Source organism: Burkholderia sp. 22313 (assembly GCF_052045245.1).
Classification (GTDB): Bacteria; Pseudomonadota; Gammaproteobacteria; order Burkholderiales; family Burkholderiaceae; genus Burkholderia.
The window spans coordinates 1-56,500 of sequence record NZ_JBQEON010000033.1 but is presented as its reverse complement, the minus strand read 5'-3'; the positions used below and the strand labels follow the sequence as shown (position 1 = coordinate 56,500).

Annotated in this window: 50 protein-coding genes and 2 pseudogenes (1 of these 52 cut by a window edge); 32 read left to right on the top strand and 20 right to left on the bottom strand. The window is 68.0% G+C overall.

What is annotated here, in order from left to right; genetic code table 11:
- On the bottom strand, window positions 1–869 hold the 5' portion of the coding sequence (locus ACTJKF_RS24455) for a glutaminase (RefSeq protein WP_440626845.1). Its footprint begins 46 nt before the window's first position; 869 of the gene's 915 nt are visible here — the first part of the coding sequence; its start codon is at window positions 867–869; its stop codon lies beyond the left edge, outside the window.
- 224 nt (window positions 870–1,093) lie between these two features.
- Between ACTJKF_RS24455 and ACTJKF_RS24450 the strand changes: the two genes are divergently transcribed.
- Entirely contained in the window at window positions 1,094–1,804 is a 711-nt protein-coding gene (locus tag ACTJKF_RS24450; protein ID WP_440626843.1) for a response regulator, read from the top strand.
- A gap of 61 nt (window positions 1,805–1,865) precedes the next feature.
- Window positions 1,866–2,996, top strand: coding sequence for an ATP-binding protein (locus tag ACTJKF_RS24445; RefSeq protein ID WP_440626842.1), 1,131 nt, complete (start codon window positions 1,866–1,868; stop codon window positions 2,994–2,996).
- Window positions 2,997–3,002: 6 nt separating this feature from the next.
- Here ACTJKF_RS24445 and ACTJKF_RS24440 read toward each other — a convergent pair whose 3' ends face one another.
- Window positions 3,003–5,387 carry a patatin-like phospholipase family protein gene (locus ACTJKF_RS24440; protein ID WP_440626840.1) on the bottom strand — a complete coding sequence of 795 codons (2,385 nt, stop codon included), beginning with the start codon at window positions 5,385–5,387 and terminating at the stop codon, window positions 3,003–3,005.
- Window positions 5,388–5,654: 267 nt separating this feature from the next.
- Between ACTJKF_RS24440 and ACTJKF_RS24435 the strand changes: the two genes are divergently transcribed.
- The 4 genes and pseudogenes from ACTJKF_RS24435 (at window position 5,655) to ACTJKF_RS24420 (ending at window position 16,017) form a co-directional block, all read left to right on the top strand.
- The gene (locus ACTJKF_RS24435) at window positions 5,655–6,689 is read left to right on the top strand and encodes a rod shape-determining protein (protein ID WP_440626839.1); all 1,035 of its coding nucleotides are present in this window, start codon (window positions 5,655–5,657) and stop codon (window positions 6,687–6,689) included.
- 951 nt (window positions 6,690–7,640) lie between these two features.
- Window positions 7,641–13,283, top strand: a complete 5,643-nt coding sequence (locus ACTJKF_RS24430; RefSeq protein ID WP_440626837.1) for an autotransporter domain-containing protein — start codon at window positions 7,641–7,643, stop codon at window positions 13,281–13,283.
- A 158-nt stretch (window positions 13,284–13,441) separates the two neighbouring features.
- Window positions 13,442–15,659, top strand: a pseudogene (locus ACTJKF_RS24425) (amylo-alpha-1,6-glucosidase).
- Window positions 15,660–15,765: 106 nt separating this feature from the next.
- Window positions 15,766–16,017: a hypothetical protein gene (locus ACTJKF_RS24420; protein ID WP_014898674.1), complete on the top strand. Its 252-nt coding sequence runs from the start codon at window positions 15,766–15,768 to the stop codon at window positions 16,015–16,017.
- Between the two features lie 506 nt (window positions 16,018–16,523).
- On the opposite strand, the gene penR is transcribed toward ACTJKF_RS24420, so the two are convergent.
- Window positions 16,524–17,414, bottom strand: coding sequence for a beta-lactamase transcriptional regulator PenR (penR, locus tag ACTJKF_RS24415; protein ID WP_440626835.1), 891 nt, complete (start codon window positions 17,412–17,414; stop codon window positions 16,524–16,526).
- A 116-nt stretch (window positions 17,415–17,530) separates the two neighbouring features.
- On the opposite strand from penR, the gene blaPEN-bcc reads away from it, so the two are divergent.
- Window positions 17,531–18,424, top strand: coding sequence for a PEN family class A beta-lactamase, Bcc-type (gene blaPEN-bcc / locus ACTJKF_RS24410; protein WP_440626833.1), 894 nt, complete (start codon window positions 17,531–17,533; stop codon window positions 18,422–18,424).
- Window positions 18,425–18,769: 345 nt separating this feature from the next.
- Here blaPEN-bcc and ACTJKF_RS24405 read toward each other — a convergent pair whose 3' ends face one another.
- From ACTJKF_RS24405 to ACTJKF_RS24385, 5 genes are all read right to left on the bottom strand, one after another.
- Entirely contained in the window at window positions 18,770–18,970 is a 201-nt protein-coding gene (locus tag ACTJKF_RS24405; protein ID WP_440626832.1) for a hypothetical protein, read from the bottom strand.
- Window positions 18,971–19,534: 564 nt separating this feature from the next.
- Window positions 19,535–19,903: an antibiotic biosynthesis monooxygenase family protein gene (locus ACTJKF_RS24400; protein WP_440626830.1), complete on the bottom strand. Its 369-nt coding sequence runs from the start codon at window positions 19,901–19,903 to the stop codon at window positions 19,535–19,537.
- A gap of 39 nt (window positions 19,904–19,942) precedes the next feature.
- Window positions 19,943–20,389 (bottom strand): MarR family winged helix-turn-helix transcriptional regulator, encoded by a 447-nt coding sequence (locus ACTJKF_RS24395; RefSeq protein ID WP_440626876.1) that lies wholly within the window; start codon window positions 20,387–20,389, stop codon window positions 19,943–19,945.
- A gap of 183 nt (window positions 20,390–20,572) precedes the next feature.
- Complete coding sequence (locus ACTJKF_RS24390; protein ID WP_440626829.1) at window positions 20,573–21,949, bottom strand: ATP-binding protein; 1,377 nt, start codon at window positions 21,947–21,949, stop codon at window positions 20,573–20,575.
- Window positions 21,946–22,608 carry a response regulator gene (locus tag ACTJKF_RS24385; RefSeq protein ID WP_440626827.1) on the bottom strand — a complete coding sequence of 221 codons (663 nt, stop codon included), beginning with the start codon at window positions 22,606–22,608 and terminating at the stop codon, window positions 21,946–21,948. Before ACTJKF_RS24385 ends, ACTJKF_RS24390 begins: the two co-directional genes overlap by 4 nt.
- Window positions 22,609–22,834: 226 nt before the next feature.
- On the opposite strand from ACTJKF_RS24385, the gene ACTJKF_RS24380 reads away from it, so the two are divergent.
- The 5 genes from ACTJKF_RS24380 to ACTJKF_RS24360 all read left to right on the top strand — a co-directional run bounded on the left by ACTJKF_RS24380 (window position 22,835) and on the right by ACTJKF_RS24360 (window position 27,060).
- Window positions 22,835–23,188, top strand: a complete 354-nt coding sequence (locus tag ACTJKF_RS24380; RefSeq protein WP_440626825.1) for a YgiW/YdeI family stress tolerance OB fold protein — start codon at window positions 22,835–22,837, stop codon at window positions 23,186–23,188.
- Window positions 23,189–23,251: 63 nt separating this feature from the next.
- Entirely contained in the window at window positions 23,252–24,112 is an 861-nt protein-coding gene (locus ACTJKF_RS24375; RefSeq protein WP_440626823.1) for a MurR/RpiR family transcriptional regulator, read from the top strand.
- 168 nt (window positions 24,113–24,280) lie between these two features.
- The gene (locus tag ACTJKF_RS24370) at window positions 24,281–25,141 is read left to right on the top strand and encodes an isocitrate lyase/PEP mutase family protein (RefSeq protein ID WP_440626821.1); all 861 of its coding nucleotides are present in this window, start codon (window positions 24,281–24,283) and stop codon (window positions 25,139–25,141) included.
- Between the two features lie 334 nt (window positions 25,142–25,475).
- The gene (locus ACTJKF_RS24365) at window positions 25,476–25,742 is read left to right on the top strand and encodes a YodC family protein (RefSeq protein ID WP_440626819.1); all 267 of its coding nucleotides are present in this window, start codon (window positions 25,476–25,478) and stop codon (window positions 25,740–25,742) included.
- A gap of 136 nt (window positions 25,743–25,878) precedes the next feature.
- The gene (locus ACTJKF_RS24360; protein ID WP_440626817.1) at window positions 25,879–27,060 is read left to right on the top strand and encodes a cytochrome P450; all 1,182 of its coding nucleotides are present in this window, start codon (window positions 25,879–25,881) and stop codon (window positions 27,058–27,060) included.
- Window positions 27,061–27,093: 33 nt separating this feature from the next.
- On the opposite strand, the gene ACTJKF_RS24355 is transcribed toward ACTJKF_RS24360, so the two are convergent.
- Entirely contained in the window at window positions 27,094–27,420 is a 327-nt protein-coding gene (locus ACTJKF_RS24355; protein ID WP_440626815.1) for a superinfection immunity protein, read from the bottom strand.
- A 90-nt stretch (window positions 27,421–27,510) separates the two neighbouring features.
- Window positions 27,511–27,930, bottom strand: a complete 420-nt coding sequence (locus tag ACTJKF_RS24350) for a rhodanese-like domain-containing protein (RefSeq protein WP_440626813.1) — start codon at window positions 27,928–27,930, stop codon at window positions 27,511–27,513.
- Between the two features lie 111 nt (window positions 27,931–28,041).
- On the opposite strand from ACTJKF_RS24350, the gene ftrA reads away from it, so the two are divergent.
- From ftrA to ACTJKF_RS24320, 6 genes and pseudogenes are all read left to right on the top strand, one after another.
- Entirely contained in the window at window positions 28,042–29,016 is a 975-nt protein-coding gene (ftrA, locus tag ACTJKF_RS24345; RefSeq protein WP_440626811.1) for a transcriptional regulator FtrA, read from the top strand.
- A 48-nt stretch (window positions 29,017–29,064) separates the two neighbouring features.
- Window positions 29,065–29,319: pseudogene (locus tag ACTJKF_RS24340) on the top strand (hypothetical protein); the annotation flags it as partial.
- A 225-nt stretch (window positions 29,320–29,544) separates the two neighbouring features.
- A complete protein-coding gene (locus ACTJKF_RS24335; protein ID WP_440626810.1) occupies window positions 29,545–30,999 on the top strand; it encodes a M20 family metallopeptidase in 1,455 nt (484 codons plus the stop codon).
- Between the two features lie 59 nt (window positions 31,000–31,058).
- Window positions 31,059–32,168 (top strand): malate/lactate/ureidoglycolate dehydrogenase, encoded by a 1,110-nt coding sequence (locus tag ACTJKF_RS24330; RefSeq protein WP_440626808.1) that lies wholly within the window; start codon window positions 31,059–31,061, stop codon window positions 32,166–32,168.
- On the top strand, window positions 32,165–32,572 hold the full coding sequence (locus ACTJKF_RS24325) for a TfoX/Sxy family protein (protein WP_440626807.1): 408 nt from the start codon (window positions 32,165–32,167) through the stop codon (window positions 32,570–32,572). Before ACTJKF_RS24330 ends, ACTJKF_RS24325 begins: the two co-directional genes overlap by 4 nt.
- Window positions 32,573–32,821: 249 nt before the next feature.
- The gene (locus ACTJKF_RS24320; protein WP_440626805.1) at window positions 32,822–33,400 is read left to right on the top strand and encodes an NnrU family protein; all 579 of its coding nucleotides are present in this window, start codon (window positions 32,822–32,824) and stop codon (window positions 33,398–33,400) included.
- A 59-nt stretch (window positions 33,401–33,459) separates the two neighbouring features.
- Here ACTJKF_RS24320 and ACTJKF_RS24315 read toward each other — a convergent pair whose 3' ends face one another.
- The 3 genes from ACTJKF_RS24315 to ACTJKF_RS24305 all read right to left on the bottom strand — a co-directional run bounded on the left by ACTJKF_RS24315 (window position 33,460) and on the right by ACTJKF_RS24305 (window position 35,218).
- Window positions 33,460–34,197 (bottom strand): sulfite exporter TauE/SafE family protein, encoded by a 738-nt coding sequence (locus ACTJKF_RS24315; RefSeq protein WP_440626803.1) that lies wholly within the window; start codon window positions 34,195–34,197, stop codon window positions 33,460–33,462.
- A gap of 218 nt (window positions 34,198–34,415) precedes the next feature.
- Window positions 34,416–34,994: a DUF488 domain-containing protein gene (locus ACTJKF_RS24310; protein ID WP_440626802.1), complete on the bottom strand. Its 579-nt coding sequence runs from the start codon at window positions 34,992–34,994 to the stop codon at window positions 34,416–34,418.
- The gene (locus tag ACTJKF_RS24305; RefSeq protein ID WP_440626800.1) at window positions 34,991–35,218 is read right to left on the bottom strand and encodes a DUF2945 domain-containing protein; all 228 of its coding nucleotides are present in this window, start codon (window positions 35,216–35,218) and stop codon (window positions 34,991–34,993) included. The genes ACTJKF_RS24310 and ACTJKF_RS24305 overlap by 4 nt, the downstream gene beginning before the upstream one ends.
- 248 nt (window positions 35,219–35,466) lie before the next feature.
- On the opposite strand from ACTJKF_RS24305, the gene ACTJKF_RS24300 reads away from it, so the two are divergent.
- From ACTJKF_RS24300 to ACTJKF_RS24290, 3 genes are all read left to right on the top strand, one after another.
- The gene (locus ACTJKF_RS24300) at window positions 35,467–36,756 is read left to right on the top strand and encodes an NAD(P)/FAD-dependent oxidoreductase (protein WP_440626798.1); all 1,290 of its coding nucleotides are present in this window, start codon (window positions 35,467–35,469) and stop codon (window positions 36,754–36,756) included.
- 16 nt (window positions 36,757–36,772) lie between these two features.
- Window positions 36,773–37,330 (top strand): helix-turn-helix domain-containing protein, encoded by a 558-nt coding sequence (locus ACTJKF_RS24295; protein WP_440626797.1) that lies wholly within the window; start codon window positions 36,773–36,775, stop codon window positions 37,328–37,330.
- Window positions 37,331–37,476: 146 nt separating this feature from the next.
- The gene (locus tag ACTJKF_RS24290) at window positions 37,477–38,823 is read left to right on the top strand and encodes a glutamine synthetase family protein (RefSeq protein WP_440626795.1); all 1,347 of its coding nucleotides are present in this window, start codon (window positions 37,477–37,479) and stop codon (window positions 38,821–38,823) included.
- 4 nt (window positions 38,824–38,827) lie between these two features.
- Here the strand turns inward: ACTJKF_RS24290 and ACTJKF_RS24285 are convergent, their stop codons facing one another.
- The 5 genes from ACTJKF_RS24285 to ACTJKF_RS24265 form a co-directional block, all read right to left on the bottom strand.
- Entirely contained in the window at window positions 38,828–39,817 is a 990-nt protein-coding gene (locus ACTJKF_RS24285) for a hypothetical protein (RefSeq protein WP_440626793.1), read from the bottom strand.
- A gap of 87 nt (window positions 39,818–39,904) precedes the next feature.
- On the bottom strand, window positions 39,905–40,294 hold the full coding sequence (locus ACTJKF_RS24280) for a lysozyme inhibitor LprI family protein (protein ID WP_440626792.1): 390 nt from the start codon (window positions 40,292–40,294) through the stop codon (window positions 39,905–39,907).
- Window positions 40,295–40,344: 50 nt separating this feature from the next.
- Window positions 40,345–41,106, bottom strand: coding sequence for an N-acetylmuramoyl-L-alanine amidase family protein (locus ACTJKF_RS24275; protein WP_440626790.1), 762 nt, complete (start codon window positions 41,104–41,106; stop codon window positions 40,345–40,347).
- A 148-nt stretch (window positions 41,107–41,254) separates the two neighbouring features.
- Window positions 41,255–42,874: an FAD-dependent oxidoreductase gene (locus ACTJKF_RS24270; protein WP_440626789.1), complete on the bottom strand. Its 1,620-nt coding sequence runs from the start codon at window positions 42,872–42,874 to the stop codon at window positions 41,255–41,257.
- Complete coding sequence (locus ACTJKF_RS24265; protein ID WP_440626787.1) at window positions 42,874–44,388, bottom strand: polyamine aminopropyltransferase; 1,515 nt, start codon at window positions 44,386–44,388, stop codon at window positions 42,874–42,876. The genes ACTJKF_RS24270 and ACTJKF_RS24265 overlap by 1 nt, the downstream gene beginning before the upstream one ends.
- A 184-nt stretch (window positions 44,389–44,572) precedes the next feature.
- On the opposite strand from ACTJKF_RS24265, the gene ACTJKF_RS24260 reads away from it, so the two are divergent.
- Genes ACTJKF_RS24260 through speD form a run of 5 tightly spaced genes read left to right on the top strand, consistent with a single transcriptional unit; the run spans window position 44,573 to window position 48,088 of the window.
- The gene (locus ACTJKF_RS24260; RefSeq protein ID WP_440626786.1) at window positions 44,573–44,959 is read left to right on the top strand and encodes a DUF350 domain-containing protein; all 387 of its coding nucleotides are present in this window, start codon (window positions 44,573–44,575) and stop codon (window positions 44,957–44,959) included.
- Window positions 44,960–44,985: 26 nt separating this feature from the next.
- Window positions 44,986–46,038, top strand: coding sequence for an SPFH domain-containing protein (locus ACTJKF_RS24255; RefSeq protein ID WP_440626784.1), 1,053 nt, complete (start codon window positions 44,986–44,988; stop codon window positions 46,036–46,038).
- A gap of 9 nt (window positions 46,039–46,047) precedes the next feature.
- Entirely contained in the window at window positions 46,048–47,568 is a 1,521-nt protein-coding gene (locus tag ACTJKF_RS24250; protein WP_440626782.1) for a DUF4178 domain-containing protein, read from the top strand.
- Window positions 47,568–47,714 carry a hypothetical protein gene (locus ACTJKF_RS24245; protein ID WP_440626780.1) on the top strand — a complete coding sequence of 49 codons (147 nt, stop codon included), beginning with the start codon at window positions 47,568–47,570 and terminating at the stop codon, window positions 47,712–47,714. The genes ACTJKF_RS24250 and ACTJKF_RS24245 overlap by 1 nt, the downstream gene beginning before the upstream one ends.
- Entirely contained in the window at window positions 47,711–48,088 is a 378-nt protein-coding gene (speD, locus tag ACTJKF_RS24240; RefSeq protein ID WP_440626778.1) for an adenosylmethionine decarboxylase, read from the top strand. Before ACTJKF_RS24245 ends, speD begins: the two co-directional genes overlap by 4 nt.
- A gap of 7 nt (window positions 48,089–48,095) precedes the next feature.
- Here speD and ACTJKF_RS24235 read toward each other — a convergent pair whose 3' ends face one another.
- The gene (locus ACTJKF_RS24235) at window positions 48,096–48,548 is read right to left on the bottom strand and encodes a type II toxin-antitoxin system RatA family toxin (protein ID WP_440626776.1); all 453 of its coding nucleotides are present in this window, start codon (window positions 48,546–48,548) and stop codon (window positions 48,096–48,098) included.
- Window positions 48,549–48,732: 184 nt separating this feature from the next.
- Here ACTJKF_RS24235 and ACTJKF_RS24230 point away from each other — a divergent pair, with 184 nt between their 5' ends.
- Together ACTJKF_RS24230 and ACTJKF_RS24225 are read left to right on the top strand one after the other, a co-directional pair.
- Window positions 48,733–49,773: a bifunctional nicotinamide-nucleotide adenylyltransferase/Nudix hydroxylase gene (locus tag ACTJKF_RS24230; RefSeq protein ID WP_440626774.1), complete on the top strand. Its 1,041-nt coding sequence runs from the start codon at window positions 48,733–48,735 to the stop codon at window positions 49,771–49,773.
- A 74-nt stretch (window positions 49,774–49,847) separates the two neighbouring features.
- Window positions 49,848–51,281: a nicotinate phosphoribosyltransferase gene (locus ACTJKF_RS24225; RefSeq protein ID WP_440626773.1), complete on the top strand. Its 1,434-nt coding sequence runs from the start codon at window positions 49,848–49,850 to the stop codon at window positions 51,279–51,281.
- 76 nt (window positions 51,282–51,357) lie between these two features.
- Here the strand turns inward: ACTJKF_RS24225 and ACTJKF_RS24220 are convergent, their stop codons facing one another.
- A complete protein-coding gene (locus tag ACTJKF_RS24220; protein WP_440626771.1) occupies window positions 51,358–52,269 on the bottom strand; it encodes a LysR family transcriptional regulator in 912 nt (303 codons plus the stop codon).
- Window positions 52,270–52,388: 119 nt separating this feature from the next.
- Here ACTJKF_RS24220 and ACTJKF_RS24215 point away from each other — a divergent pair, with 119 nt between their 5' ends.
- The 4 genes from ACTJKF_RS24215 to ACTJKF_RS24200 form a co-directional block, all read left to right on the top strand.
- Entirely contained in the window at window positions 52,389–53,663 is a 1,275-nt protein-coding gene (locus tag ACTJKF_RS24215; protein ID WP_440626769.1) for a CaiB/BaiF CoA transferase family protein, read from the top strand.
- Window positions 53,656–54,795: an acyl-CoA dehydrogenase family protein gene (locus ACTJKF_RS24210; protein WP_440626767.1), complete on the top strand. Its 1,140-nt coding sequence runs from the start codon at window positions 53,656–53,658 to the stop codon at window positions 54,793–54,795. Before ACTJKF_RS24215 ends, ACTJKF_RS24210 begins: the two co-directional genes overlap by 8 nt.
- A 31-nt stretch (window positions 54,796–54,826) precedes the next feature.
- On the top strand, window positions 54,827–55,576 hold the full coding sequence (locus tag ACTJKF_RS24205) for an electron transfer flavoprotein subunit beta/FixA family protein (protein WP_440626765.1): 750 nt from the start codon (window positions 54,827–54,829) through the stop codon (window positions 55,574–55,576).
- A 16-nt stretch (window positions 55,577–55,592) separates the two neighbouring features.
- A partial coding sequence (locus tag ACTJKF_RS24200) for an electron transfer flavoprotein subunit alpha/FixB family protein (RefSeq protein ID WP_440626763.1) occupies window positions 55,593–56,500 on the top strand: 908 nt, incomplete at its 3' end.

Sequence of the window (56,500 nt, the reverse complement as noted above, 5' to 3'; positions counted from 1 at the left end):
AACGTGCCGGCCAACGAGTTCCCGTTCGCATCGAGCCCCGGTGCCCACACGCACACGGCCATTTCGCCCGGCAAGACCGCGACGATCCCGCCGCCGACACCGCTCTTGGCCGGCAGCCCCACGCGATACACGAAGTCGCCCGCCGCGTCATAGGTCCCGCAGGTCAGCATCAGCGCCGACAACCGCTTCGCCGAGCTCGCATCGACGATCCGCTCGCCGGTAACCGGCGCGACGCCACCGTTCGCGAGAAACAGCGCGGCCTGCGCGAGCTCGACACAATTCATCTCGATCGCGCACTGCCGGCAATACGCGTCGACCACCGTGTCGGGCGGCATCTGCATGTTGCCGAAGCTCGCCATGAAATGCGCCATCGCGCGGTTGCGTTCCGCGTGCTGCAGCTCCGACTGCGCGACGCGCGAATCGTAGTCGAGATCGTTCGCGCCGATCAGCCGCCGCACGAATTCGACGAGCGCCGTCTCGGCCTTGACGAACCGGCGGCACAGCACGTCGGTGACGACCAGCGCACCGGCGTTGATGAACGGATTGCGCGGCTTGCCGCGCTCGCTTTCGAGCTGAACCAGCGAGTTGAACGCGGTGCCGGACGGCTCGCGGCCGACCCGTTCCCACAGCGCGTCGCCCAGCATCTGGAAGGCCAGCGTGCACGCGAACAGCTTCGAGATGCTCTGGATCGAGAAGCGCTCCTGCGCATCCCCGACCGTGTAAACGTTTCCGTCGAGCGTGACGACGGCCATCCCGAACTTGTCGGCGGGCACTTTCGCGAGCTCGGGGATGTAGTCGGCCACGCGCCCCTGGCCGATCCAGGGGGCAAGTTCGGTATGGATGCGTTCGAGGATCGGCTGGTAGTTCATCGCGTATGAGGCAGGGCGGGCGCGCGGCCCGGTTTTCGGGGAGCCCGTATGGAACCGTTTCGGCGCCGGTTCGTCAACCCCGGCGGCAATCGCACCCTTATTTTCGAGATCGCCAAACAGGCAGTCGGCGGGCGCAGTATCATGCGGTACGTTTCGGCCGATGGCCGGCAAGCCGGCGCAAGCCGCCGCCGCCACGGTCTCCCCGTACGATCCGACCGTTGCCCATGTCTTTTCGCATCCTGCTCGTCGAAGACGACACCCGCCTGTCCACGCTGATCGCCGGCTACCTGCGCAAGAACGACTATGAAGTCGACACTGTGCTGCATGGTGACGCCGCGGTGCCGGCGATCCTGTCCACGCGCCCGGATCTCGTCATCCTGGACGTGAACCTGCCGGGCAAGGACGGCTTCGAGATCTGCCGCGAGGCGCGCAAGCAGTACGACGGCGTGATCATCATGGTGACGGCGCGCGACGAGCCGTTCGACGAACTGCTCGGCCTCGAATTCGGCGCCGACGACTACGTGCACAAGCCGGTCGAGCCGCGCATCCTGCTCGCGCGGATCAAGGCGCAACTGCGTCGCGCCCCGGCGCGCGCGGCCGAGGGTGCCGCGCCGCAACCGGAGCGCTACACGTTCGGCCAGTTCTCGATCGATCGTACCGACCGCTCGGTCGTGCTGCCCGGCGGCGACTCGCCGGACCTCACGTCGGCGGAGTTCGACCTGCTGTGGGTGCTGGTGTGCCATGCAGGGGAGGTCGTCAGCCGCGACGACCTGATGCTGCAGCTGCGCGGCGTCGAATTCGACGGCCTCGACCGCACGATCGACGGGCGCATCTCGAAGCTGCGCCGCAAGCTGCACGACGATGCCGGCAACCCGCAGCGGATCAAGACGATCCGCAGCAAGGGTTACCAGTTCAGCAAGCATGCGTGGGAATGATGCTACGGCGCGACGCCGCCAGCCGCCGCCTCCCCGCATCGCACGATAGCCGGAAACCGCGATGATCCGACGCACCCCTTCGCACCCCGATGCAGCGCCGCTTTCGTCGCTGCGCTACGTCAAATGGCGCTGGCTGCATTTCCGCCGCGCATGGACCGATACGCGCGCCGATCGCATTCCGAGCTGGTCGCGCCTGTATGTGCGCACCTACCTGCACCTGCTCGGCCTCGTGCTGCTGACGGCGCTCGTGCCGGCGCTCGCATTGTGCGTCGTGTTGTCGCCGGAAGTCGTATGGCACGCGTTCGACGCGCTGCCGGGCGATATCTGGATCGTGCTCGCGTTCGTGTTCGCCGCGCCCGCGCTCGCCGCGTATCGGTGGATGCGGCCGGTCTGGTCGGATCTCGTGATGGTGCGCGAGCGCGCGATCGACTTCACCGGCGGGCGCTTCAACACCCGCGCGCGCGAGTCGCACAGCGTGATCATCGGCCCGCTCGCACGCACGCTGAATGCGCTCGCGATGCGCATGGAGCGGCTCATCGCCGCGCAGCGCGACCTGACGAACGGGATCTCGCACGAGCTGCGCACGCCGCTCGCGCGCGTGCGCTTCGCACTGGAGATGCTGCGCGAACCGGGCTCCGCCGACGAATACCATGGCGCGCTGGAGAGCATCGCGCAGGACGTGACCGAGCTCGAGGAACTGATCGACATGAGCCTCACGTATGCGCGCCTCGAATACAGCTCGCTGCAGTCGAACCTCGAAATGACCGCGCCCGTCGCCTGGTTCGAGCACCAGGTCAGGGACGCGCAGCTGCTGTGTCCGGAGCGCGCGATCGAATCGCGCATCGCGGTCGCGTCGGACCTGCGCGTGAAGATGGACCGGCGGCTGATGTCGTATGCGTTGCGCAACCTGCTGCGCAATGCGAGCAAATACGCGGCTTCGCGGATCGTCGTCGGGATCGCGATCGAGCACGGCAACATCGCGATCTTCGTCGAGGACGACGGCCCCGGCGTGCCGGAGAGCGAACGCGAACGGATCTTCGACGCGTTCGTGCGCCTCGACCGCCGCACCGGCGGCTACGGGCTCGGCCTCGCGATCACGCGCCAGGTGCTGCACGCGCACAACGGCCGGATCGCGGTCGTCGATCCGGTCGAACTCTGCGGCGCGCGATTCGAGATCAGCTGGCCGACCTGAGCACCGTCAATACGTGCGGCCGAGCTGCAGGTAGATGTTGCGCCGGCCGCCCGGCGCGAGCGCGACACCCATGTACACGGGGCCGAACGCGGTCGACAGGCTCGTGAAGAACGTATAGCTCTGCTTGAGCGCACCGCCGCCGACCTTCACGCCGCTCGACCACACGTTGCCGACTTCCGCGCTGGCGCCGACCGACAGCGCCTTGATCGGCGACGCGTTGAACGTCATCAGCTGGTTCATGTAGGTCACGTTCCCGTATGCGAGTTCGTTGCCGGTCAGCTGGTCGGCCGCATACGCGGCCAGGTGCTGGAACCCGCCGAGCGTGAAGTTGAACGCGTTGATCAGGTTGGTGCCGCCGATGCTCTTGCCGCCCTCGATCGTCGCGCTGACGCTGTGCCGGCCGAACTGCTGCGCGATCATCGCCTTGCCGTAGAGCTCGGTATAAGGCGTGTTGGACGTCTCGTCGAAGATACCCGCGGACTGGCTGTTGTGCGACCACAGCGAGCGTTCGACACGGAATTCGCCGAAGTAGCCCTTGCGCGGGAACATCGGATCGTCGAGCTGATCGATGACGAGCCGTGCGCGCGCGGTCAGCGCCTGTGACGAGAAGCTCGGCCAGAACAGCGTCGAGGTGCCGTCCTCGACCGGGATCGGCAGGTTGTAGTTCGGCGAGCCGTACCCGGTCGCGTAGCCGATGCCCATCCGGAAGTTGCCGAGCCGCCCGATCGGCAAACCGAAGTCGAGCCCGGCGCGCGTCGTCTGCATCAGGTACTGGTTCAGCTTTACTTCGCCGCTGTCGTCGTAAAGGTTGACGTAGCGGCGCTGATATTCCGCATACGGAGAAATGTAGAGGCCGTAGGCGGCCGGCAACGGCTGGCGCAATTCCACGCGCGCCGACTGCAGGTCGCTGCCGATCGTCGTATCCGCGCGGAACTCGAGGCCCGATTCGGTGAGCCACGGCCGCCGGTAGCCGACGTGCAGGCGGAAGCCGCCCTCGTCGGTCGAACTGCTCGACATGCCGACGCCGAACAGCAGGAAATTCGGCCCCCAGTATTTCTCGCGCGCGTTGATCTCGAGGACGTGATCGTCGCCGTGGCTCACGATCTGTTGCGTCACGCTCTCGAAATTGCCGCCGGTCGTCAGGCCGAGCAGGTCCTGGCTGACGGTCGCCGGATCGTAGGTGTCGCCCGGCTTCACGTGCAGCGCGTCGCTGACGACACGCTTCGGCACGCCGCCGTTCGTCTTGATTTCGATCCGCGTGATGCGGATCGGCAGCGGCAGCGGCTGTGCATGCGCTGACCGGTAGGCCGCGTACTGTTCCGGCGTGAGCGCGAAGTGCTTGAGCCGCGGCAGCGCCGCGGTCGCGGCGGCCGCGCCGGCGGCGATCGCCTGCTTCGCGTTCTGGAAATCGGTGAACGCGAGCGCGCCGAGGTCGGGCGTGAGCAGCACGTCCTGCGCGTCGAGTTGCTTGCGCTGCGCCGTCACGTTCTGGCGGATCAGGATGCCGACCATCTGCTGCATCACGTCGGCGGGCGACGCGAGCGCGTCGAGCGGACGCAGCGGCGAGCCGATGTCGACGGCGATCACGACCTTCGCCCCCATCTGCCGCGCGGTGTCGACGGGCAGGTTGCTGACGAGCCCGCCGTCGACGAGCGCGCGGCCGTTGATCTCGGCCGGCGCGAACAGGCCGGGCATCGCCATGCTCGCGCGGATCGCGAGCGGCAGCGAGCCGTGGTCCAGCACCACCATCTGGCCGGTCTGCAGGTCGGTCGCGACCGCGCGATACGGGATCGGCAGCTGGTCGAACGGCTGGTTGGTCGGCACGGCGGCCGTCCAGTTCGCGAGCAGCGCCTGCAGCCGGTTGCCCTGCACGAGGCCGACCGGTGCCTTCACGCCTTTCTTGCCGAAGCCCAGCGTCAGGCCGTTGATGTACGAGCGCTCGTCCTCGCGGCTGCTTTGCGGCAGGTCCTTGCGCTCGGTCACGTCGAACGCGATGTCGGCCAGGTTCACCTCCGACAGGCGCTTTTGCATCTCGTCGGCGGCCATCCCGCTCGCATACAGGCCGCCGACCACGGCGCCCATGCTGGTACCCGCGACGCAGTCGACCGGGATGCGATTCTCCTCGAGCACCTTCAGCACGCCCAGGTGCGCGTACCCGCGCGCGCCGCCGCCGGACAGCACGAGGCCGATCGACGGCCGGCCGGCCGGGCCGCCGTCGGCGACGCAGGTCGGTGCGGGCCTGGCGGCGGGGGCGGCGGCCGTCGTGGCGGTCGCGGCGGCGGTGTCGGCGGCCGGCAAGGGCTGCGCGGCGACGGTGCAGCACCAGAGCGCAACGAGCGTTGCGCCGAGCGGGCGCACCCCTGGCCAGCGGAGAGAAGCGGTCGCTGTCATGGTGGAATACCTGGCGTGATCGTGCATCGGACGCCTGCCGGGAGCAGGCAAGACCGAGAGATTACCGTGTTTTACAAGCGCAACGCGAGAGGCCGGCGCGTAGCCGCATGTCTGCGAAAATGCGTTTCGGCAATTTCGTCGCGAAAAAATCATCGGAATTGCCTAAAGTATCGGAACGATTTGCCGCTAAGCCCGTGATGGGGCGCCACAGGTGCGCCACGGGATGCGGCCTGGCCGTTTCGGCCCGTTTGTTCAATAAGGCTTGATATGTCGACACCGCTGTTCGGAAAGTTGTTTGCGCAACCCGTTGCGATCGACCCTGGAACGGCGAGTACGCAGATTTATACGCACGAGCGCGGTGTGGTGCTGAACGAGCCGTCGGTTGTCTGCTTTCGCAAGGCGGGTGCGTCCGACGCGCGGCCGACGCTCGAAGCGGTCGGCGAGCGCGCGAAGGCGCTGCTCGGCCGCGAACCGGGGCATCTCGAGGCCGTGCGGCCCATGCGGCACGGCGTGATCGCCGATGCGCACGCGGCCGAGCAGATGATCCGCAGCTTCATCGACATGTCGCGCACGCGTTCGCGCTTCAGCCGCCGCGTCGAGGTCACGCTGTGCGTGCCGTCGGATGCGACGGCGGTCGAGCGCCGCGCGATCCGCGAAGCCGCGTTCGCGGCCGGTGTATCGGACGTCGAACTGATCGAGGAAGCGCTGGCCGCCGGGCTCGGCGCGGGCCTGCCGGTGACCGAGCCGGTCGGCTCGATGGTCGTCGACATCGGCGGCGGGACGACCGAGGTCGCGGTGATCGCGCTCGGCGGCATCGTCTACCGCGAGGCGATCCGCGTCGGCGGCAACCAGTTCGACGCGGCGATCGTCAATCACGTGCGCAACCTGTACGGCGTGCTGCTCGGCGAACAGACGGCCGAGCGCGTGAAGAAGACGATCGGCTCGGCCAGCAGCGCCGTGCCGCGCATGTCGACGCGCGCGATCGGGCGCAGCGTCGAGGACGGCCTGCCGCGCTCGATCGAGCTGTCGAACCATGATGTGGCGGACGCGCTGGCCGCGCCGCTCAAGCAGGTGATCGGCGCGGTGAAGTCGGTGCTGGAAAACGCGCCGGCCGAACTCGTGACCGACATCGCGCATCGCGGCGTGGTGCTGACGGGCGGCGGCGCGCTGCTCGCGGATCTCGAACGCCTGCTGCGCGACGAAACCGGACTGATCGCGCGCATTGCCGACGAGCCGGCCACCTGCGCGGTGCGCGGCGCCGGCGAGGCGATGGGACGGCTCGCGATGTGCCCGGTGGATTGACGCCGGCCGGGCCGGCTCGTCGATCCGGTCTGGAGGTCTTTCGAACCCCGAACCACCGCAGCACGTGCGCGCATGCCGGCGCATCGGCCGTCGCGCGCGTCGATCGTCAGCCAATATGCCCCCCTCGCGTGGGCACACCTCGCGCTCGAGCGGTCGGCTCGCACCCGAACATCTGCGCCGCCGTCCGTACCGCCTCCAGTGGCGCGCTCTCCATTCGAGCGGGCGGACAATGCCCGCATACGCGATTCATGCGCGGCGTATGCGGCATCGATCCCGACGCGCGGCCCGGTCATTCCCGCCAACGCCTTATCTGATCAGCCGGTTTTCTTGACCGGGCGTGCCGCTCGGGATCGATCTGCTTTGCGGCTTGCATTTCCGAATTGGGGCGTCACGTGCGCCGGATTTTGAAAGTGATTTGTGGGATGTTAAAAGATCACCGTCATCAATTCGGCAAATGAAATGGTTTCGGCCATTTTTTCCGACGGTGCCAGTCGGCATTAATATTTCGCCGTGAAAATCAGATCCTGGATTTGATATGAAGTATCGGTACTTATACGGATCCCGCGGCGTCATGTGGTGCCCCGCGGCTTCGAAATGACGGGGAAATCATTTGCCTTGCCGTTCCACGCCTGCATGCGAGTAAAAAATACGTGCCCAAATTGACCTGAATCAGATAATCAAACATCGACTGGAAAACCATGTTTTTTTGATGTAGCCTTGTCTGACAAAAAGCAGGACGGTAATCAAATCAACCAGAAAGTCGCTGCATAAAAAAGAGGGGGCACGGTCATGTCATCCGGTTAGTTTTGCATTCGCAAACGAGAATCGATTAACCCGCAGTTCATCCACGAATAAACCGACGTCGTTCCGCGACTGCCGGCGGGTACGCTTGCGTCCCGGATATTCGGCCGCCGGTCCGATTCAGCGGTCATGCCGATTGAGAGGGGAAGCATGAATATCACGCATTCGAAGAAGAGCGGAGAACCGTTTCCGAAATTCCTTTTGCCGACGGGCGTTTTCCTGGCCTTGTCCGGCGCGGGCATCGTTCCCGCCTATGCGACCTGTACCACGGCAGGCACCACGGTCACCTGCTCAGGCGTCGCGAATCCGCTGGCGCCGAGCTATTCGAACAGCGCCAACAACATCAACGCGACCGTCAACCCCGGCGCGAGCGTCGGCGTGCTGCTCGGCGTGGGCGGCACCGCGATGTCGCTGACCGGCAACAACACCACGTTGACCAACAACGGTACGATCGATCCGTCCGCGCTCGGCTCGGGCCTCGGCGTGCTGTCGAGCGGCGCGGTGATCGGCAACGCGGCGGCGAGCACCACGACCGTGACCAACAACGGCACGATGATGGGCTCGACCGGTGTCGCGATCAGCGGCGTGACGGGCATGGCGCTGTCGGTGCAGAACGGCACGGGCGGCACGTCGACGATCAGCAACACCGGCACGATCGGCTCGACCCCCCTGGTCGGCGCGACGCTGGTCGGCGCGGATGCGCCCGTGGTCGCCGCGTACGGCGGCGGCGCGGTCAACATGACGAACAGCGGGACGATCACCGGCCGCGTGTCGCTCGGGTCGAACGGCACGCCCGGGCAAGGCAACACCTTTACCAACTCGGGCACGATCAACGGCAGCGTGTCGATGGGCGCGAACAGCACCAACACGTTCAACGCCGTGACGGGCTCGTCGGTCAACACGGCCGGCGGCACGGGCGGCGCGTTCAACATCACGGTCGGTCCGGTCACGCTCGGCGTCGCGGCGACCGGCACCGTCGACGGCGGTGCCGGCGGCAACAACACGCTGGTGCTGCAACAAGGCACGTCGGCAAACGGCACCATCGCGGTCAACAACTACATCAACTTCAATCACCTCGACGTCACGAGCGGCAACTGGACGATCAACGGCGCATCGTCCGCGCAGGACGCGACGCTGGCGGGCGGCGTGGCGATCATCGGCGACAACGCGTCGCTTGGCACGGGCACGATCACGGCCACCGGCGGCGCGCTGCAGGCAGGCGCCGCCGGGCTCAACGTCAGCAACAACGTGGATCTGGGCGCGGGCGGGCTGACGGTGCAGGGCGCGACCGGGCTCACGGTGTCGGGCACGGTGACGGGCGGCGGCGCGCTGACGAAGAACGACGGCGGCACGCTGACGCTGACGGGCGCGAACACCTACACGGGCGGCACGAACCTGAATGCCGGCGGCCTCGTGGTCGGCAACAACGGAGCGCTCGGTGCCGGTGCGCTGAACGTCAATGCGTCGGCGACCCTCGATACGAGCACGAGCGTGACGCTCGGCAATGCGGTCAATCTCGCCACGGGCGCGGCACTGACGCTCGGTGGCAGCAATAACCTTGCGCTGGGCGGCACGATCAGCGGCAGCGGCGGACTGGTGAAAAACGGTGCGGCGACGACGACGCTGACCGGGGCGAACACGTACACCGGCGACACGACGATCAACAGCGGCACGCTGGCGCTCGGTGCGGGCGGCAGCCTCTCGGCCACGGGCACGGTCAACCTCGCCGGCGCGGGCGCGACGTTCGACCTGAGCGGCGCATCGGGCGCGCAGACGATCGGTTCGCTCGCCGGCGCGGCCGGCACGAATGTAAACCTCGGCGGCAATTCGCTGACCCTCGACGGCACCGGCAATACGACCTACGCCGGCACGATCGGCGGCGCGGGCGGCGTGACGCTGTCCGGCACCGGCACGCAGGCGCTGACCGGCGCGAATACCTATACGGGCCCCACGAACCTGAACGGCGGCAACCTCGTCGTCGGCGGCAACACGGCGCTGGGCTTCGGCGCGGTGAACGTCAACGGCTCGTCGACGCTCGATGCGACCACCAGCGTGTCGCTCGCCAACGGCATCAACCTCGCCACCGGCACGACGCTCACGCTCGGCGGCAGCACCGCACTCGGGCTGAACGGCACGATCTCCGGCGCGGGCGGGCTCGTGAAGGACGGTGCGGCGACGCTGACGCTGTCCGGCGCGAACAATTACACGGGCGGCACGACGCTGAATGCCGGCGGTCTCGTGCTCGGCAACGGCTCGGCGCTCGGCTCGGGAGCGCTGACCGTCGGCGGCGCGGCGACGCTCGATACGACCGCGAACCTGTCGGTCGCCAACGCGATCGATCTCGGCACCGGCGCGACGCTGACGCTCGGCGGCAGCAACGCGCTTGGGCTGAACGGCGCGATCTCCGGGACGGGCGCGCTCGTGAAGGACGGCGCGGCGACCACGACGCTGACGGGCACGAACACCTACACGGGGGGTACGACGATCAACGCCGGGACGCTGGCGCTCGGCGCGGGCGGCAGCCTCGCGGCGACCGGCGCGATGAATCTCGCGGGCGCAGGCGCGACGCTCGACCTGAGTGCTGCGTCGGGTGCGCAGTCGCTCGGTGCGCTGTCCGGTGTCGCGGGGACGAACATCAACCTGGGCGGCAACGCGCTGACGCTGGGAGGAACGGCAAGCGGCACGTTCAGCGGCGCGATCGGCGGCACCGGCAGCCTGACGCTCGCGGGCACCGGCACGCAGACGCTGAACGGCGCGAGCACCTATACGGGCGGCACGAACCTGAACAGCGGCGGCCTCGTGCTCGGCAACAACGCGGCGCTCGGTACCGGCACGCTGAATGTCGGTGGCACGGCGACGCTCGATACGAATGCGAACCTGTCGGTCGGCAATGCGATCAATGTCGGCACGGGCGCGGCGCTGACGCTCGGCGGCAGCAACGCGCTCGTGCTGGGCGGCACGATCTCCGGTGGGGGCGCGCTCGTGAAGGACGGCGCGGCGACGGTCACGCTGACCGGGGCGAACAGCTACGGCGGCGGCACCACGATCAACGCCGGGACGCTGGCGCTCGGTGCGGGCGGCAGCCTCGCGATGGGCAGCCCGGTGAACCTCGCGGGCACGGGCGCGACGTTCGACCTGAGCGGCGCGTCGGGTGCACAGACGATCGGCACGCTGATTGGCACGGCCGGCACGAACGTGAACCTCGGCGCGAACGGGTTGACGCTGATCGGCACCGGCTACAACACGTTCGGCGGCGTGATCGGCGGCACCGGCAGCCTGACGCTGGTCGGCGGCGGCACGAAGACGCTGACGGGCGCGAACACGTACACGGGCGGCACGACGATCAACAGCGGCAACACGCTGGCGCTCGGCGCGGGCGGCAGCCTCGCATCGACCGGCACGGTGAATCTCGCCGGCACGGGCGCGACGCTCGACCTGAGCGGCGCATCGGGCGCGCAGACGATCGGCGCGCTGCAGGGCGTGGCCGGCACGAACCTGAACCTTGGCGCGAACGCGCTGACGCTGAACGGCAGCGGCAGCAACACGTTCGGCGGTGCGGTTGGCGGCACCGGCGGCCTGACGCTCGCGGGTACCGGTACGCAAACGCTGACGGGCGCGAACACGTACACGGGCGGCACGACGATCAACGGCGGCAGCACGCTGGCGCTCGGCGCGGGCGGCAGCCTTGCGTCGACGGGCGCGGTGAACCTCGCCGGTGCCGGTGCGACGTTCGACGTGAGCGGTGCATCGGGCGCGCAGACGATCGGCGCGCTGTCCGGGGCGGCAGGCAGCACCGTGAACCTCGGCGCGAACGCGCTGGCGCTGAGCGGCAGCGGCAACGGCACGTTCGGCGGGGTCATCGGCGGCACCGGCGGCCTGACGGTCGCCGGCACCGGCATTCAGACGCTGACCGGCAGCAATACGTACACGGGCGGCACGACGATCGCGTCGGGCGGCACGCTGCAGCTCGGCAACGGCGGCACGTCGGGCAGCGTGGCCGGCAATGTCGTCGACAACGGTGCGCTGATCGTCAACCAGTCCGCCAACGTGACGCTCGCGAGCGTGCTGTCCGGCACCGGTTCGCTGACGCAGGCGGGCAGCGGACAACTGACGCTGACGGGCACCAATACGCTGAGCGGTCCGACCACCGTCGCCGCGGGCACGCTCGCCGTCGACGGTTCGCTCGGCCAGTCGCTCGTCACCGTGCAGAACGGCGCGACGCTGACGGGCACTGGCACGGTCGGCGGCGTCGTGGTCCAGGGCGGGGCGATCGCGGCCGCGTCGCAGCCGGGCGCGGCGTTGAACGTCGCGGGTAACGTCACGTTCCAGCCGGGTTCGACGCTGCAGGTCGCGGTCACGCCGCAGCAGAGCGGCAGCATCGCGGCAGGCGGCACGGCGACGCTGAACGGCGGCACCGTGCAGGTGCTCGCGAACCAGGCGAGCTACCAGCCGAGCACGACGTACACGATCCTCAGCGCGTCGTCGGGCGTGCAGGGCACGTTCAGCCAGGTGAGCTCGACCTACGCGTTCCTGATGCCGACGCTCAGTTACGATTCGAACCACGTGTACCTGCAACTGGTCGCGAACGGCACGGCGCTGCCCGATGTCGCGGCGACGCCGAACCAGCGCGCGGTCGCGACCGCGATCGGTGCGCTCGGCGCTGGCAACCCGCTGTATGACACGGTGCTGACGACCGATGCGGCCACCGCGCGCCGGGCCTACGGGATGCTCGACGGCGAACTGCAGGCGAGCCTGAAGAGCATGCTGCTGCTCGACAGCCGCTATGTGCGCGAGGCCGTGACCGATCGCGTGCGCCAGGGCCTCGCGCCCGGATCGGGGCCGCTCGCCGCGCTGTCGTCGGGCGGTGCCGCGCTGTGCGGCGACAACACGGCCGGCGTGACGGACCCGACGCTGCCGCCGGAGCGCCGGATCGGTTCGCGTGAAGGCTGCTACGGCGGCACGCCCTACCAGCCGGTGGTCTGGGGTCAGGCATTCGGCGGCCGCAGCCGGCTCGCCGGCGACAGCAATGCGTCGACGCTCAACCGCAGCATGACGGGCTTCATCGCCGGTGCCGACATGGCGTTCAACGACAAGTGGCGCGGGGGTCTGGCCGCGGGTGTCACGCACAGCTCGCTCGACAACGACCAGAGCGCGTCCGCGTCGGTCAACAGCTACTACCTGTCGTTGTACGGCGGCGCGCAGTATGGCGCGCTCGGCGTGCGCGGCGGCGCGTCGTACACGTGGTACCGGATCAACAGCGACCGCTATCCGGGCTTCGCGGGCTTCTCCGATCACGATTCGGCCGGCTACAACGCGCATTCGGCCCAGGTGTTCGGCGAAGTCGGCTATGCGCTGCCGGTCGGGCCGGTCGCGGTCGAACCGTTCGCGGGGCTGGCCTACGTGAACCTGCATACCGACGGCTATACCGAAAGCGGTGGCGCGGCCGCGCTGCAGGCCGGCGGGCAGACCAGCCACATCGGGTTTTCGACCCTCGGCCTGCGCGCCGCGTCGCAGCTCGGCACGATCGCGAGCGGCACCTTCACCGCGCGCGGGACCGTCGGCTGGCGGCACGCGTTCGGCAACGTGCGGCCGTCGTCGGCGTTCACGTTCGCGAATGGCGGCACGTCGTTCCAGGTGTCGGGCGTGCCGATGGCGCGCGACAGCGCGGTGCTCGAGGCGGGCATCGACGCGACCATCACGAAACGCCTGACGCTCGGCCTCACGTTCAGCGGCCAGTACGGCAGCGGTGTGCGCGACAACGCGGTGCTCGGCAACATCCTGTGGAAGTTCTGACCGGCGCGTGAGCTGCGCATGCGCGCGGCGCCCTGCGACGATCGATGAGGTCGCAGGGCGCCGCGTCGCGTCATCGCTGCGCGCGCCCCCCGTTCTGGCCTATCCTGTGCGAAACACGCGACGCGCGCCGCGCGTTGCGCCTCGACACAGGAGCATCGATGCCGAATCACGCCGAAGCCACCACGACGCAGGCGCCGCAAGCCGCGCCGGTCCCCCCGACGCACGCGTCGGGCCCCGCCTTCATCGCGCCCGAAGCCGATCCGCAGGCACTCGCGCGCAACAACCAGTACGTGCTCAAATCCGGCGACGCGTTCGTGGTCAGCGACGCGCTCGGCGACATCGGCGGTCACGACGACGGCCTGTTCGTCGACGACATGCGCGTGCTGTCGACCTGGCGCCTGACCTTCGGCGGCCGCGCGCCGTCGCTGCTGTCGGGCGCGACGAGCGCGGACAACGCGTCGTTCACCGCGCACCTGACGAACCGCCCGCTGCCGCCGCTCGGCGGCCACGAGACGCCCGAGGGCGTGATCCACATCGAACGGATGCGCGTGCTCGCGGGCGACGTGCTGTACGAAGCGCTGACGCTGACGAACTACGGCGCGAGCGAGGCCGAGGTGCCGCTGTCACTGTCGTTCGCGGCGGATTTCAAGGACATGTTCGAAGTGCGCGGCACGCAGCGCCCGACGCGCGGCACGGTGGTCGCGCCGCGCGTCGATGAAGGCGCGGTGCGGCTGCGCTACGACGGCCTCGACAAGGTCGAGCGCAACGTGACCGTGCATTTTTCGCCGGCGCCCGATGCGCTGTCGGTCGATCGTGCCGATTATCGGCTGACGATCGCCGCGCAGGCGTGCGTGTCGATCTACCTGACCGTCGACGCGACGCTGGGGCCCGCGCATGGCGGCGCAGGCCCGGGATGCGGCCGCGTCGCGCTGCGCACCGCGCTCGTCGGCGTGCATCGCGAGATGCGTTCGCGCCGCGAGTCGATGGCGCGCGTGAACACCGGCAACCCGCTGTTCGACGCGTGGCTCGACCGCTCGCTCGCGGATCTCGGCTTGCTCACGACGCAACTCGATACCGGGCCGTATCCGTATGCGGGCATTCCGTGGTTCTCGACACCGTTCGGCCGCGACGCGGTGATCACGTCGCTGCAGATGCTGTGGCTGCAGCCGTCGCTCGCGCGCGGCGTGCTGCGTTTTCTCGCGGCGCACCAGGCGCGCGAGACGTCCGCGTTCCGCGATGCGGAGCCGGGCAAGATCATGCACGAATTCCGCCGCAGCGAGATGGCGGCGACGGGCGAGGTGCCGTTCGCGCTGTACTACGGCGGCGTCGACACGACGCCGCTGTTCATCGTGCTCGCGGGCGCGTACGTCGAACACACCGGCGACGAGGCGTTGATCGACGAACTGTGGCCCGCGCTCGAGCGCGCCGCGCAATGGGTGACCGACAAGTGCGACCGCAATCCGTACGGACTGCTCGATTATCAGCGCACGTCGGAGCGCGGTCTCGCGAACCAGGGCTGGAAGGACAGTCACGATTCGGTGTTCCACGCGGACGGCCGCTTCCCCGACGGGCCGATCGCGCTCGTCGAAGTGCAGGCGTATGCCTGTGCGGCGCTCGATGCGATGGCGATGTGTTCGCACCGGCGCGGCCACGCGGCCGACGCGACGCGCTATGCGCTGCGCGCGAAGACGTTGCGCGACCAGGTCGAAGCGCTGTTCTGGATGCCGGAGGGCCAGTTCTACGGGATCGCGCTCGACGGGCACGGCGACCTGTGCCGCGTGTTCGCGTCGAACGCGGGCCATCTGCTCGCATTCGGGCTGCCCGACGCGGAGCGCGGCACGGCCGTCGCCGGCGTGCTCGGCTCGACGCTGTTCCAGACGGGCTGGGGGATCCGCACGCTCGCGNCCGCGCTTCAACCCGATGGCCTATCACAACGGCTCGGTGTGGCCGCACGACAATGCGCTGATCGCGCGCGGGCTGGCGCGCTACGGCGACAAGACGGCCGCGGTGAATCTGCTGCGCGCGTTGTTCGAAGCCGCCGTGAGCTTCGAGATGCGGTTGCCGGAGCTGTTCTGCGGGTTCCCGCGCCGGCGCGGCGAACCGCCGACGGCCTACCCGGTCGCATGCCTGCCGCAGGCGTGGGCGGCCGGCGCGCCATTCATGATGCTGCAGGCCTGTCTCGGCGTGAGTGTCGACGCGGCGCGTCACGAGGTGCGCGTCGAGCGCCCGGCGCTACCCGAAGGCGTCGACTGGCTGCGTATCGACGAACTGCGGGTCGGCGACGAAACCGTGTCGCTGACGTTCCGCCGCGTCGACGGCCAGGTGGTCGCGGCGGCGGAACAGCCGGGGCGCGTGAAGGTGGTCGCGGTGCTGTAACGCATGCGGTGTGCCGTTGCGCGGACGTTGCGCGATGTCGCGCCATGTTCGCGCGCACCGGCATAGAATCGTGTATGACCCTTGGACGAAGGCGGAGGCACCTACGATGACGACCGACAACCGGCCCGACGACCGCGAGCAGAAGCTCGAGAATCTGGAAGCGGCGGTCGACCACCTGCACAAGTCGATCGAGTCGCAGAGCATCGCGGCTGGCGCGGCGAAAGGGATCCTGTTCAGCCTGATCGAAACGCTCGGCGCGCTGATCGGCGATCCCGACCTGCCCGAACACGCGCGCTCGGGCTACGAGGCGCTGCGCGACAAGGCGAGCGAACTGCGCGGCGGGCTCGACCGGCATTGATGAACGGCAGCGCTTGCGCTGGCCGCGCGGCCCGCGCCGGTGCTGCCCGATCCTGAGCGACGCGCGCAAAACCCAGCGCGTTCAATGAGTTAGCGGGCTGGTGCGCAGGATATCCACACGCTTGCCAACACAATCTGTGGAGAACCGGCCGAGCCCTGCGCCAGCCACGTGAGGCAGGCCGCGAGGCTGCCGACGGGCGCCGCAGCTGCCGCGTCGTTGACCTGTCGGGCCCGATCTACTGAATCCCCTTTTGTATCAGGATGTTACGCGTCACATTGGTGGAATATCCACAGGCTTGCCAACAAATTCTGTGGATAAGTCTGACGTGATTGCTTCCCGATGGTTGACGATCCGGTGCGTGCCGGAACCCGACCGGACGCCCGTGGGCACGGGCTGCCCGCGACGTGCATCGTCACCGTAATGCGTGCACGATCAACGAGTTAGGCCCCGGGTACCCAGGATATCCACATGCTTGCCAACAAAATCTGTGGACAAGCGGGGCGCCATCAGTCGAGCGGCGCCGTGCCGGCCGCTTCCGCCGTGATCCAGTCGCGAAACAGCGTCATTGCGGGCGTCAGCGGCTTCGACTTCAGCGATGTGAGCCAGTAGGCGCCCCCGTGCACGTCGATGTCGAGCGGCCGTGCGAGCAGGCCGAGCTGCAGTTCGCGCACGAACATGCAGGCCGGCGCGAGCGCGATGCCCGCGCCCTGCATCGCGGCCTCGACCATCAGCCGCGACGAATCGAACACCGGCCCGCTGACCGTCCAGGGTTCGAGTTGCGCGGCGTCGAACCAGCCGAGCCATTCGTCGGTGCGGTACGAACGCAGCAGCGTTTCGTTCGCGAGATCGGCCGGCCGCGCGAGACGCCGCGCGATCTCCGGCGTGCACAGCGCGCAGAGCGGTGCATCGAGCAGCCGCTCGTTGCGCGTTGCCGGCCAGTTGCCGGCACCGAAGCGGATCGCGAAATCGAGGCCCTCGGCCGCGAGGTCGACGACGTTGTTGTTGGTCCTCAGCCGCAGCTCGACGAACGGGTGCGTATCGCCGAACCGCTTCAGCCTTGGCATTAGCCAGCCTATGGCAAAGGTGCCGACCGCGCCGAGCGTCAACACCTCGTGGAAGCGCCCGCCGTCAAACTGCTTGAGCACGGTCTCGATCCGGCTGAATGCGTCGCTGAGCACCGGCAACAGCGCGCGGCCTTCGTCGGTGAGCCCGAGGCCACGCGGCAGCCGCGTGAACAGCGTGCAGCCGAGCCTCTCCTCGAGCGAGCGCACCTGCTGGCTCACGGCGGCCTGCGTCACGCTCAGCTCGAGGCCGGCGCGCGTGAAGTTCAGGTGGCGCGCCGACGATTCGAACGCGCGCAAGGCATTCAGCGGAAGATGAGGGCGGAGCTTCGTCATAAGAATTTCTTGTGTCAGCGCTCAATTATCGTTGCTTGTCAGGCAACCGTAAAGTCACGATAGTGCTGTCTCGCCGGCCGGCCGTTCCGCATCCATTCCACCACGAGAGACATGACATGACCTACTCATCGCAACGTCGAACCCTGTTGCTGGCGGCCGCGACGGCGCCGCTCGTCCTGACCGTCGGCGCGTGCGCGTCGCCGCAGGCCGCGGCGCGGGACGTTTCGTCCGCGATGTCGTTCGCCGCGCTCGAACGCGCGGCGGGCGGCCGCCTCGGCGTATGCGCGATCGACACCGCGAGCGGCCGGCGCACGCAACATCGCGCGGACGAGCGCTTCCCGTTCTGCAGCACGTTCAAGGCGATGCTGGGCGCGGCGGTGCTCGCGCAGAGCGTCGAGCGTTCGGGGCTGCTGCAGCAGCGCGTGACCTATGGGCCGTCGGAGCTCGTCAACTATTCGCCGGTATCGGGTCAGCATGTCGGCACCGGAATGACGGTGGCCGGGTTGTGCGAGGCGGCGATCCAGTACAGCGACAACTCGGCGGCGAACCTGGTGATGAAGCTGATCGGCGGCCCGTCGGCGGTGACCGCGTATGCGCGCTCGATCGGTGACGACACGTTCCGGCTCGATCGCTGGGAGACCGAACTGAACACCGCGTTGCCGGGTGACCTGCGCGACACGACGACGCCTGCCGCGATGGCCGCGAGCCTGCGCGTGCTCACGCTCGGCGACGCGCTGCCGGCCGCGCAGCGGGCGCAGCTCGTCGCATGGCTGCGCGGCAACAAGGTCGGCGACAAGCGAATTCGCGCGGGCGTGCCGGCCGGGTCGCAGGTGGCCGACAAGACCGGCACCGGCGACTACGGCACGACGAACGACGCGGGCGTGATCTGGCTGCCGTCGCGCGCGCCGATCGTGCTCGCGGTGTACTACACGCAGACGCGGGCCGATGCGAAGGCGAAGGACGACGTGATCGCGGCAGCCGCGCGCATCGCGGTCGCGACGCTCGCCTGAGCCGGCGGCGCGGTGTGCGTGGTCGATGGATCGATGAATGCACGCCGTGCCGCAGTCGTGATCGGTATATCGAAACGTTGTGCGATCAACGACTTAGGTCACGCATGCTCAGGATATCCACATCCTTGCCAACAAAAATTGTGGACAAGCCCGCCGGCGGTCGCGTGCCACGCGAAACGGGCGTCGCGATAGCGTGTGGCGGACAGGCTGCAGGCCGGCGTGCCCGCTTCGAAGCAGTGCGGGCAAAGCCTTTCGGATCAAGCGCTTGTGTGTGGTATGCGCAGGCTATCCACATGCTTGCCAACACAATCTGTGGACAAGCCTGCGGGTTCGCCTGTTCGATGTTCAGCTTTGCCGATCGTCGATCGCGGGCCAGCGCGCGAACGCGAAGATCCACAACATCACGAAGTTCAGCACCGGGACGCACATCGTCAGGACCCACCAGCCCGAATGTCCGGTACGCCGAACGATGCGGACATACGGATAGACGACGATCGCGACGAGTACGAGCGAGATGAGCCACTGCCATGCGCTGAAGTGTTCCATGGTCTTCCTCGGAATGATGTGGTGTGGTTCGATGCGGGCGGAACGACCGGCCCGCGGCGCCGTTGCGTGCATGTCGTGATGGTCGACCGCGCGCGGCTCGTGTGATCGTGACGTGTCGTGTGCGCAGGCGTCAAGGCTAGGAGAGCGCGGGCAGGGTGCCGTTGTTGCACCGGATCGTCTGCCGGTGCGCATGCGCGAACGACGCGGTGCCGAAATGGTGACGCGGCGCGTGATTCGTTGGCCGATCAACGGGTTAGCGGATGCGTGCGCAGGATATCCACAAGCTTGCCAACACAATCTGTGGGTAAGTGGCGCGACGCGCGCGTCGTGCATCGCAGCGGTATCGGCGTGGCATCGTGATGCGACGTGTGGCGAACCGGCGCATCTGACAGCCTGGTACGCGCCGCGTCTGCATCACGCGTGCCAAAGTCCGTCGGATCAAGGGCTTAGCGTGGCGGTGCGCAGGATATCCACAAGCTTGCCAACATTTTCTGTGGAGAAGTCCGTGGCGCGATCGGGCGGCGCGGCATGCAAACCGCGCGTCGTGCCGGTTCGCGCGTGGGCTCACGCGGTACAAATGCCGGCCACGGCGACTTTCTGGAACAAGTGCGGGCTCGCGACCGCGGACGACGGATAGGCCGAGCGTTTCGCGACGAACTCGGGATGCGTGAAGGCCGCGCGAAACGCGTGCGTCGACTCCCAGATCGCATAGTTGAAGTACGTCGGGCTGTCGCCGAGCGCGCGATGCAGCTGGGTCGAAATGAATCCCGGCTGCCGTTTCATGAACACGGCGTCGTCCTTCCACACGGCCAGGAAATCCGCTTCGTCGGCCGGATCCAGCGTGAAGACGTTGACGAGGACGACCGGTTCCGCGTCGAGGCCGATCTGTTGCTGGATCGGAAAGGTCGGGTCCATCGGTTTGAAATGAGGCATGGGAACTCCTGCGGGTCATGAAGGGGGGCAGTGGCGCGATCATGCGCGCCCGTCCGGCGCATGTGCGCCGGACATCGTCGACAGCACGCGAATCGCCGCATCCAGATCGGCCGAGCTGAACTGGCCGGAGATGTCGCGGACATGCTGTTGCCATTGGTCGACCACCGCCTGATAGGCCGCGGCACCGCGCGGGGTCAGCGCATACAACGGCGACCGCTTGTGCGTCGGGTTCGGCAGCGGCTGCACCAGTCCTTCCTCGGTCAGCACGTTGATCTGCTTCAGGACGGCCTGCCGCGTGATGCCCATCGCATCGGCGATCTGCGGGATGTTCGGGGCGTCCGGCGCCATCGAGATGGCGCCCAGCACTTGCCAGCGCGCGCTGGTCAGGCCATGCGGCGCGGCAAAGGTATTGCCCCATTCGATCAGCAGGCCGTTCAGCCGGAAGACGGACAGCGCGACGGCGGTCAGCTTGGCGGGTTTCGTCATGGTCGAGTGGTGGAGTAAATTGACAACCACTTTACGTAATTGGCAACTAGTTGTCAAATTGAGCGGTCGATCGCTGTGCACGACCGCCAAACCCTTGCAGATCAATGGCTTGTCGCCATTAGCGGGCGGTTGTCCACAAGCTTGCCAACACAATCTGTGGACAAGCCGCCCATCCGGCGCGTGTCAGGCCGGCACGGGAAACCGCACCGTCACGGTCAGCCCGCGTCCGCCTTGCGTCGTGCCGAGCGCGACCGTCGCGCGATGCTGTTCGGCGATCCGCTTGACGATCGACAGCCCGAGCCCGCTGCCCGACGACGTGACGGCCTGCGCGCCCTCGCCGCGATAGAAGCGTTCCCACACGTCGGTGCGTTCGGCTTCCGGGATGCCGGGGCCGTCGTCGGCGACTTCGAGCACGGGCGTCGCGCCGTCGAGGCGCGCGGACACGTCCACGCACGCGCCGTCGCCCGCATAGCGGATCGCGTTGTCGACGAGATTGTTCAGCAGCACGCGCAGCGTGTCGAGATTGCCCGCGGCCATCACGGGCGACGACACGATCGCGCCCAGGTCGATCCGGTGCGCATCCGCGACGCGCGTGCGGTCGGCGACCACCGAGCGGCACAGCGCGGCGAGATCGACGGCCGCGGAGGCCGACGCGGACGCCTGCGCATCCGGTTCGAGGCGCGCGAGCGTCAGCAGCTGTTCGGCGAGGTGGCCGAGGCGTGTCGTGCCCGCGTGGATCTGCGCGAGGATCTGCTCGCGTTCGTCGGCGGTCGACGCGCGCCGCAGCAATTGCGACTGGATCGACAGCCCCATGATCGGCGTGCGCAGCTCGTGCGCGGCATCGGCGATGAAGTGGCGCTGCAGCGTGAACGAACGGTCGAGCCGCGCGAGCAGGTCGTTGATCGCTTCGGCGAGCGGGCGGACCTCGTTCGGCATCGACGCGACGTCGACCGGTTCGAGATTGTTGGCATTCCTGCGCGTCAGGCCGGATGCGATCGTGCGCAGCGGCCGCAGCCCCGCGCCGATGCCGAACCACAGCCCGATCGCGAGCACCGGCAGCATCGAGAATACCGGCCACAGCAGGTGCACCGCGATGCCCGCGATCGCTTCCCAGCGCGCATGGCGCGCCTGCGCGAGCCGGATCGTCGTGCCGCCGCGTTCCGTCACATAGGTGCGCCACGGCTGGCCGCCGACGTCGACGCTGCCGATGCCGGTTTGCGCGGGCGGCGGCAGCGTCGACTCGCGATCGGTCGAGTAGGCCAGCGTGCCGTTGCGCCAGACCTGCAGCAGCACCGCGTCGGGGTCGCTGGCCTCGAAGCCGTGCTTGCCGTCGCCACGATTGCTGAACGACAGCTCGCCGTTCGGGCCGACGACGATCTGCTTCGACAGGCTGCGCATCTGGTCGTCGAGCAGATCGTCGAGCTCGCGCAGCGCGCCCCAGTAGGTGCCCGCGCTCGCGACGAGCCCGATCACGCAGGCGGCGGGCAGCAGCCACATCAGCAGGCGTCGCCGCAGCGACGCGCTGCGCCAGCGCACGATCGCGTGTTGCAGTTTCGTCATGCGCCGTCACCGATCCGGTAGCCGACGCCACGCACCGTGCGGATCATGTCGTGGCCGAGCTTCTTGCGCAGGTTGTGGATATGCACCTGCACCGCGTTGCTCTCGATTTCCTCGCCCCAGCTGTACAGCCGCTCCTCGAACTGCTCGCGCGAGATCACCGCGCCCGGGTCGCGCATCAGTTCGTGCAGCAGCACGAATTCCTTCGGCGACAGCGTGACTTCGTCGTCGTTGAGCCACACGAGATGCTTGACCGGATCGAGTCGCAGCGGGCCGATCACGAGCGTCGTCTGCGCGCGCCCCGCATGGCGGCGGTTGACCGCGCGAATGCGGGCGAGCAGTTCCTCGAGCACGAACGGCTTGACGAGATAGTCGTCGGCGCCGCTGTCGAGGCCGGCGATGCGCTCGGGCACGCCGTCGCGCGCGGTGATGATGATCGCGGGCAGGGTTTCGTCGCGGCGGCGCAGCGACGCGAGCACCGACAGGCCGTCGCGGTTCGGTAGCCCGAGGTCGAGCAGCAGCAGGCCGTAGCCGGTCGAGCGCAGCGCGAGCGACGCGGCGTCGCCGTCCTTCACCCAGTCGACCGCGAAGCCTTCCTGTTTGAGGCCTTGTTCGAGCCCGCTGCCGATCAGCGGATCGTCCTCGACGAGCAGTACGCGCATGGATTCGTGTCTCTTCGTGGGCGCGGACGCCCGGGGTTCCCATGATAAGCGCAGGTGTCTTAGGCCGAGCTTAAACACCGGCGGCCGGCCGTGCGTTCGGACTTGTCCTATGCGGCGACGTGTCGCTTTGGCACACCTTCAGGTTTGCTTAATCTTACGGTCCGTAATCTTGGGCCGTCGCGTTCAACGGGGCGCGGCGCCACATCGAAAGAAGAGGAATGCAATCATGAAACACCTGGCCAGAATCCTGACGGTCGCGCTCGCGGTGCTGCCCGCCGCCGTCCATGCGCAATACACCGGGCCGTCCGGGTTGACGACGACCACCGTGAAGGAGCTGCTCGCGAACGGCAAGGACGATCAGCACGTGCAGTTGCAGGGGCGCATCGTCAAGCACGTGGGCGGCGAGGATTACGAGTTCACCGATGCGACCGGCACGATCCGCGTCGAGATCGACCACAAGCTGTGGGCGGCCGGCCAGCCCGTCAGCGACAAGAACGAAGTGAAGGTGACCGGCGAGTTCGAGCGCAAATGGTCGGGTCGCGTGAAGGTCGATGCCGATCACGTCGAAGTGCTGCGCTGACCGGTGCACCGGTGCGGACGGGGCCGGTGATACCATGGACGACCGGTTCCCGTTCCCACCAAGATGGCTGCCAATTTCGATGAACTCGCGTCCCGGATCCGGGCGCAATTTTCCGAACTGAGTCCGCAATTCCAGGCGGGCGCTGCATTTCTGCTCGATCATCCCGACGAGGTCGCGACCTCGTCGATGCGCAAGGTCGCGCAGCGCGCGCAGGTTCAACCCGCGTCGCTCGTGCGGCTCGCGCAGCAATTCGGCTTCCCCGGCTGGAACGAGCTGCGCGACCTGTGCGTCGCGCGCGTGCGCACGCGTCCCGAGCCGCTCACGCAGCGCGCGCGTTCGCTCGTGCGGCCCGACGCGAAGGCGTCGCTCGCGCACGACCTGCTGGCCGCGCAGCAGCACAATCTCGCCGCCACCGCCGCGCAGAACGAGCACGCGCTCGCGGATGCGGCGAAGCTGATCCGCAAGGCGGCGCACGTGCACGTCGCCGGATTCCGGTCGTGCTATCCGGTCGCGTTCGGTTTCGTGTACGGCTACCGGCTGTTCCGGCCGACCGTATCGTTGCTCAACGGCGTCGCCGGTTCGCTCGAGATGGAGCTGCGCACGATCGCGAAGCAGAGCGTGACCGTGATCATCAGCTTCGCGCCGTATTCGGCGGAAGCGACGCGCGTCGCGCAGGCCGCGAAGGCGCAGGGCAGCAAGATCGTCGCGATCACCGACAGCGCGGTGTCGCCGATTGCGCTGCATGCCGATGGGCAACTGATCTTCACGCACGACAGCCCGTCGTTCTTCCCGTCGCTGGTCGCCGCGCACGCGATGGCCGAAGCGCTGGTCGCGCAGTTGCTCGCGCTCGAAGGCAGCGATGCGGTCGCGGCGCTCGAGCGCACGGAAGCGGAACTGCATGCGAAGGGCGCGTATGTCGTGTAGCCGCGCGTGCGGCTTCGACCGGTTCCCGCTGCCATTGTTCGATCCGATCCGACGTACCTGAGGAACCCGGCCGGCGGCGCGCCGCCGACATCGACATTTCAGCGTACCCGGAACTGTCCCGGTACCGCGCGCGCGTATGCTGGCGTCTCCAGTCACGAGGAGACGACGATGTCCGATTCCGACGCGCAGTTCCGCTTGGCCGAAGCCTTCCGCGCGCTGCACACGCGCTCCGGCGCCTTCATCATCCCGAATCCGTGGGACGCCGGCTCCGCCCGGCTGCTCGCGATGGCCGGCTTCGAATCGCTCGCCACCACGAGCGCCGGCTTCGCTTATTCGAGAGGGCGGCCGGACAACGCGATCGGCCGTGACGACATGCTCGGCCACATCGCCGAGATCGCCGCCGCGGGCGGCTTGCCGGTCAGCGCCGATCTCGAGAACGGCTTCGGCGATGCACCCGGCACGGTGGCCGAGACGATCCGCCTCGCGGCCGATGCCGGCGCCGTGGGCGGCTCGATCGAGGATGCGACCGGCCGTGCCGATGCGCCGATCTATCCGCACGACGCGGCGGTCGAGCGCATCGCGGCGGCGGTCGACGCGGCGCGCGGGTTGCCATTTCCGTTCACGCTGACCGCGCGCTGCGAAAACTACCTGCACGGCCGCCGCGATCTCGCCGACACGATCGCGCGGCTGGTCGCGTATCGCGACGCCGGTGCCGATGTGCTGTACGCGCCGGGCCTGACCGATCCCGACGACATCGCGGCGGTCACGCGCGCGGTCGGCGCGCCGGTCAACGTCGTGATGGGGCTGCAGGGCGGATTGTTGAGCCTCGAGGCGCTCGCGGCGCTCGGCGTGAAGCGCGTCAGCGTCGGCGGTGCGCTGGCGCGGGCCGCGCTCGGCGCGTTCCTGCGCGCCGCGACGGAAATGGCGCGCGACGGCACGTTCACGTTTGCGCAAGCGGCCGTGTCGGGGCGCGACCTCGATCGCTGGTTTTCCGCGCCGGACAATTCGCCGGTTCGGTTTGCACCGTGAGTGCCGGTAAACGGTGGGAACGTTTTCAGCCTGAAAATCGATTGACAGTAATCAATCGGAACCGCGTCCGATTTAAAGTTCGATGACGGCGCGAATGACATCGTTTATTCTCCGCATTCCGGCCGGTTGACCGGAACCGGCGCGTCAGCCGCGCCGGTTCTGGCGCCCGCTGCCCGCCAGGCGTACCGATACCGCGTATTGTTGCGATTTTCCATCCGATGATTCTGGATTTTCGGGTATTGCCGGTTATTTTTTGGATGGGTAATCTGCGGCACATCCGAATGATCCATCCGCGGGCCGCCGGAAAATGAAACTATAAAAATTCGAGAGAGCGATGACAATCCGAGAAAATCACCGCAGTGACTTTCGCGTCGGCGATGTCGTGACGCTGAAAACCGGCGGGCCGCGCATGACCGTCACCTACGCCGGGCCGGTCGTGTTCGATGATGCCGACTGGCTGATCTGCCAGTGGTTCGACGATAGCGGCCACTTCCGGCAGGAAATGTTTCACCACGAGACGGTCGCGCCCGAGCCGCGCGCGATCTCCGCCGGGCGCGTGCGCGTGCGCATGCTGGCGCACCGTTACCGCTCGGCGGCCTGACGCCGGCACGCCCGTCGCGGCGTGGCGTCGTTCGGCGCCAGCGGGTTGTTGCGTTGCAGCAATTCGCGTTGCTCGCACGTCGACATTTCACGTCAACCCGAAACATGCGGCGGCCCGGCGCGCCGATACTGCACGCATGAACCCGACCGATCCGATTGCCGCGGTCACGCACCGCGATCCTTACCCCTACTACGCGACGCTCGTCGACGGGCCGCCACTCGCGTTCGACGCCACGCTCGGCCTGTGGGTCGCGAGCCGCGCGGCGAGCGTGACCGCCGTGCTCGGCCACCCGGCGTGCCGCGTCAGGCCACTCGATGCACCGGTGCCGCCCGCGTTGCGCGGCACGACGGCGGGCGCACTGTTCGCCGAGCTGGTGCGTATGAACGACGGCGCGCTGCGGCACGACGTGCCGAAGCAGGCGTTGCTCGCCGCGTTCGCGCCGATCGACGCGGACGCATTGCGCGAGCGTGCCGCCCGGCTGGCCGGCAGCCGGTTGCGTGCGCCGCATGACGCCGACGCACTGAACGCGTGGTGCCTGACGGTGCCGGTTTGCGCGGTCGCCGATCTGCTCGGTTTCGACGACACGCAGCTCGACGACATTGCCGCGCTGGTCGTGGACTTCGTCGCCGCGCTGTCGCCGCTGTCGGACGCCGCGGCGCTCGCCAAGGCAAGCGACGGCGCGCGGCAACTGCTCGACCGGATGACGGCGCGCGTCGCGCACGCCCGCGCGGAGGACGGCTCGATGGTCTCGGCGATTCAGCAGGCGGCACGCGACGCGGGGTGGCAGGCGAGCGGTTCGCTCGTCGCGAATCTCGTCGGGCTGATGTCGCAAACGTGCGAGGCGACGGCTGCGTGGCTCGGCAATGTGCTGGTGGCGTCGCATGACGCGGCGGACGCCGTCGCAACCGGCGAACGCGCGGTGCCGGATGCCGCGACGCTCGATGCATTCGTCGCCGAGGTCGGCCGGTTCGATTCGCCGGTGCAGAACACGCGCCGCTTCGTTGCATCGCGCACGACGATCGAAGGCGTGAGCGTCGATGCCGGCGCGGCCATCCTGGTCGTGCTGGCAGCGGCGAACCGCGATCCCGCCGTGCATCGCGAGCCGAACCGGCTACTGCCGGGCCGCGCGCCGGGGCCGAATTTCGGTTTCGGCTCGGGGCCGCACGGCTGCCCGGGCGAGCGGATCGCGCGGGCGGTGACGGCGGGGGCGTTCGGGGCGTGGTTGCGCGCGGGCGGGGACGCGCCGCGCGGCAGGTTGATGTGGGACTACCGGACGTCGACCAACGTCAGGATGCCGAAATTCGGCGCGGCGACGTAAGCGGTAAAGCGGTAAAGCGGGGACCAACGGGGTTCAGCGGCAACCTTGCTTCTCGGCCCATTGCTCCTGGGCGGCGACGCGCCGCTGCACGCGTTCGACGAGACCGGTCGAGAAGGTCCGCATGCTGAGGCCGCGGCGCTTCGCGAGGATGGTTTGCGCGATGTCGGTTTGCGGGTTCGGCTGGCATGCCCAGTACAGCGTCATCAGCCAGCCGATGCCCGTCCACGCGAACAGGGCGTTGAACATCGCGATCGTCAGCTTGTCGTGCCGGCCGCGCCTGTCGGCGACGACGGCCGGAAGAAAATAGAGCGCGATCGCTGCGACCGAACCGGCCACCTGAATCAGAACTGCGTGTTGCATGTTGCTGCTCCATCCGAACTGCAATGAGACCGATTGTCGCGCTTTTTCCGTTTGCGTGCTGGCAATTGATTGTTGCACTTTTAATGACGATCAGCGCGTGGCGACGTCCTCAGGCTGCTCATCGTTGCTCAGCGCGAAACCTTCGTCGAGCCAGCCGGTGATGCCGCCGATCATCAGCTTCACCGGGCGGCCGAGGCGCGCCAGCCGGATCGCCGCGCGCACGGCGCCATTGCAGTGCGGGCCCGCGCAGTAGACGACGAACAGCGTGTCGGCCGGATGCCCGGCGAGCTTGCCGGCGACGATCTTGCGGTGCGGCAGGTTGCGCGCGCCGGGCACGTGGCCGGCGGCAAATTGCTCCGGACTCCGGACGTCGAGCAGCACGAAATCGGGCGCGCCGGACGCGAGGGCGTCGTGCGTGTCCCAGCAATCGGTCTCGAACCGCAGCGACGCTTCGAAGTGCGCGACGGCGGTGGCGCTGTCGGCGGCGGGGACGTCGGTGACGTATGACATGAAAGGCGCTCCTGAAGGGCGGCGCGGCATGCGCCGGAACGAGGGGCAGTATCGCGGTTCGGCGGCTTTTCCGGCAGTGGCGCGATCGACAAGTTCCGGTAACATCGCGCCATGCACAATCATCTCGTCGTCGCGCTCGCCTACGATCGCCTCTGCACCTTCGAATTCGGCTGCGTGGTCGAACTGTTCGCGCTCGAGCGCCCGGAACTCGGCGTCGACTGGTATCGCTTCGCCGTCTGCGCGAGCGAGCCGGGGCCGGTGCGCGCGGCGGGCGGGATCACGGTCGCCGCGCCGTACCGGCTCGCGACCCTCGATCGCGCGGACACCATCGTGATCCCCGGCTGGCGCGATCCGGACGAGTTGCCGCCGGAACCGCTGCTGAAGAAGCTGCGTGCCGCGCATCGCCGCGGCGCGCGGCTCTGCTCGATCTGCTCGGGCGTATTCGTGCTCGCGGCGGCCGGCGTGCTCGACGGGCTGACCGTCACGACGCACTGGCGTTACGCGGAGCGCCTGCAGGCGCGCTATCCGGCACTGCGCGTGAATCCCGACGCGCTGTACGTCGACGAAGGGCAGATCGTCACGTCGGCCGGCTCGGCGGCGGGGCTCGACATGCTGCTGCATCTGGTGCGCCGCGATCACGGCGGCGCGATCGCGAACCGCGTCGCGCAGCGCCTCGTGCTGCCGCCGCATCGCGACGGCGGCCAGGCGCAGTTCGTGCCGCGCCCGGTCGCGCCGGGCGGCGGCGACCGGCTCGCGAAGCTGATCGACTGGATGCGCGCGCACGCGGCCGAGCCGCACACGCTCGCGTCGCTCGCCGCGCAGGCCGCGATGAGCACGCGCACGCTGCAGCGGCAGTTCGCGGATGCTGCGGGGATGTCGCCGCTCGCATGGCTGATCCGCGAGCGTGTGAATGTCGCGAAGGACATGCTCGAAACGCATCCCGCGCTGTCGCTCGCGCAGATTGCCGCGCGTTCGGGGTTCGGTTCCGAGGAGTCGTTGCGCCGGCATTTCCGGCGCGTCGCGAAGACGAGCCCGGCCGCTTACCGGCGCGGGATGGATCGCGGCGCGAGGCCCACGGACGCGTGAGCGTCGCGCCTTCCTCTGCCACCGCGGCGCCCGGCCGCCGATCACTTTGGCCACTTGCGCGAAGCGCTGCCGCGTCTCGCGTGGGTGCGCGACGTGTACGGCCACGTGCGCATCACCGATTCGACGTTCCTCTACATGCGCGGCATTCCGTTCTTCTCTTCGTTCCTCGAGAACAGTCTCGAGATACTGAAGGCCACGCTGCCGGCCGACGCGACCGCGCCGTGGTATGGCGAACTGAAGGGCAAGCTCGACGAAGAAGGCGAAACGCAGCTGGCCGCGTGGGTCGGCCGGTTGCCGGCGTAACCGGCGTAACCGGCGAATCCTGACGACACCGCAGGCGGGCCGCCCGGCGCAGCATCGCGCGGCGGGGCTGCGCGACGCATTCCCGCCGGCCGTCCGAGCGGGCGCGCAAGGCGGGGCGTCGACGGGGCCGAAAAGGCCCCGAAAACCGCCGCCGAAAGGGCCCCGGGGCCGGGGCCATCGGCGTATCATCCGGGTTTTCGTCAGCCCTATCCAGGCGTCCCCACCATGACCTCCGTCGACACTACCCCCGTCCTCGACCATGACAAGCTCGTTACCTTCGTCGAGCGCAAGTGGAACGATGAAATCCTCCACGCACTGACCGACTACATCGCGATCCCCGCGAAGAGTCCCGCATTCGACCCCGACTGGGCGAAACGCGGATATCTCGAACGGGTCGTCACCGATGCCGCGCAGTGGGCCGAACGCCAGCCGGTGAAAGGCCTGAAGCTCGAGATCGTGCGCTTGCCCGGCCGCACGCCGGTGATCTTTTTCGAAACCCCCGCCACGCGCTCGGGCAGCACCGACACGATCCTGCTGTACGGCCACCTCGACAAGCAGCCCGAATTCGACGGCTGGCGCGCGGACCTCGGCCCGTGGACGCCGAAGTTCGAGAACGGCAAGCTGTACGGCCGCGGCGGCGCGGACGACGGCTACGCGATCTACGCGAGCCTCGCGGCGCTCGGCGCGCTCGACGAGCAGGGCGTCGAACGGCCGCGCTGCGTCGGCCTGATCGAGACCTGCGAGGAATCGGGCAGCTACGACCTGCTGCCGTACGTCGACGCGCTGCGCGACCGGCTCGGCCAGGTGTCGCTCGTCGTGTGCCTCGATTCGGGCGCCGGCAACTACGACCAGATGTGGCTCACCACGTCGCTGCGCGGGCTGGTGTCCGGCGACCTGCAGGTCGAGGTGCTCGAGGAAGGCCTGCATTCGGGCGTCTACGGCGGCATCGCGCCGTCGAGCTTCCGCGTGATGCGCCAGCTGTTCGAGCGCCTGGAAGATGCGAAGAACGGCAACCTGCTGCCCGGCATGTTCCATTGCGAGATTCCCGACAGCCGCGTGCGCGAAGCCGATGCGGCCGCCGCGATTCTCGGCGACACCGTGTGGAAGGGGCTGCCGTGGGCGTGCGGAATGGACGGCAAGCCGGTGCTGCCGACCACGACCGATCCGCGCGAGGCGCTGCTGAATTCGACGTGGCGTCCGTCGCTGTCGGTGACGGGTGCGGCCGGTTTGCCGGCGCTCGCCGACGCGGGCAACGTGCTGCGTCCGCGCACCGCGTTCAAGCTGTCGCTGCGCCTGCCGCCGCTCGTCGACGCCGCGCAGGCCGTGCAGCAGTTGAAGGAACTGCTCGAACTCGACCCGCCGTACAACGCGAAGGTCACATTCAAGCCGGACGCGGGCGCCGCGACCGGCTGGAGCGCGCCGGATCTCGCGCCGTGGCTCGCGGCGTCGCTCGACGCCGCATCTCGCCGCCACTTCGGCGCCGACTGCGCGTACATGGGCCTCGGCGGCACGATCCCGCTGATGAACGTGCTGCAGGCCGGCTTCCCGTCCGCGCAGTTCATGGTGTGCGGCGTGCTCGGGCCGAAGTCGAACGCGCACGGCCCGAACGAGTTCCTGCACGTGCCGTACGCGAAGAAGCTGACCGCGGCGGTGGCGGACGTGATCGCGTCCGCGCGCTGAGCGTTCCCGCTGCCTGCCTGACCCGACCGGATCCAACCCGACCTGACGGAGCCTTGCCGATGACCGCGCTGCCGACCCCCGATACCGAAGCGCCGCGCATGCGCGCCGAACCGCTGCATGCATTCGTCGCGGCACTCTGGGAGCGGGCCGGCAGCAGCGAGCGCGAGGCACGGCTCGTCGCCGATCACCTGGTCGGCGCGAATCTGGCGGGTCACGATTCGCACGGGATCGGGATGATCCCGAACTACGTCGCATCGTGGCGGGAAGGGCAGCTGCAGTTGAACGGGCACGCGTCGATCGTCCGCGACGGCGGCGCGGTGCTGACGGTCGACGGCGGGCGCGGCTTCGGCCAGGTGATCGCGTTCGAGGCGATGGTCGAAGGGATCGAGCGCGCGCGGCGCATGGGGATCTGCGCGATCGGGCTGCGCGACGTCCATCACCTCGGTCGCATCGGGCACTGGGCCGAGCAATGCGCGCGCGCGGGGCTCGTGTCGTTCCATTTCGTCAACGTGCCGGGCGACCTGCTCGTCGCGCCGCTGCACGGCACCGATCCGCGCTTCGGCACGAATCCGTTCTGTGCCGCGTATCCGCGCGCGGGCCGGCCGCCGCTGCTGCTCGATTTCGCGACGAGCGCGATCGCGTATGGCAAGACGCGGGTTGCGTACAACCAGGGCAAGCGCGTGCCGGCCGGGTCGCTGATCGACCATCGCGGCCAGCCGACCGACGATCCGGCCGTCATGCACGCGCAGCCGTTCGGCTCGCTGCTGCCGTTCGGGCTGCACAAGGGCTATGCGCTGGCCGCGATGTGCGAGATCTTCGGCGGCGCGCTGGTCGGCGGGCATACGACCTACGGCGACACGCTGCAGAAGACGAGCGCGATCGTGAACGGCATGCTGTCGGTGCTGATCGACCCGAACGCGTTCGAGGCGGCCGACGCGCAGCGCGAGGCCGATGCGTTCGTCGCGTGGGCGAAGGCGTCGCCACAGGCAGGCGATGCGCCGGTGCGGATGCCCGGCGAGCCGGAGGAGGCGAGCCGCGCGGCGCGCGGCGCGCACGGCATTCCGGTCGATCGTGCGACGTGGCGGCAGATCCGCGATAGCGCGGCGGCCTTCGGTTTCGACGATGCGGAGCTCGACGTGTGGACGCGGCGCTGCACGGAGCCCGCATGAGCTGGCAAGCGGAGAAGGCGCACGGCGAGGAGATCGCGTACCAGCTCGCGCCGCTCGGCAAGGTGGAGGTCGCGCGGTTCTTCAGCGGCGCCGCGATGCGGCTCGACGGCGTGATGTTCGGCTTCATGTCGCGCGGATCGCTGTTCCTGCGCGTCGACGACGTGAACCGTCCGGCGTTCGTTGCGGCGGGGATGGGGCCGTTCTCGTACGAGCGGCCCACGCGCACCGTCGCGCTCGAGGGCTATTACGAAACGCCGGCCGACGTGCTCGAAGATGCCGGCGCGCTGTTCGACTGGTGTCGCGGCGCGTATCGCGCGGCGCTGCTGGCGGGGGCGCCGAAGCGCAAGGCACGGTCGAAGTCGCAGCCGGCGCCGAAACCGGCGGCGACGCGCAAGCGCACGTAGCGTCGGCCGTACGACGGCGCTGTTCCTTTCCTGTCCTTTCTTTCGATCGACGGCGGGGGCGCGCAAGCGCCGGGCTTGACGCACCGCAGGTTCCGCCCGCTTCACAACGGCAGCCCCGGTGTTTATGATCTGCGCGATTGCGTCCGTGCCCGGCGCAACCCGAGCCGGTGGCACCATCGGCCTCGCGAACGGCGCATCGAAAGCCGCGCGAATGCTTCCCCCACCCATCGTTCCAGACGGAGATAGCCGATGCTCGTCCTGATTCTCGGTTTAGCGATCTTCCTCGGTGTGCATTCGATCCGGCTCGTCGCGGACGGCTGGCGGTCAGCGACCATCGAGCGGATCGGCGAGAAACGCTGGAAGGGCCCCTATGCGCTCGCGTCGATCGTCGGCTTCGTGCTGATCATCTGGGGTTACGGGATCGCGCGCCAGGGCGTGACGCTGCTGTGGGTGTCGCCCGTCGGCGTTCGCCACCTCACCGGGATGCTGACCGCGATCGCGTTCGTGCTGATCGCCGCGTCGTACGTGCCGCGCAACCGCATCAAGACGCTCGTCGGCCATCCGATGGTGGCCGGCGTGATGGTCTGGGCGATCGCGCATCTGCTCGCGAACGGCACGCTGCATGCGGTCGTGCTGTTCGGCGCATTTTTCGTGTGGTCGCTGGTCGATTTCGTCGTGTGGCGCGCGCGCGATCGCCGCGACGGCGTCCGCTATCCGGCCGGCAGGCTGTCCGGCGATGCCGTGACGATCGTGGCCGGGCTCGTCGCATGGGCGGTGTTCGCGCTGTTCCTGCACGGGCCGCTGATCGGCGTGCGGCCGTTCGGTTGAACGGGCACGCGCGCAAGGATTGACGAGCGGGGCGCTCGGGCCGCCCCCACGCGCACGCGTCAGATCGGCTTGACGAACAGCCCGACGGTCAGCGCGGCGCCGATGCAGACGATCGCGATCCGCAGCACGCGCTCGTTCACGCGGTGCAGCGCCCATGCGCCGAGCAGGCCGCCGACGATCGCGCCGCCGCCGAGCGCGACCGCCGCCTGCCAGTGCAGTTGCGGCGAGGTCAGGAACAGCACGACCGCCGACGCGTTCATCACGCCCGCGAGCGCGTTCTTGGTCGACATCGCGTGACGCGGCGACAGGCCGGCCATCGTCAGCGCGGCCATCATCAGGAACCCGATGCCGCCGCCAAAGTAGCCGCCGTAGATCGCGATCAGGAACTGCGAGATCGCGGCCGTGACGGGGCCGAGATGCTGCGTGCCCGCGCCGGGCTTGCGGAAGAAGCTGCCCCACGCGAACACGACCGTCGCGAACAGCACGAGCCACGGCACCAGGTGCGAGAAGATCGACGACGGGGTTTTCAGCAGCAGCAGCCCGCCGAGCGCGCCGCCGACCACGCTGATCGCGAACAGCGCGCGAAACGGCAGCTTGCCGGCGCCGCACACCATGCGCCGGCTTGCCCAGCCGGTCGTGACCTGGCCGGGGAACAGCGCGACCGTCGACGTGATGTTCGCCGCGAGCGGCGACATGCCCGACAGGATCAGCGCGGGCAGCGTGACGAACGAGCCGCCGCCCGCGAGGGCGTTCTGCAGGCCGGCCCACAGGCCGGCGACGATGAGGAGAGCGAGCATCCGTGCGGGAGCGCAGAGGTGGTGGGGCGCTTGCCCGAGACGGGCACGCGCGGCGGTGGCCCGATGGTAATGCAGGATCGCGGCGGCGCAAAGCGGAGCAAGCGCGCGGCGGGGCGGGCGCGCAGCGGGGCCGGCCGGACGGCGTGCGGCGTTGCGCGAGGCGTCACGCGTTCGCGGCATCGCTTCATCGCTTCATCGCGTGTACGGTCGGCGTCGCATCACGCATTCCGCTGCGTCGCACCCTCCGCTGCTGGCGCATCGCCTTCGACATCCGGGTAGACGATCGTGCCGTCGTCACGGATCACCGCGCCGGCCGTGAGACGCGCGGGCTCCACGCGGTTGTTGCCCATGAGATGCAGCACCGTTTCGCCGCGCGCGATCAGGTAGTCGGACACGATGCGCCGGTGACAGCGCCACCACACGGCTTCCGAACACATGATCGCGCAGCGCTGCTCGTGACCTTGCGCGATCAGCTGGTCGAGGCCGGTTCGGAACTCGGGCGACAGCGCGTAGTCGGCGTAGCGATGGAAGCTGCGGTTCGTCCAGAAGTCGTTGACCTCGTCGGGCACGCCGCGCGACTTGCCGCGCAGGCCGCCGAGTTCCGCGATGTGCTCGTACGCGATATCGACGGCGGCCAGTGCAGCGGGGAGCGTTGCCTCGTTGAACTGCGGATTCGTGCGCGAGCGCGTCATCTTGCGGATATCGGCGAGCAGGGCGACGTCGACCGCGGCGAGCATCCCGACGAATTCGTCGAGCGTGCGGTTCGAATGGCCGATCGTGTAGAACGGGGGCGTCACGTGTCGTCCTTGCCGGCAATGCGTTCGAGCACGCGGCCGCGATGCGCGGCGATATGGTCGGTGCGGTCGCTCTTGATCTCGTATTGGGGATCGTCGGGCGACGCGCGATGGCGATGACCCTTGTAGTCGAAGTCCTGCGTGTGGATCGCGATGATCGTGCCGGTGACGTAACCGGCTTCGGAATTCCAGCGGACGTGGTCGCCCAACCTGAATGGCGTCGTCATGCGGGGAGCCTCCTTGCGTCGATGCAGTGTCGTCTGTCGCTGCCGTGCTCATTATCGGCGCGGGCCGCGCACGGAAAAAGAGTCAGACGGCGGAATACTGTTGTGCCGTGGGCGCAAGCGTCGTGCCGGTAGCCGGGGCGCTTTCATTTGCCCGACGAGCGGTGGTTTCCATGCTTTCGCTTGCCTCCGTGAAATTGCCATGCTAATTTTTCATGAAATTTACCGATGTAAATTTCACGGGAGTCCGCATGTTCGTGCAGTCCGACCGTCACGTCGCAAGCTACTACGCCGGCACTTACCCGGCGCCGATCCCGCAGCGTCCCGAACTGGACGAACGTATCGACGCCGACGTGCTGGTTGTCGGCGCGGGCTTCAGCGGGCTGCACACGGCATTGCGTCTCGCGCTCGCGGGCAAGCGTGTGGTCGTGCTCGAAGCGAGCCGCGTCGCATGGGCCGCGTCGGGCCGCAACGGCGGGCAGGCGCTGCTCGGCTGGTCGTGCGACATGCAGCCGCTCGAGGATTCGCTCGGCCGCGACGGCGCGCGCATGCTGTGGGACAGCATGCGCTGGGCCGCGGCCGAAGTCCGCGCGCTGCCCGCGCGTCACGGCTTCGACATCGACTACCGTCCAGGCAGCCTGTGGGCCGCGGTGCGCCCGCGCCGCGTCGCGATGCTCGCGCAGGCCCGCGACGAAGCAGCCGAGCTGTGGGGCTACGACCGGTTGCGCGTGATCGGGCCGGACGAGCTGCCCGAATGGATCGGCAGCGCGCGTTATCGCGCGGCGCTTCACGATCCCGAGGCCGGGCACCTGAATCCGCTGAAGCTCGCGCTCGGTCTCGCGCAGACGATCGAACGGGCCGGCGGCCGCATCTTCGAACAGAGCCGCGTGCTCGACTGGCGCGAGACGGCCGGCGGCCATGTCGCCCGCACCGCGCGCGGCGAAGTGCGCGCCGACGTGCTCGTGCTCGCGTGCAACGCGTACGTCGACCGGCTCGATCCCGAGCTGTCGCGCCGGTTGCTGCCGGTCGGCACCTATCAGGTCGCGACCGCGCCGCTCGCGCCGGACGTCGCACGTTCGCTGTTGCCGCACAACAGTTGCGTGATCGACAACCAGTTCGTGCCCGACTACTTCCGCCTGAGCCCCGACAACCGCCTGCTGTTCGGCGGCGGCTGCACGTATCTCGGCGGGATTCCGGCCGACATCGCGGCCGCGACGCGCCCGCATCTCGAACGCGTGTTCCCGCAACTGGGCGGTGTCGCGCTCGACTACGTGTGGGGCGGCCACATCGACATCAGCATGCGACGCACGCCGGACATCGGCCGCCGCGGTCAGCGTTTCTGGCTGCAGGGCTTTTCGGGGCACGGCGTGCTGCCGACACTCGCCGGCGCGCGCGCGGTCGCCGATGCCGTGCTCGGCGACGATCGCCTGCTCGCGCAGTACCAGCGCATCCGCAACCCGCGCTTTCCCGGCGGCGACCGTCTCGCCGCGCCGCTGGAAGCGCTCGGCAAGGCCTGGTACCGTTTGCGCGATACCGTCTGACGCACCGGAATTCAACATGAACGAACAGGAAGAGATAGAAAGTCTGGCGATCCTGATCCGCGACCTGCGCAAGCATCGCAAGGTCACGCTCAACGATCTCGCGGAACGGATCGGCCGCTCGGTCGGCTTTCTGTCGCAGGTCGAGCGCGGGCTGTCGCGCCCGACGGTTGCCGATCTCACCGCGATCGGCGAGGCGCTCGGCGTACCGACCACGTATTTCTACAGCCTGAGCAAGCCGCGCAGCGTGCCGTGGGTCACGCGTCCCGACGAGCGGCGCACCGTGTATTACGCGGCCGGCATTACCGACATCCTCGTGTCGCCGAACATGCGTTCGCGCTTCTCGATCCTCGAAAGCCATCTCGCGCCCGGCGCGAACAGCGGCGAGCGATCCGTCGACGACAGCGACGAGCAGGGCGGCTTCGTGCTCGAAGGCGAGCTGACGATCTGGATCGACGGCGACGACACGCCTGTCACGCTCGGACCGAACGATGCATTCCAGCTTCCTGCGCACCAGCGGTTTCGTTACGCGAACCTGGGCGACGTGCCGACGCGCGTGATCTGGGTGTTCACCTGAGTGGCCGGCGGGGCGGCCTGACGGGCTGCCTGGCCGGAGTGCTGGTTTGCAGTACTGATCGGCATCGGCATGTGACGTGCCGCATGCCGATGAATCGGGTTCGCCGCGTCGCGGCGCCGCCCTACAAGACATGGAAAGGATGAGACATGGCTGACGTCGTTCCCGTGCTGGTCGATGAGGTTCGCGCATTCCGGCAGGCGCATCCCGAGATCCGTTATGTCGACCTGATCTGTCTCGACCTGCCCGGACACTTCTATGGCAAGCGCTATCCGATCGACGCGCTCGAGAAGGTTGCGTCGGGCGCGCTGCTGAAATTGCCGCAGAACTGCGTGCTGCTCGGCACGCAGGGCGGCCTCTACCAGATCGGCGATTACTGCTTCAACGACGGCGACCCCGACGCGCCGCGCCGCCTGATTCCCGGCACGCTGAAGCCGGTGCGCTGGGAGCGGCAGCCGCTCGCGCAGATGCTGATCAGTTCCGACGGCACCGATGCGCCGATCGAGTTCGAGCCGCGCGAAGTGCTGGCGCGCGTGCTGCGTCGGTTCGCGGCGCGCGGGATCCGGCCGGTCGTCGCGTTCGAGCTGGAGTTCTACCTGTTCGCCGCGCAACTCGAGGACGGGATGCCGCAGTATCCGCGCGATCGCCTGAGCGATGACCGCGACGATCAGCCGAACATGCACATCGAGCGCCTGTCGCGGTTTTCCGACGTGCTGCACGAGATGGTCGAGGCCGCGTGCGAGCAGGGTGTCGATGCGACGGTGATCACGGCCGAGCTCGGGCCTGGCCAGTTCGAGATCAACTTCGGCCATACCGACGATGCGTTGCGCGCGGCCGACTGGTCGGCGCTGTTCTGCCGCAGCACGCGCGGCGTCGCGTTGCAGCACGGCTATCGCGCGAGCTTCATGGGCAAGCCGTACCTGCACGCGCCGGGCAGCGGGATGCACGTGCACGTGAGCCTGTACGACGACGCGGGCCGCAACCTGCTCGCGGCGGACGCGCAGCGGCCGCTGCGGCATGCGGTGGCCGGCTGCCTCGCGCTGCTGCCGCACGGCATGCCGGTGTTCGCGCCGAATCACAATGCGTTCCGTCGCTACGGGTCGATGGTGAACGCGGCGAGCCGTGCAAGCTGGGGTTTCGAGGATCGCGACGCATGCATCCGGATTCCGGAATCGGATGCGCGCAATCTGCGGATCGAACATCGGCTCGCGAGTGCGGACGCGAATCCGTACCTCGTGCTCGCGGCGATTCTTGCCGGGATGGAGCACGGGCTCGATGCGCGGCGCGAGCCGATCGCCCCGCTCAACGACGATCGCGGCAGCGGGATCGATTTTCCGAAGGAGATGCTGTCGGCCGTCGCGGCGATGCAGGATCACGCGGCCGTGCGCGATGGCCTCGGCAGCGAGTTCGTGATGGTGTATTGCGAGAACAAGCGGCAGGAGGAGCTCGATTTCCGCAACGAGATCGGGGCGCGGGAGTATCGGTGGTTTTTGTGACGGGCTAGCGTCCTTTGAACTTGACAAGCCCCAGCGTTGAAATGTCGAAATAGGCCTTCAACGCAGCGGCGAGCGCGAGGCGTTGCTGCAACGGTGTCGCGTTGCGCTCGAAGGCGTGCGACGCGCCTTGCTGCAATGCTTGGCGCTCGATCCCCGCCCGGGATAGGCCGAAGGCCAGGAATGGTTCGACGAAGCCAGCCGGATCATCGTCGAGACCGAGCATTGCGCTGACTTCGGATAGTGTAATCGGGCTGCTTTCGCGCTTTTCGTTGTCCGGCCCCACCGACGCGCGGATAAACTCGACCAATTTGGCATTCAATGTATTTCCCGTGTCGACGAATTCCGGGTCGCTGTGAAACGTGACGTCCAGATGGTCGGTGAAGCAGTAGTGATGCTTCAAGTCCTTGACCGGCTTGTGCGGCGGGATCGAGATCAGGCCATCGAAAGCCGGCAACTTGAAGCGTCTGCGTCCGCGGGGATAGGTGATCTCGACTTCGGTAGACGAGAAGTGGGGCGGCGCATGACGGCGGCGGGGCGAGTCTACCCACGGGCATTCTGTCGGCGCGACGACAGGCTCATGCAGGTCCAGTGCCAGACGCGTGTGAAACATCGGTGCCACGTACGCGACGCGGGTTGGGTTTTGTTTCCACAGGGTGTGCAACACGTTGTGCTGCCATTTCGTCGGATCCTTTTTGTCGGCCGGATCGCTCGGCGGTCTCAGGGCGAAGGTATGGAACGGCTTTTTGGGCCAATGCTTCGTCGTGCAGAATTTGATCCGTTGCTCGTAGAGCGGCCCCCTGGTCAGAAAGTCGCTCGTCTTGAACTGGCAATAGAAGGAAGTGAGGCCGACGATTTCCGCGTCGTAGCCCAGGAGTTTCTCCTTTCCCGGCGAGATCTTCAGCATCTTGTACGTATTGCCGGACGCGTAGAACTCGTGGACGAGCAGACGCTGGACGTAAAGCTCCAGGTCGCTTTCAATGAAATCGCTTTTCATCGCGTGGTCTCGAATCGATCGTTATTTTTATGACTGGTGCGGCACTCCCGAACCGGCGAGTGCCGCGTCGCGTGCACGGGCGGCGTGCTATTCGCCGAGCTTCGCGGTCACGCACCCCGTACTCGAGCACTCACGCTCGCGTTCGCGCAGGAACGACAGGCGCGACTGCGTCGCATCGATCGCGCACTGGAGGTTCACGAGGTAGCCGTCGTCGCGCGTTTCGCTGCAGCGGTCGTCGCGCTGCTTCATCCACGCGAGCTGGCCCGTCTTCAGCTTCGCCTGCTGATCGCCGCTCAGCTGCTTGCGCACGCGGCCGTACTGGTCGTTCAGTTCGCGGTCGAGCTGCGAGAACTCGTTGCTGCTGCAGTACACCTGATCGAACGCGCTGCGTGGCTTCCCGCAGCCGGCCGCCTGCGCGGCGAACGGCACGGCAAGCGCGAGCAGTGCGCAGGATACGAGCAGATTCTTCTTCTTCATCGTGGTGCTCCTCACTGGGTGAAAACCGTTGAAACCGACCGGCGCCGGCTTTACCGGGCCGCCGTACACGCGTCGATCCCGCCCGCGATCGCGGCGGCGAGACGCTCGATCGTCTCGCGCTGCGCGAGCCGTTTTTCCTCGTCGGGATTGACGATGACACCGGCTTCGACCAGCACGGCCGGAATCGGCGCGGTGCGCAGCACGACGAGATCGTCGAAGCGGTGGATGCCGAGGTGCGGATCGACCAGCGGACGATTCTCGCCCTTGATCGGCTGCGCGTGATACAACGACGGCCGTTCGCCGGCCGCGACCAGCCGCTCGGCGATCGACTTCGCGCAACGCAGGCTTTCCGCGTAGTGCGGATTGCGCTCCGACACGAACACGGCGAAGCCGCGGAATTCGCGTTGCCGGCCCGCATCGATGAATTGTTGCTGCATCGAATCGTGATGGATCGACACGAACAGGTTCGCGTCGGGTGCTTGCGTCGAGCGCTGGTCGAGCGCGATCTCGCGGCCGTCCGCCGACGTGCGCAGCACGCGATCGCCGTGCGCGGCGAGCTTTTCGGAAACGGCGGCGGACAGGTCGAGGTTGTACCGGTATTCGACGCGGCCGCTCGCGCCGGTGGCACCCGGATGGGCGGGCGTATGGCCCGTGTCGACGACGATGTAGCGGCCGGAGGCGGGCGGCGCGCCCGGGCTTGCGGCATCGGCCGCATGCAGCGCCGGCGGCGCGCCCAGCAGCGGGGCGCACGCGAGCAGGCGCGCGGCGGCGCGCGCGAACGGGCGAAGGCGTCGAACGGTTCGGTGTGTCATTGTTGTTGTCGAGGAGGGCATGCGGCGCCGCGCATGGCGCGATACCGCCGGCCTGCTCAAGGCAGTCGGAATGTCGCGCGATTATAGCGGTTGCCGGCGGCGCCGCAATGACGGAATGCGCGCCGCCGCGCACGCCGGAAAACGGTGCTCAGGCGAGCACGCGCCGGGCCGCGAGCATGCCCCAGTACGACGCTTCCTCGAACAGCGACAGCCCGGACAGGTCCGCATGCGCGAACACGACGGGGCCGTCGGCGTCGCGCAGCGCGAGCAGCCCCGGCCGGCTCAGGAAGCCGACATCGGGCGTTGCCATCGCGTGGCCGCGCACGGTGATCTCGAGCGCGGCCGCGTGCTTCCACAGGTCGCGTCCGTACACGGCCCGCAGGTCGATCGCCGCCTGCTCGCGCAGCGCGTCGGGCTCCGCCTGCGCGAGCCAGCGGCGCGTGTCGTCGGGCGTGCGCGTGCTCAATGCCTGATAGGCGGAGAAGACGGAGCGCGTCGGCGGCGACATCCGGATCAGCTGGTGCGTCGACACGACATAGCCGAGCCCCGCGCCGTCGTAGACGACGTTGTCCCACGCGAGCGGCACGCCGGCTGCTTCGGCCGGCATGCCGTCGAGCAGGAAATTGGACACGAGCCACGGCGCGCGCGGCGGCAGGTCGCGCGCGGGATCGAAGCCGTACGCGTGCAGTTGCGCAAACACGCGCGCCGCGACGAACAGCGGCATCGCGCTGACGACGCGCCGCGCCTTCAGCATGAACGTCGCCAGCGTGCCGTCGTCGGCGATGCGTGCGCACAGCACCTCGACGCCGTCCGCGCGCTCGGTTGCCCGAACGGCGAAGCCGTCTCGCGACCAGGCATTCGATCCGGTGCGCGCGTTGATCGAATCGGTCAGCTTCGTCACCATCGTGTGCAGCCCGTCGGGCCAGGTCAGCACCGCGCCGTCGCTCGCGTTGCGCGCATGGCCGCCGCGCGACGAGAAGTAGTGCAGCCCGGCCCAGGCGGACACGTGCTCGTAGCCCGCGCCGTAATCGTCGCGGCAGCAGTAGTTCAGATACCAGTGCAGCGCGGCGGCGGTGTAGCCCTCGTCGAGCAGCCACTGTTTGAACGAACGCCGGTCGAGCGCGCGCCAGCGCGGGTCGCGCGACGATTCCGCGAGCGGGATGCAGAACACCTTGCGGCCGTCCGCGCCGCGCGCGGTGCGCAGGCCGTCCGTGTATGCGAAGAAGCGCGTTTGCTGCGCGAGCGCGTCCGCGTCGAGGCCGGCGGTCGGCACGATGCCGTCCTGCCACTGCCCGCCGATGAACAGGCGTTCGTCGGGCGCATGCACGAGCACGCGCTCGTCATACACCGGTTGCGCGGAGAACGGCGCGGATTCGATCACGCCGAGATCGGCGAGCATGTCGCGCAGATGCGCGGATTCGAGCGAAGGCAGCGGCAAATAGTGCGCGCCCTTCGGATAGCCGAGCTCGCCGAAGCGGCCGCCGGCCGCATTGCCGCCGAATTCGGGGCCGGCGAGCACGACGAAGCGCGTGTGACCGGCGCGCGCGAGCTGCCATGCGCACGACAGCCCGGCCGCGCCGGCGCCGAGGATCGCGACGTCGATCTCGATCGTGCCGGACGGCGGCGGCAGCGCGGCGTGGTCGCGCAGCGCATGGCCTTCGCGCATGCCGGGGTAGCCGATGCGCGGCGTCGTCTCGATCCAGCCGGTGCGGCCGCATGCGGCGAGCGACGCAGCGGCGGATGCGACGAGAAACGTGCGGCGATCCATCAGCGCAGCACGTGCTTCCAGTCGTCGTCGAAGCGGCGCACGAGCGGCTGGTCGTTGAGTTCGTTGGGCGACATCGGCAGCGCCGGCATGTCGGCCGGGAAATGGAACATCTCGACGGCCGTCTGCGCGTCGAGCCAGCGCGTCGGCACCGAGTAATGCGTCGGCACGGTGAAGTCGCGGCGCTTGCCGGCGATCACGAAACCCCAGTCGCCGAACGACGGCACGTAGCAGTGGTACGGCCAGGTGTTGAGCCCGGCCTCGTGCAGCGTCGCGATGATCGTCCAGTACGCATGCGGCGCGAAATACGGCGACGTCGACTGGATCACCGCATAGCCGTTCTCCGACAGGTGGCGCGCGAGCAGCCGGAACACCGGCACCGAATACAGCCGGCCGAGCCCGAAGTTGGTCGGATCGGGGAAGTCGACGACGATCGCGTCGTACACGTCGGCGTTCGATTCGAGCCAGCGCACCGCGTCGTCGTTGATCACGTGCACGCGCGGATCCTTCAGCGAGCCCTGGTTCAGCTTCACGAGCGGCGCGGAGGTCGAGAACAGCTTCGTCATCGCGGGATCGAGATCGACGAGCGTGATCTGTTCGAGGTTGCGGTGCTTGAGCAGCTCACGCACTGCGAGGCCGTCACCGCCGCCGAGCACGAGCACGCGTTTCGCCCACGGCAGCGCCTCGATCGTCGGATGGATCAGCGCCTCGTGATAACGATGCTCGTCGCGCGACGAGAACTGCAGGTTGCCGTTCAGGTACAGCCGCATGTCGTCGTGCCACTGCGTGAGCACGATGCGCTGATACGGCGTCGTTTGCGAATAGATCGTCTCGTCGCCGTACACGCCGTGTTCGGCCCAGTGCGTGATGCGGTCCGACAGCGCGAAGCCGGCGACGAGCAGCCCGATCACGAGCGACGCGCGCATCAGCTTGCCGCGCACGTTGCGGATCTCGTCGCGGAACAGGTGCGTGGTCCACAGCGCGACGAACGCGTTCAGCAGCCCGAACAGGAAGCTCGTGCGCAACAGGCCGAGACGCGGCGCGAGCACGAGCGGGAAGATCAGCGACACGGCGAGCGAGCCGAGATAGTCGAACGTCAGCACCTCGCTGACGGTATGGCGGAACGCCTGGCGGCGCTGCTGGAACGCGCGCATCACGAGCGGGATCTCCATCCCGATCAGCAGGCCGAGCGCGAGCACGAGCGCGTAGAGCGCCGCGCGGAACGGCGCGGCCAGCCACGCGAACACCGCGAACAGCAGCGCGGCCGACACGCCGCCGAGCAGGCCGACGAGCAACTCGATGTCGACGAAGCGATCGAGCACGTCGTCGTCCTCGACGAACTTCGCGAGCCATGAGCCGATCCCCATCGCGAACAGGTAGCAGCCGATCACCGACGAGAACTGCAGGATCGAATCGCCGAGCAGGTAGCTCGACAATGCGCTGCTGATCAGTTCGTAGCCGAGCCCGCACGACGCGAGCACGAGAATCGACAGGACGAGCGCGCGCTTATGCAGCATGGCGCGTCCGTTGTGCAGTGTTCGTCAATGTGGATATACTGGCGCGGATTTTCGTGGGGCGGCCATCCGTGGGGCGGCCATCCGTGGGGCGGCCATCCGTGGGGCGGCCATCCGTGGGGCGGCGACGCGCCACGGGCCGGCCGGAGAGGGGGCGGCGAACCGAGCACAAGATCCGAGGAAAAGAATGAATAGTGCCTATCTTTATGCGGTTCATTTACTGTCGGCGTTCGTGCTGCTCTTTGTGTTCGCGGCAGTGTACCTGAAGGTCACCCCGTTCGACGAACTGGCACTGATCCGCGACGGCAACGCGGCCGCGACGCTTTCGTTCGGCGGTGCGCTGGTCGGTTTCTGCCTGACGCTCGCGTCCAGCATCGCGCACAATTCGACGCTCGGCGAAGTCGTGCTGTGGGCCGTCGGCGCGATGGCCGTGCAGCTCGTCACCTATGCGGTGCTGACCCGCCTGATTCCCGGCATGAACCATGCGATCGAGGATCGCAACGTCGCGATGGGCGGCCTGATGGGCACCGCGTCGCTCACCGTCGGCATCATCAATGCCGCCTGCCTGACCTGACGCGCCACGCGCTCGAGGAGACCGACATGAGTCTGGGTTCGTTTATCCGCAAGCAGTTCGTCGACGTCCTGCAATGGACGGAAGACACCGACGGCGTGCTGGCCTGGCGCTATCCGATGCAAGACATGGAAATCCGGTACGGCGGCAAGCTGACCGTGCGCGAGACGCAGGTTGCGATCTTCGTGAACGAAGGCAAGGTCGCCGACCTCTTCCAGCCGGGGCTGTACACGCTGGAAACGAACACGCTGCCGGTGCTCACGTACCTGAAGAACTGGGACAAACTCTTTCAGTCGCCTTTCAAGTCGGACGTCTATTTCTTCAGCACGCGGCTGCAGCTCGGCCGGCGCTGGGGCACCGCGCAGCCGGTGACGATCCGCGATCGCGAATTCGGCTTCGTGCAGGTGCGCGCGTTCGGCATCTACTCGTACCGGATCGTCGACGCAGGCGCGTTCCATCGCGAGGTGAGCGGCACGCGCGCGCAGTACACGGTCGACGATCTCGAGCAGCAACTGCGCAACCTGGTCGTCACCGCGATGAGCACGACGTTCGGCTCGGCCGACGTGCCGTTCGTCGACATGGCCGCGAACCAGTCGCTGCTGTCGCAGCGCATCGCCGAGGCGCTGGTGCCGGTGTTTACGCGCTACGGGCTCGCGCTCGATGCGTTCGCGGTCGAAAGCGTGTCGCTGCCGGCCGAGTTGCAGAAAGCGCTCGACCTGCGGATCGGCGCGGGGATGGCCGGCGATCTCGCCCGCGCGACGCAATACCAGACCGCACAGGCGATCCCGCTCGCCGCTCAGAACCCGGGCGGCATCGCGGGGGTCGGCGCCGGGCTTGCGGCCGGCGCGGCGATCGGGCAGGCGATGGCCGGCCAGATCGCGGGCGCCGCGCATCCGGCGCCGGCCGCGCCGCCCGCGCCCGTCGCGGCACCGGTTGCCGCCGCGCAGCCGGCCGCTCAGGCGGAGGCGACCGATTACGTGCAGCGTCTCGAACAGTTGAAGGCGCTGCTCGACAAGGGCCTCGTGACCGAAGAAGACTATTCGCGCGCGAAGGCGGAAATCCTCGCGAAGCTCACCCGGTAAGCGTCGCGCATGTTCAGTACTTCGTGCCCCCAGTGCGGCGCGCCGGTCGAGTTTCGCTCGGCGGCGGCGGTGATGGCCGTCTGCGCGTTCTGCCGCAGCACGCTGCTCAAGCGCGGCGCCGACGTCGAGCGCATCGGCGAACTGGCCAGCGTGCTCGACGACGCGTCGCCGATCCGGATCGGCACGGCAGGCCGCTACGGCAAGCGTGCGTTCACCGTGCTCGGCCGCATCCAGATGACTTACGACGCCGGCACGTGGAGCGAGTGGTACGTCGTGTTCGACGACGGCGCGTTCGGCTGGCTGTCGGATGCGTCGGGCCAGTACGCGGTCACCGTGCGCGAGCCCGACGATGCGTCGGGCGGCGCGTGGCCTGCGTTCCACACGCTCGAACCCGGCATGCGGATCGATCACGGCGGCCGCGCGTATCTCGTGTCCGACGTGCGCACCGCGCGCTGCACGGGCGGCGACGGCGAGCTGCCGTTCCGCGTCGATGCGGGCTGGGAAGCGCGCGTCGTCGACCTGCGCACCGGCAACGCATTCGCGACCTACGACTATTCCGACGCCGATGCGAACGGCGGAAGCCCGGCCGTCTATACGGGCGAGGCGCTGGCGTTCGACGCGCTCGCGTTCACCGGGCTGCGCGATGCCGACACCGACACGCGCGAGAAACGCGGCGCGCAGATGGCGCCATTCGCGTGCCCGAGCTGCGGCGCGCCGCTGTCGTATGCGCCGAACGTGGCCGACTATGTCGTGTGCGGCAGCTGTCATGCGGGCGTGCAGTGCACGGCCGAGCAGCAGACCGTATTCGCCGCGCAGCGCAAGCTCGATGCAGTGAAGGGCGCGCTGGAACTGGGCGCGGTCGGCTCGTTCGACGGCGTGAAGTACACGGTGATCGGCATGATGCGTTGCCGCGTGCCGGACGACGACGAGACGTGGGACGAATACCTGCTGTTGAACCCGAAGCGCGGCTTCCTGTGGCTCGTGCAGAGCGAAGGGCGCTGGGAGCGCGTGCAGGTGCTCGATCACTGGCCGACGATCGGCGGCGAGTCCGACGTGGTCGACGGCGGCAAGACGTATCGGCTGCGCGAAGCGTACGACTCGGAAGTCGTGTACGTGGTCGGCGCGTTCAACTGGCGCGTGCAGGTCGGCGACCGCACGTCGATCGCCGATTACGGCTGGCAGAAGGACAAGCTCACGCGCGAGCGCAGCACCGCGGAGATCGTCTGGTCGCACGCGCGGCCGTTGTCGGCCAGCGCGCTGGCCGAACGCTTCGCCACGCCGGCGCTCGCGCAGGCGGACGTTGCGCCCGCAACGGGTTCGGCCGGGAAATCGACGGGCCTGTTCGACGCGAAGTACCCGCACAGTTTCGCACCGCTGCCGATCGTTTTCAGCGCGATGCTCGTGATCCTCAACCTCGGTTCGCTGTTCTCGTTCAGCGGCCGCTCGGTCTACGTGCTGATCGGCCTGCTCGTGCTGTGGCTGCCTGAATGGCTGTGGAAGAGCTTCGCGTCGGATGGGGGCCATTCCTGATGCGTCACATTCTCTATGGGCTCTACGGGCTGATCGTCGTCACGTTGTTCAGCTGCACGTCGCTTGGCGGCAGCGGCGCGGGCGGCAGCGGGTGGGGGAGTTCGTCGGCACGCAGCGGCTACTCGTCGTACGGGTCGCACAAATGACCGCCCGCGACAGTCTCGCTGCGCCGCGCACGACGCTCGGCTCGCACGTGCTGGCCGATCTCGCCGGCATCGACGCGACGCTGTTGCGCGATGCCGCGCGGCTCGAGTCGATTCTCACCGATGCCGCGCAGCAGGCCGGCGCGCGCGTGATCGGTGCGCATTTCCATCATTTCGGCGGCGAGCATGGCGTGACCGGTGTCGTGCTGCTCGCGGAATCGCACATCACGATTCATACGTGGCCCGAACACGGCTTCGCGGCCGTCGACGCATTCATGTGCGGCGTCGCGTGCGCGGCCGACGCGGTCGATGCGATTGCCGCCGCGCTCGGCTCGCATGCGCAGGCGCGGCAGCAGGTGGCGCGCGGGGGCGCGTGAGCGGCGCTCAGCGCGGCAACGCTTCGGCCTCGGCCCAGCGCTTGAACGAGTCGAGACGCCGGCGCGTGTGCACGAGATAGAACGCGCCGATCAGCGGTTCGAGCAGCCAGCGCAGCCAGGCGGGCTGCGCGCGGAAGTGGTACGTGAACTTCACTTCGGTCGTGCCCGGCGTGCGCTCGGTGAAATTCCAGCTGCCGCTGAAGCGTTCGAGCACCTTCGGCCCGTCGACCATCTCGACGGCCGCGACCTGCGGCGGGCGATACGAGATGTAGCGCGACACCATCGTCGTGCCCGACTGGCTGCGGCAGAACGCGTCGACACCGACGTCGGCCGCCATCCCGTCGAGCAGATAGGCGTCGGAGAGGAAGCTGTCCCACACGAGCCGCCGCGCGTAGTCCTGCGACCACGTGAAGAGGCGCCTGCGATCGACGCCGACGATCCGGCTGACTGTGATCCTCATGATGGGCACGGGCGCGACGGCGCGGATTGGGATGAAATCGAGTGTAACCCGCCAAAACCGTGCACTTCTTCAGACTTCGTCAAGTCGAGCGCGTGCTCGATTGATCTTCTCCGGGAATTCACCTACGATCGAAACCATGCCTTCGGGACAGACCCGAAGCGTTTCAATCTCTTGAGGGAGCCTCATGAGTACGCAACAGAGCCCGCGCTTCGACGCGCTCGTTTTCATTGGTCGTTTCCAGCCTCCGCATCGTGGTCACCTGAACGTGCTGAAGTCGGCACTGAGCCGGGCCGGGTGCGTGTGCGTGCTGATCGGGTCGACCGACAAGCCCCGCACCATCAAGGATCCGTTCTCGTTCGACGAGCGCCGCCAGATGCTGGCTTCGCTGCTGGATGCGTCCGAGCGTGAGCGCGTGACGATCGCGCCCGTGCAGGATTCGACGTACAACGACGGCGACTGGGTGCGCTGGGTGCAGGATGCGGTGGCCGGCGCGCTCGGCGACGTCGCGCAGCGCAAGGTCGGACTGATCGGCCACGAGAAGGACGCCACATCGTATTACCTGCGGATGTTCCCGCAATGGGAGCGCGTCGACGTCGATGCGACCGAAGACATCTCCGCCACCGAGATCCGCGACCAGTATTTCGCCGAACGCACCAACAGCTTCGTGCAATGGGCGGTGCCGGAACCCGTGTTCGGCTGGCTCGAACGGTTCCGCACGCAGCCCGAATTCGCGCAGCTGAAGGCCGAGGCCGAGTTCATCGCGGGCTATCGCAAGGCGTGGGCGGCCGCGCCGTATCCGGTCACGTTCGTGACGGTCGACGCGGTGGTCGTGCACTCCGGCCATATCCTGCTGGTGCGCCGGCGCAGCGAACCGGGCCGCGGCCTGTGGGCGCTGCCGGGCGGGTTCGTCGAGCAGGACGAACGGCTCGACGCCGCCTGCATTCGCGAACTGCGCGAGGAGACCGGCCTGAAGCTGCCGGAGCCCGTGCTGCGCGGCTCGATCAAGGATCGTCAGGTGTTCGATCATCCGACCCGCTCGCTGCGCGGCCGCACGATCACGCACGCGTGCCTGTTCAACTTCCCGACCGGCGAGCTGCCGCGCGTGAAGGGCAGCGACGATGCCGACAAGGCGCGCTGGGTGCCGCTCAACGAATTCGCGCAGATGCGCAACGTGATGTTCGAGGATCACTTCGAGATCGCGTATCACTTCCTGGGGAAGCTGTGATCCGCTGATTCCCCGGATTCCGGTCCGCTGCGACAGACGCGGCGGCACGTCAACGGCCTAGAGGAGCTCTAGCCATGCAAAACGATCCCGGCGGCTTTGCCGCGGTTCTCGCCAATCCGATCCTCAACACGGATTCGTACAAGGCTTCCCACTTCCTGCAATATCCGCCCGACGCGCAGGCGATGTTCTCGTACGTCGAATCGCGCGGCGGCCGCTACGACCGCACGCTGTTCTTCGGCCTGCAGATGCTGCTGAAGGAATATCTGTGCCGCCCGGTCACGCACGCGATGATCGACGACGCGCGCGATTTCTTCGCAGTGCACGGCGAACCGTTCAACGAGGACGGGTGGCGTCATGTCGTCGAGCACTACGACGGTTACCTGCCGGTGAAGATCCGCGCGGTGCCGGAGGGCTCGATCGTGCCCGTGCACAACGTGCTGATGACCGTCGAATGCGATGATCCGAAGGTGTTCTGGCTCGCGTCGTATCTCGAGACGATGCTGCTGCGCGTGTGGTATCCGGTGACGGTCGCGACGCGCAGCTGGCACCTGCGGCAGACGATCCGCCGCTTTCTCGAGAAGACCGACGACGATCTCGCCCAGTTGCCGTTCAAGCTGCACGACTTCGGCGCGCGCGGCGTATCGAGTGCGGAGTCGGCCGCGATCGGCGGCGCGGCGCACCTCGTGAGCTTCATGGGTTCGGATACGGTGCTCGGCGTGCTGGCCGCGAAGCGCTTCTATCGCGAGCCGATGGCCGCGTATTCGGTGCCGGCGGCCGAGCACAGCACGATCACGGCGTGGGGGCGTGAGCACGAAGCCGATGCCTACCGGAACATGATCGGCCGCTTCGGCCTGCCCGGCGCGATCGTGTCGGTCGTATCGGATTCCTACGATCTGTTCGCCGCGCTCGACATCTGGGGCGGCCCGCTGCGTCAGGCGGTGATCGATTCGGGCGCGACGCTCGTCGTGCGTCCCGATTCGGGCGACCCGGTGACGATCGTGCTGCAGACCGTGCGCGCGCTCGACGCGTCGTTCGGCGCGACCGTGAACGGCAAGGGGCGGCGCGTGCTGAACCATGTGCGCGTGATCCAGGGTGACGGGGTCGACGAGCAGTCGATCGGCGCGATTCTTGCCGCGCTCGACGAGACGGGCTACGCGGCCGGCAACGTCGTGTTCGGGATGGGCGGTGCGCTGCTGCAGCAGGTCAATCGCGACACGCAGCGCTTCGCGATGAAGTGCTCGGCGATCCGGCGCGGCGGCGTGTGGCACGACGTCCGCAAGGATCCGGTCACCGACCAGGGCAAGCGCTCGAAGCAGGGGCGGCTGACGTTGCTGCGCAATCGGCGCACGGGCGAGTACCGGACGGTGGCGCTGCCGGTTGCATGGGACGACCGTGCGCTGGAAGGCGAGTGGGACGAAGCGCTCGAAACGGTGTTCGATACGGGGCGGATGCCGGTCGAGACGACGTTCGCCGAGGTGCGGGCGAGGGCGCACGCGGGCGAGCGGTAAAGCGATTGTCGGGGCGGCGCGCCAGCGTGCGTCGCCCCGACGCTGCGCGCGTCGCGCACGCGGCCCATCCGTTGTTTCAAGGCCCGGTTCGTGTGCGCGTCGCTTCGGCGACCGCGTCGCGCACGCAACTCGCGGCAATTTCCGACGCGCGCGTGCGTGCCGCGCGCGCCAGGCGCGCGATCACCAGTGGCTGGATCACGGTCGATTCCCGGATTGCACATTCCACGACGAGCGGCGAGCGCGTGACCGCCGGGCTTTGCGTGATCAGCAACGACACGCCGAGCCCGCTCGCGACCATCGCCCGCACCAGCTCGATCGACACAGCGCGATAACGGACCTTCGGCGACAACCCGCATTGCCAGAATGGTGCCATCAGGAAGTCGCGGCTGTGCGGCAGGTCGATCAGGATGAGCGGATGCGCGGCGAGATCGTGCAGCGAGATCGCGCGCTTGCGCTTCGCGAGCACGGACGCGGCCGGCACGAGCGCATAGGGCCGCAGTTCGGCGAGGCATTCGCGCTCGATGTCTTCGGGCAGGCCGACGTCATACATCAGCGCGAAATCGATCTGCTGCTTGTGCAGCGCCATGTCGAGCTGCGCCAGATCGCCTTCGACGAAGCGGATTTTGAGGCGTGGATGGCGCGCCTGCGCGAGTTCCAGCACGCGCGGAAAGTAGACCGGCGCGATCGTGCTGAACACGCCGATATGGACGACGCCGCCGGGCTCGTCACCGATGTCGTCGGTCGCGAACGCGGACGCCGACGCCAGCAACTGGCGCGCCTCGGCAAGCTTGCGTTCGCCGAAATGCGTGAGCGTCATCCGGGTACCCGCGCCGCGTGTGAACAGCGGGTCGTCGAACAGCGCCTCGAGCTCCCGGATCGCCACGGAGATCGACGGTTGCGACACGTTGAGCCGAACCGCGGCCGCGGTGGTGCTGCCCGATTCGGCGGCGGCGACGAAATAGCGAAGCAGTCTCAGCGACAGAGCCATGTCGAACCCATATGAAAATCTTATAGGCGTTAATTTATTCCGATATTTTATCTGATCGCCCCGCTCGAACAGAATCACTGCATCGGCCGACTCGGCCCGACCTTCAGGAGAAAGATGCCGTGACTGTGTCCAGGCTGCCGCTCGACGGCATACGCGTGATCGATTTTTCCCGGGTGCTGGCGGGGCCGTTGTGTTCCGCATTGCTGGGCGATCTCGGCGCCGACGTGATCAAGATCGAGCCGCCGGCCGGCGATGACTACCGTGCGATCGGTCCGTTCGCAAACGGTGAGAGCGGGCTGTTCGGTGCGATGAACCGCAACAAGCGCAGTGTCGTGATCGACATGAAGACGTCCGGTGGCCAGGCGCTTGCGCAGTCGCTGTGCGCGAGCGCGGATGTCGTCGTCGAGAACTTTCGCCCCGGCGTTGCCGATCGGCTCGGGATCGGTTACGCGACGCTGTCGGCGCGCAACCCGGCGCTGGTGTATGCGAGCGTATCCGGCTTCGGGCAGACCGGCCCGGAATCGCACCGGCCGGCGTACGACATCATCCTGCAGGCGATGTGCGGACTGATGGATGCGACCGGCTCGGCGGACGGCGAGCCGACGCTCATCGGCGATTCGGTGTCCGACGTGGTCAGCGGCATTTTTGCGTCATGGGGCGTGCTCGCCGCGCTGGTCGCGCGCGATCGCACCGGGCAAGGCACGCATGTCGATGTGTCGATGTTCGATGCGACGATGAGCCTGACCGCGGCACTCGTCGCACGTTACGCGACCACCGGCGTTGCGCCGCGGCGCGTCGGCAACCGCCATCCGACGTCCGCGCCGTTCGGCGCATATCGCGCCGCGGACGGTCATTTCGTCGTCGCGGTGCTCAACAACAAACTGTTCGGTCTGCTTGCGGATACGATCGGCCAGCCGTCGCTGAGCGACGATGCGCGTTTCGCGTCCGACACGTCGCGCTGCGAACATGAAGCGGCGTTGCGCGCCTATCTCGAGCAATGGGCCGCGACACGCTCGGTCGACGAGGTCAACGCGACGCTCGCCGCGGCGGGCATTCCGGTCGCGCCGATACAGAACATCCGGCAAGCGCTCGAAAGCGAGCAGGCCCGCACGCGACGCCTGCTCGTCGACACCACCGCAGCGGACGGCTCGCCGATCCGGCTGCCTGCCCAACCGCTCAAGTTTTCCGCGTATCCCGACATGCGCACCACACGCGCACCGAAGCTCGGCGAACACACGCGCGCCGTGCTTGGCCGGATGCTCGGCCTCGACGACGCGACGATTGCCGCACTGGCGAAGGCCGGCGTGATTCACGCGGCGCGCGACATGACCGGCACCGGCGATACCGGACCGTCACGACAGACCGAAACCGATCAGGAGATGAACGATGCTTAAACGACTGGGCGTCGGCGACGCCGACCTCGAAATTGCCGACGCGATCCGCCGTTTCGCACAAGCCGAACTCGCGCCGCATGCCGCGCAGGTCGACCGCGACGAGACGTCGACGACGCGTTATGTGTCCGCGCTCGCCGAACTCGGCGTGATGGGGATGAACCTGCCGGAGCGCTGGGGCGGAATCGGTGCGTCGCCGGCCGCGATCATCCTGTCGCTGGCGGAGATCGCGAATGCGTGTGCGGCGACGTCGTCGATGATCGGCGCGCACTACCTGGCGACGGACTCGGTACTGATCGGCGGCGACGATGCGTTGCGCGCGCGTTACCTGCCGGCTGCCGCCAGCGGCGCGAAGCTGGGTGCGTTTGCCCTGACCGAACCGCAGGCCGGTTCCAATCCGGCCGGCATGGCGACGCAGGCCGTGCGCGACGGGGACACCTACCGTATTCGCGGCGTCAAGCACTTCATCTCGAACGCCGATGCCGCGCAATTCATCGTCGTCTATGCGAAAACCGCACCCGAGCTCGGGACGCGCGGAATCAGCGCGTTCGTCGTCGATCGCGACACACCGGGCGTGTCGGTGTCGGCGCCGGAGAAGCTGATGGGTATTCACGGCGCGCCTGCACATGAAGTGGTGTTCGATTGCGTCGTGCCGGCATCGAACCGGCTGGGCGACGAGGGGAGCGGCTTCCGCACCGCGATGAAGGTGCTCGACAACAGCCGCCTCGACGTCGCGGCGACGAGCCTCGGGATCGCCGAAGCCGCACTTGGCGATGCGATCGACTGGGCAAGGCAGCGGCACGTTGGCGGCGAGACGCTCGCGAGCAAGCAAGGGCTGCAATGGCGATTCGCCGACATGAAGACGCGGCTCGAGGCGGCGTGGCTGCTGACGCTGCAGGCGGCGGCCCGGCGCGAAGCCGGCGAGCCGTTTACCGACATGGCGTCGATGGCGAAGCTGTATGCGTCGGAGATGGTCGCGTTCGTGACCGATGCGGCGTTGCAGATTCACGGCGGCTACGGCTTTACACGCGAAATGCGAATCGAGCGGCTGGTTCGGGACGCACGCATTCTGCGGATCTACGAAGGCTCGTCGGAGATCCAGCGCACGGTGATTGCACGCACGATGCTGGCGTGACGACGAACGAAATCGGACAAGGAGACGAAGCGTGAAGGTATTGGTGGCTGTGAAAAGGGTCGTCGACGCGAATGTGAAGGTCGGCGTGAAGTCGGATCAAACGGGCGTCGACATCGCGAACGTGAAGATGTCGATGAACCCGTTCGACGAAATCGCTGTTGAAGAAGCGGTGCGCCTGAAGGAAGCGGGCGTGGCGACCGAAGTGATCGCCGTGTCGGTCGGCGTGGCGCAAGCGCAGGAAACGCTGCGCACGGCGCTGGCGATCGGCGCGGATCGCGCGATCCTCGTCGAATCGAACGACAGCGTCGAGCCGCTGGCCGTCGCGAAGATCCTGAAGGCGCTGGTCGACAAGGAGCAGCCGCAGCTGGTGATCCTCGGCAAGCAGGCGATCGACGACGATTCGAACCAGACCGGCCAGATGCTGGCCGCGCTGGCAGGGCTGCCGCAAGCGACGTTCGCATCGAAGGTCACGATCGCCGACGGCAAGGCAACGGTCGCACGCGAAGTCGACGGCGGCGCGGAAACGCTGTCGCTGACGCTGCCGGCGGTCGTCACCACCGACCTGCGCCTGAACGAGCCGCGCTACGTGACGCTGCCGAACATCATGAAGGCGAAGAAGAAGCCGCTGGAAACGGTGAAGCCGGAAGAGCTGGGCGTGGACGTCGCGCCGCGTCTGAAGACGCTGAAGGTGGTCGAGCCGCCGAAGCGCGCGGCCGGCGTGAAGGTGCCGGACGTGAAGACGCTGGTCGAGAAGCTGAAGACCGAAGCCAAGGTGCTGTAAGAGGGAGCGCAAAGAAATGACGATTCTGGTGATTGCAGAACACGGCAACGCGTCGATCAAGGCCGCGACGCTGAACACGGTGGCAGCGGCGGCCGAAGTTGGCAAATTCGTTGGCGGTGACATCCACGTGCTGGTCGCGGGTCACAACGCGCAAGCGGCAGCCGACGCAGCAGCGAAGATCGCAGGTGTTTCGAAGGTACTGCTGGCCGACGCGCCGCAACTGGCCGAAGGCCTGGCGGAAAACGTCGAGGCGACCGCGCTGAACATCGCGAAGGATTACTCGCACATCCTCGCGCCGGCCACCGCGTACGGCAAGAACATCGCGCCGCGGATCGCCGCGAAGCTGGACGTCGCGCAGATCTCGGACATCACGGCGGTCGTCAGCGCTGACACGTTCGAACGCCCGATCTACGCAGGCAATGCGATCGCGACGGTGCAGTCGAGCGACCCGATCAAGGTCATCACGGTGCGTGCAACGGGTTTCGATCCGGTTGCCGCGGAAGGCGGCAGCGCATCGGTCGACAAGATCGAAGCGGCGGCAGATGCCGGCAAGTCGCAGTTCGTGAGCCGTGAAGTGACGAAGCTGGACCGTCCCGAACTCACCAGCGCGAAGATCATCGTGTCGGGCGGCCGCGGTCTGGGCAGCAGCGAAAACTACACGAAGGTGCTGGAGCCGCTGGCGGACAAGCTGTCGGCAGCACTGGGCGCCTCGCGCGCCGCAGTCGACGCCGGCTACGTGCCGAACGACTACCAGGTTGGCCAGACCGGCAAGATCGTCGCACCGCAGCTGTACATCGCGGTCGGCATCTCGGGTGCGATCCAGCATCTGGCCGGCATGAAGGATTCGAAGGTGATCGTCGCGATCAACAAGGATCCGGAAGCGCCGATCTTCAGCGTGGCCGACTACGGCCTCGTCGGCGATCT

Bases quoted from the DNA above. Each gene is read 5' to 3' on its own strand.
- ACTJKF_RS24450 (WP_440626843.1), top strand. From the start codon at position 1,094: ATGTCTTTTCGCATCCTGCTCGTCGAAGACGACACCCGCCTGTCCACG.
- ACTJKF_RS24445 (WP_440626842.1), top strand. From the start codon at position 1,866: ATGATCCGACGCACCCCTTCGCACCCCGATGCAGCGCCGCTTTCGTCG.
- ACTJKF_RS24440 (WP_440626840.1), bottom strand. From the start codon at position 5,387: ATGACAGCGACCGCTTCTCTCCGCTGGCCAGGGGTGCGCCCGCTCGGC.
- ACTJKF_RS24435 (WP_440626839.1), top strand. From the start codon at position 5,655: ATGTCGACACCGCTGTTCGGAAAGTTGTTTGCGCAACCCGTTGCGATC.
- ACTJKF_RS24430 (WP_440626837.1), top strand. From the start codon at position 7,641: ATGAATATCACGCATTCGAAGAAGAGCGGAGAACCGTTTCCGAAATTC.
- ACTJKF_RS24420 (WP_014898674.1), top strand. From the start codon at position 15,766: ATGACGACCGACAACCGGCCCGACGACCGCGAGCAGAAGCTCGAGAAT.
- penR (WP_440626835.1), bottom strand. From the start codon at position 17,414: ATGACGAAGCTCCGCCCTCATCTTCCGCTGAATGCCTTGCGCGCGTTC.
- blaPEN-bcc (WP_440626833.1), top strand. From the start codon at position 17,531: ATGACCTACTCATCGCAACGTCGAACCCTGTTGCTGGCGGCCGCGACG.
- ACTJKF_RS24405 (WP_440626832.1), bottom strand. From the start codon at position 18,970: ATGGAACACTTCAGCGCATGGCAGTGGCTCATCTCGCTCGTACTCGTC.
- ACTJKF_RS24400 (WP_440626830.1), bottom strand. From the start codon at position 19,903: ATGCCTCATTTCAAACCGATGGACCCGACCTTTCCGATCCAGCAACAG.
- ACTJKF_RS24395 (WP_440626876.1), bottom strand. From the start codon at position 20,389: ATGACGAAACCCGCCAAGCTGACCGCCGTCGCGCTGTCCGTCTTCCGG.
- ACTJKF_RS24390 (WP_440626829.1), bottom strand. From the start codon at position 21,949: ATGACGAAACTGCAACACGCGATCGTGCGCTGGCGCAGCGCGTCGCTG.
- ACTJKF_RS24385 (WP_440626827.1), bottom strand. From the start codon at position 22,608: ATGCGCGTACTGCTCGTCGAGGACGATCCGCTGATCGGCAGCGGGCTC.
- ACTJKF_RS24380 (WP_440626825.1), top strand. From the start codon at position 22,835: ATGAAACACCTGGCCAGAATCCTGACGGTCGCGCTCGCGGTGCTGCCC.
- ACTJKF_RS24375 (WP_440626823.1), top strand. From the start codon at position 23,252: ATGGCTGCCAATTTCGATGAACTCGCGTCCCGGATCCGGGCGCAATTT.
- ACTJKF_RS24370 (WP_440626821.1), top strand. From the start codon at position 24,281: ATGTCCGATTCCGACGCGCAGTTCCGCTTGGCCGAAGCCTTCCGCGCG.
- ACTJKF_RS24365 (WP_440626819.1), top strand. From the start codon at position 25,476: ATGACAATCCGAGAAAATCACCGCAGTGACTTTCGCGTCGGCGATGTC.
- ACTJKF_RS24360 (WP_440626817.1), top strand. From the start codon at position 25,879: ATGAACCCGACCGATCCGATTGCCGCGGTCACGCACCGCGATCCTTAC.
- ACTJKF_RS24355 (WP_440626815.1), bottom strand. From the start codon at position 27,420: ATGCAACACGCAGTTCTGATTCAGGTGGCCGGTTCGGTCGCAGCGATC.
- ACTJKF_RS24350 (WP_440626813.1), bottom strand. From the start codon at position 27,930: ATGTCATACGTCACCGACGTCCCCGCCGCCGACAGCGCCACCGCCGTC.
- ftrA (WP_440626811.1), top strand. From the start codon at position 28,042: ATGCACAATCATCTCGTCGTCGCGCTCGCCTACGATCGCCTCTGCACC.
- ACTJKF_RS24335 (WP_440626810.1), top strand. From the start codon at position 29,545: ATGACCTCCGTCGACACTACCCCCGTCCTCGACCATGACAAGCTCGTT.
- ACTJKF_RS24330 (WP_440626808.1), top strand. From the start codon at position 31,059: ATGACCGCGCTGCCGACCCCCGATACCGAAGCGCCGCGCATGCGCGCC.
- ACTJKF_RS24325 (WP_440626807.1), top strand. From the start codon at position 32,165: ATGAGCTGGCAAGCGGAGAAGGCGCACGGCGAGGAGATCGCGTACCAG.
- ACTJKF_RS24320 (WP_440626805.1), top strand. From the start codon at position 32,822: ATGCTCGTCCTGATTCTCGGTTTAGCGATCTTCCTCGGTGTGCATTCG.
- ACTJKF_RS24315 (WP_440626803.1), bottom strand. From the start codon at position 34,197: ATGCTCGCTCTCCTCATCGTCGCCGGCCTGTGGGCCGGCCTGCAGAAC.
- ACTJKF_RS24305 (WP_440626800.1), bottom strand. From the start codon at position 35,218: ATGACGACGCCATTCAGGTTGGGCGACCACGTCCGCTGGAATTCCGAA.
- ACTJKF_RS24300 (WP_440626798.1), top strand. From the start codon at position 35,467: ATGTTCGTGCAGTCCGACCGTCACGTCGCAAGCTACTACGCCGGCACT.
- ACTJKF_RS24295 (WP_440626797.1), top strand. From the start codon at position 36,773: ATGAACGAACAGGAAGAGATAGAAAGTCTGGCGATCCTGATCCGCGAC.
- ACTJKF_RS24290 (WP_440626795.1), top strand. From the start codon at position 37,477: ATGGCTGACGTCGTTCCCGTGCTGGTCGATGAGGTTCGCGCATTCCGG.
- ACTJKF_RS24285 (WP_440626793.1), bottom strand. From the start codon at position 39,817: ATGAAAAGCGATTTCATTGAAAGCGACCTGGAGCTTTACGTCCAGCGT.
- ACTJKF_RS24280 (WP_440626792.1), bottom strand. From the start codon at position 40,294: ATGAAGAAGAAGAATCTGCTCGTATCCTGCGCACTGCTCGCGCTTGCC.
- ACTJKF_RS24275 (WP_440626790.1), bottom strand. From the start codon at position 41,106: ATGACACACCGAACCGTTCGACGCCTTCGCCCGTTCGCGCGCGCCGCC.
- ACTJKF_RS24270 (WP_440626789.1), bottom strand. From the start codon at position 42,874: ATGGATCGCCGCACGTTTCTCGTCGCATCCGCCGCTGCGTCGCTCGCC.
- ACTJKF_RS24265 (WP_440626787.1), bottom strand. From the start codon at position 44,388: ATGCTGCATAAGCGCGCGCTCGTCCTGTCGATTCTCGTGCTCGCGTCG.
- ACTJKF_RS24260 (WP_440626786.1), top strand. From the start codon at position 44,573: ATGAATAGTGCCTATCTTTATGCGGTTCATTTACTGTCGGCGTTCGTG.
- ACTJKF_RS24255 (WP_440626784.1), top strand. From the start codon at position 44,986: ATGAGTCTGGGTTCGTTTATCCGCAAGCAGTTCGTCGACGTCCTGCAA.
- ACTJKF_RS24250 (WP_440626782.1), top strand. From the start codon at position 46,048: ATGTTCAGTACTTCGTGCCCCCAGTGCGGCGCGCCGGTCGAGTTTCGC.
- ACTJKF_RS24245 (WP_440626780.1), top strand. From the start codon at position 47,568: ATGCGTCACATTCTCTATGGGCTCTACGGGCTGATCGTCGTCACGTTG.
- speD (WP_440626778.1), top strand. From the start codon at position 47,711: ATGACCGCCCGCGACAGTCTCGCTGCGCCGCGCACGACGCTCGGCTCG.
- ACTJKF_RS24235 (WP_440626776.1), bottom strand. From the start codon at position 48,548: ATGAGGATCACAGTCAGCCGGATCGTCGGCGTCGATCGCAGGCGCCTC.
- ACTJKF_RS24230 (WP_440626774.1), top strand. From the start codon at position 48,733: ATGAGTACGCAACAGAGCCCGCGCTTCGACGCGCTCGTTTTCATTGGT.
- ACTJKF_RS24225 (WP_440626773.1), top strand. From the start codon at position 49,848: ATGCAAAACGATCCCGGCGGCTTTGCCGCGGTTCTCGCCAATCCGATC.
- ACTJKF_RS24220 (WP_440626771.1), bottom strand. From the start codon at position 52,269: ATGGCTCTGTCGCTGAGACTGCTTCGCTATTTCGTCGCCGCCGCCGAA.
- ACTJKF_RS24210 (WP_440626767.1), top strand. From the start codon at position 53,656: ATGCTTAAACGACTGGGCGTCGGCGACGCCGACCTCGAAATTGCCGAC.